Raw genomic sequence first — 45,662 nt, forward strand, 5'->3', positions numbered from 1 at the left:
GCCGGGCATGGCGGGTCTCCGGTCGGGTCACCCTGGCCGGTCCTGCCGGGCATGGCGGGTCTCCGGTCGGGTCACCCTGGCCGGTCCTGCCGGGCATGGCGGGTCTCCGGTCCCGTCACTCGTGCCGGTCCCGCCGGGTACGGCGGGTCTCCGCTCCGGGCACCCCGGAGCCGGACACCGGCATCCGTGCCCTCCCGCCGGGCCCGGCCCCGTCACCCGTGCCAGGACCTCCACAGCGCCGCGTACGCCCCCTCCGCCGCCACGAGCTCGTCATGGCTGCCCAGCTCGGTGATGCGGCCGTTCTCGACGACGGCGATGACGTCGGCGTCGTGGGCGGTGTGCAGGCGGTGGGCGATGGCGACGACGGTGCGGCCGTCGAGGACGCGGGCGAGGGAGCGCTCCAGGTGGCGGGCCGCGCGCGGGTCGAGGAGCGAGGTGGCCTCGTCCAGGACCAGCGTGTGCGGGTCGGCCAGGACCAGCCGGGCCAGCGCTATCTGCTGCGCCTGCGCCGGGGTCAGCGCGAGCCCTCCCGAGCCGACCTCGGTGTCGAGGCCCTCGTCCAGTGCGCGGGCCCAGCCGTCCGCGTCGACCGCGCCGAGGGCCGCCCACAGCTCGGCGTCCTGCGCACCCGTGCGGGCCAGCAGCAGGTTGTCGCGCAGCGAGCCCACGAAGACGTGGTGCTCCTGGTTGACCAGTGCCACATGGGAACGGACGTCCTCGGCCGGCATACGGGACAGCTCGGCGCCGCCGAGGGTGATACGGCCGTCGCGGGGCGCGTAGATCCCGGCGAGCAGCCTGCCCAGCGTGGACTTGCCCGCGCCGGACGGGCCGACGAGGGCGAGCCGGGTGCCCGGGGCCACCTCAAGGGAGACCTTGCGCAGGACGTCGACGTCGGGGCGGTACCCGAAGCGGACCTTGTCGGCGTGCACATGGCGTCCGTCGGGGACGACGGAGCCGTCACCGGCCTCCGGCTCGATGTCGCGCACGCCCACCAGCCGGGCCAGCGACACCTGGGCGACCTGCAGCTCGTCGTACCAGCGCAGGATCAGGCCCACCGGGTCCACGAGCATCTGCGCGATGAGCGCGCCCGTCGTGAGCTGGCCGATCCCGATCCACCCCTGCAGCACGAACACGCCGCCGATCATCAGGACCGAACCGAGGACCGTGACATGCGTGATGTTGACGACGGGGAACAGCACCGACCGCAGCCAGAGCGTGTAGCGCTCCCACGCCGTCCACTCCCGGATGCGGCGATCAGACAGCGCGATGCGCCGCTCGCCGAGCCGGTGCGCCTCGACCGTACGGCCGGCGTCCACGGTCTCCGCGAGGACGGCGGCCACGGCGGCGTACCCGGCGGCCTCCGACCGGTAGGCGGAGGGCGCCCGCCTGAAGTACCACCGGCAGCCCACCACCAGCAGCGGCAGAGCCAGCAGCACGGCGGGCGCGAGCGGCGGCGCGGTCACGGCGAGCCCGCCGAGCAGCAGCCCCGCCCACACCACACCGATCGTGAGCTGGGGCACCGCTTCACGCATCGCGTTGGCGAGCCGGTCGATGTCCGTGGTGATCCGGGACAGCAGGTCACCCGTCCCCGCCCGCTCCAGCACGCCCGGCGGCAGCCCCACCGACCGCACGAGGAAGTCCTCGCGCAGATCGGCCAGCATCCGCTCGCCGAGCATGGCGCCGCGCAGCCGCAGCTGCCGCACGAACACGGCCTGGACCACGAGTGCGACGAGGAACAGTGCCGCCGTGAGCTCCAGGTGCAGCTCCCGGGCGCCGTCGGAGACGCGCTCGACCAGATCGCCGAGCAGCCAGGGCCCGGCCATCGATGCCACGACAGCGAGCGTGTTCACACTGACGAGAAGGACGAAGGCACGCCGGTGCCGGCGGAGCAACTCGGTCACATAGGCGCGTACGGTCGCGGGCGCGCCCACGGGCAGGGTGTTCGCCGTGGTCGGGGTGGCCGGGTCGTACGCCGGTGGCGCCACGCCGATCATGCTGTCTCCTCGATCTCTTCCCGTACGCCGCGCGCGGCCGGGCCGCGTACGGCGGCAATTTCCCGGCCCGCTTCCTGGTGTTCCTGGTGTTCCTGTTGTTCTTGGTCTTCCTCGACGTGCGGGACGCTCTCTTCCACCCGCTCCATGTCGAGGGCCTCGCGCAGCGCGGCCTCGTCCTCCGTCTCGCGGGTCACGACCGCCCGGTACCGCGGCTCGCTGTGCACCAGCTCGCGGTGCACGCCCACGGCCACGACCTCCGAGTCGTGGACCAGCACGACCCGGTCGGCACGGTCCAGCAACAGCGGAGAGGACGTGAACACGACCGTCGTGCGGCCCGCGCGCAGTGCCCGGACCCCTTCGGCGATCCGGGCCTCGGTGTGCGAGTCGACGGCGGACGTCGGCTCGTCAAGGACGAGCACCTCCGGGTCCGTGATCAGCGACCGGGCCAGCGCCAGCCGCTGCCGCTGGCCGCCGGACAGGGACCGGCCGCGCTCGGTGATGCGCGCGTCCAGCGGGTCCTCGGCGTCCAGCGAGCCCTGGGCGAGCGCGTCCAGGACGTCCCCGCACTGGGCCGCGGCCAGCGCCTCGTCGGCGCTCACCTCGCCCGAGGCCGGCACGTCGAGCAACTCGCGCAGCGAACCGGACAACAGCACGGGGTCCTTGTCCTGGACCAGGACGGCCGTACGGGCGCTGGGCAGCGGCAGTTCGTCGAGCGGAACGCCGCCCAGCAGCACCGAGGTGCCCTCCTCGGCCGGATGCCCGCCCAGCCGCTCCGCCAGCAGCCCCGCCGCATCCGGGTCGCCGCACACCACGGCGGTGAACCGGCCGGCGGGAGCGAGGAGTCCGGTCGCCGGGTCGTACAGGTCGCCGGACGGGACGACCGCCTCCCGCGAGCCCTCGGTGTCCGTGGCGCGCTCCAGCGACAGCACCCGGGCGGCACGCTTGGCGGACGGCCGCGAGAAGGAGTACGCCATGGCGATCTCCTCGAAGTGCCGCAACGGATACGTCAGCAGCATGACCGAGCTGTACACAGTCACGAGTTCACCCACGGTGACCCGGCCCTCGCGGGCCAGATGCACGCCGTACCAGACGACCGCGATCATCAGCAGACCCGGCATCAGCACCTGGATGGCGGAGATGAGGGCCCACATGCGGGCGCTGCGCACCGCCGCGTGCCGTACCTCCTGTGAGGCCCGGCGGTAGCGCTCCAGGAACAGCTCCTCACCGCCGATGCCGCGCAGCACCCGCAGACCGGCGACCGTGTCCGAGGCGAGTTCGGTGGCACGGCCCGCCTTCTCCCGCTGGTGGTCGGCGCGCCGGGTCGCCTTGGGCAGCAGGGGCAGCACGGCGAGCGCGAGGACAGGGACGCCCACGGCGACAACGATGCCGAGCGCGGGCTGGTAGACAGCGAGGCCGACACAGACCAGCACCACGGTGAGCGCGGCCGCGGTGAACCGGGACAGGGCCTCCACGAACCAGCCGATCTTCTCCACGTCGCCAGTGGAGACCGCGACGACCTCACCGGCCGCCACGCGCCGCGTCAACGCCGAGCCCAGCTGGGCCGTCTTGCGGGCCAGGAGCTGCTGCACGCGCGCGGCGGCGGTGATCCAGTTGGTGACGGCGGCACGGTGCAGGAAGGTCTCGCCCAGTGCGATGCCCGCCGCGCACAGAGCCATCAGCCCGCCGGTCAGCGCCAGCCGGGAACCGGAGCGGTCGACGACGGCCTGCACCGCGAGGCCCACGCAGAACGGCAGCCCACAGACGGCGGTGAAGTGCAGCAGCCCCCAGGCGAGGGACTTGAGCTGTCCGTCGAGCTGGTTCAGGAAGAGCCACCGCAGGAATCGGGGCCCAGAGTGCGCGTCCGGCACACCCGGGTCGGGATACGGAAGGTCTTGGATCTGCATGACGTCCCAGTGGCTCGCATCAGGTGGGGGTGAGAGGTGGGGGAGGCACAAGCAAACCGGAGGGCGCCGACGAAGACGAGCGGCGACCACCGGAGCGCAGGCCGGCAACAAACCGTGAAAGGCTCGCGTCATTCCGTGGTCGAAGGCAAACGATTTTCCGTCGCGCGGCAAAGTTCTGTCCTGTACCGACCGCATATGGCCGGAAAGGCCGGGGGGTGCCGGCAGCGGTCCTCCGTGTGGTGCGACCATGGTCGGCATGGGTACAGGCGGTGCGAACGGCGTGATGCGCACGCGGATGGCGGCGGCGGTCTGCGGCGTGATGGTGATGTCCCTGGCGGCGTGCGGAGGTTCGGGCGGGAGTGGCGAGGCCACGTCCGGCGCGAGCGGCAAGGGCCGGACCGGACAGGCCAAGGCGCGCACCACCGACCTCAGGAGCATTCCGGGCGTCAGTGACCGCCTGCGGGGGCAGATACCGGCCAACTCGCGGCAGGTGGTGGCCGTCTACGGCGAGGGCAGGGACGACGCGGACTCAACGATCGTCCTCTACACGAAGAACGGCTCCACCTGGGACAAGACCCGCAGCTGGAAGGGCCACAACGGTAAGAAGGGATGGACCACGAACCACCGTGAGGGCGACAAGCGCAGTCCTGTCGGCGTGTTCTCGCTCAGCGACGCGGGCGGCGTCCTCCCCGACCCCGGCGCGAAGCTCCCGTACACCGAGTCGGCGTCCTTCCAGGCGCCGCACTACTGGGCCAAGTCGCACTGGCACGACTTCGACTACGTCATCGCCATCGACTACAACCGCGTCAAGGGCACCTCGCCGAACGACCCCACCCGCCCCGAGGGCCAGTCCAAGGGCGGCAGCATCTGGCTGCACATGGACCACGGAAGCGGTACGTCCGCGTGCGTGAGCCTGTCCAAGTCCGGCATGAAGTACCTGCTGCGCACTCTCGATCCGGCCCAGCACCCCGTGATCGTCATGGGGGACAAGGCGGAGCTGAAGGCATGAGCGCCCTGAGGGCTCGTCGCGTGCGCAGGTGACCTGTCGCGGCGCATGTGACCTGAGGTGTCATTGCGGTACGGGTCAACTCCCCGTAGAACACCGCCATGAGATGCCGGATCATCATGTCCATGATCGCCGGAGCGACCCTCCTGGCGAGCACCCTCCTGGGAGCGAGCCCCGCACAGCCGGCCTCCTCCGCCGACGTGCCCGCCGAGTTCGGCACCGACTGGCACGACCCGGTCACGGCCGCACCGCCGGTCCCGAAGCCCGGCGGCAAGGCCTGTGAAGTAACCGTCGCCGAGGCGCAGTTCAAGGACTTCACGCCGTACAGGGGGACGTACGAGCCCCCGCGCGGATGCGGCGACCGCTGGAGCACAGTGGTCCTCCGCCTCGACGGCAAGGTCAAGGGCCGCCAGTACGACCGGCTCGGCTATCTGCACATCGGCGGCGTCGAGGTCTTCCGCACGTCGACCCCGCAGCCCTCGCCCGACGGCATCGAGTGGTCCGTCGAGAAGGACGTCACGCGCTACGGCGACACCCTGCGCACCGCGCAGCCCGTGGAGATGCTCATCGGCAACGTCGTCGACGACACCTACACGGGCATCCTCGACGTCAAGGTCACGCTGACCTTCTACGCGGGCAGGCCGGACGCGGCCAGGACCCCCGACCAGGTCCTCACTCTTCACGACGGCACCCTCACCACACCCCGCAACAGTGAACGCGTCGTCGCGGAGGTGTACGCCACCGGCTCCGGCGGCGGCTGCGAGGAGTACTGGTACCTGACGGTGCCCGACCCGGCACCGTACTCCTGCAAGGCGGACAACGGGCCGTACCGCGAGGTGCAGATCAAGGTGGACGGTCAACTGGCGGGCATCGCCGCGCCGTTCCCGACCGTGTGGACCGGCGGCTGGTCCAACCCCTTCCTCTGGTACGTGATTCCGGGGCCCCGCGCCTTCGACATCAAGCCCGTCGAGTACGACCTCACACCCTTCGCCGGGCTCCTCAACGACGGCCGCCCGCACCGGGTCGAGGTCTCGGTCGTCGGCGTTCCCGAGGGGCAGACGGGCTGGAGTGCGCCGGTCAACGTCCTCGTCTGGCAGGACGCCAAGAGCAAGCACGTCAGTGGTGGGCTCACCGGGGTCAGGGCCGGGGATCTCGCGAACTCCTCGGCCTACACGCCCGGTTCCGAACACCGGCTCGACACCGAGGGCGGCCACCGGCTGACGGTCGCCGGTTACGTCCACACCTCACACGGACGGGTGACGACGACGGTGAGTCGCGCGTTGACGAACGCCTCCGTGCACACATGGGCGGACGGTGAGAACCCGGACGGCCTGAAGGCGACCTGGACCGACAACGAGACGGTCACCGTGGACGGGCGCGGACCGGCCCGGACGACGCGGACGCACCGTACGTACACGATGGACGGCACGACGACCCTCGGCGCGGGTGACCGGCTGAGAACGGTCCTGACCCTCGGTGACCAGGCGGCGGTGACCGAGATGCGCGGTGGGCGGCGTACCGCCTGGTCCCTGCTCGACGACACGTACACGGGCGACGCCACGTATACGGCGAACGTGCCGCGCGACCAGCGCCACGCGGTCGGTACGACCAGCGAGCGCTACCGGCTGTTCGGGTCGGGCGGCTGCTACGACCGTTCTCTGGTCACCGCGCAGGGCGTGCTGACGGAGGACAGCGACGGCTGTTGAGATGAAATGCGTGTGATGTGAAGCCTGTTCGGAGATTTACGCGGCGGAAACGCGGGGGTCTTCTCCACGAGCGGCAACTCCTCAATAGTGATCGGCGCGGAAGCACTTTTCCGCATGCCAGAAAGTCTCGTCGGAGGAGTGCTCGTGCCGCAGTCCGTACCGTCCCTGCCGCGACGCGTCGCACGCATACTGCGTACCTCACTGTTCGCCCAGGTCGCCGTCGCCCTGGTGCTCGGCATCGTCGTCGGGAGGTTGTGGCCGGACACGGCCACGACCTTCCAGCCGCTCGGCGACGGTTTCGTGCGCCTCATCAAGACGGTGATCTCGCCGCTCGTGTTCTGCGTGGTCGTCGTCGGCATCGCCAAGGCCGGAAACCTCAAGGCCTTCGGGCGGATCGGCCTCAAGGCCCTGATCTGGTTCGAGGTGGCCTCCACGGCCGCGCTGCTCATCGGCCTCATCGCCGCCAACGTCTTCGCCCCCGGCGCCGGGATGAACGTCGACCCGTCGAAGCTCGACGCCTCCGCGGTCGACGACAAGACCGCCGGCGGTGCGCTGCCGTCCACCACCGAGTTCATCCTGAACGCGCTGCCGCAGAGCGCGATCGGTGCGTTCGCGGAGAACTCGCTGCTCCAGGTCCTGGTGCTCGCCTGCCTGGTGGGTGCCGCGCTGCTGCATCTCGGCCACACCAAGGTCCCCGCGATCCTGCCGGCCATCGAGCAGGCCCAGGAGATCATCTTCGCGATCGTCGGCTTCGTGATGAAGCTGGCACCGCTCGCCGTGTTCGGCGCGATGGTCCACCTCGTGGGCGAGTACGGCCTCGGGGTGATGGAGACGTACGGCAAGCTCATCGTCCTCTGCTACGCCGTCGCCGCCGTCTTCCTCGTCCTGCTCGGTCTCGCGTTGAAGCTGGTCACAGGGCTCAACCTGTGGAAGTTCGTGCGCTACACGCGGGAGGAGATGCTGCTCGCGCTGGGCACGGCCTCCAGCGAGACCGTCATGCCGCGCATGATGCAGAAGCTGCGCCAGGCGGGCACCCGCGACGACGCCGTGGGCCTGGTGCTGCCCACTGGCTACTCCTTCAACCTCGACGGCGCCTCCATCTACCTGTCCATCGGCACGCTCTTCATCGCCCAGGCCGTGGGCGTGGACCTCAGTCTGAGCCAGCAGATCACCGTGATCCTGGTCCTCATGCTGACCAGCAAGGGTATGGCGGGCATTCCGGGATCCGCCTTCCTCGCTCTGTCGGCCACCGCTTCCGCGCTCGGCGCCATCCCCGCCGGGGCCGTGGCCCTTCTGCTCGGCGTCGACCGCATCATGGACTCGATGCGCGTCGCCACGAACCTGCTCGGCAACTGCGTCGCCGTGTTCGCGGTCTCGAAGTGGGAAGGGGCGCTCGACACGGTGAGGGCCAGGAAGATGCTGGACGGGGAGATCGTGTTCGTGGAGGACGAGGACGCCGAGGGGCAGGACGCCGAGGGGCAGGACGCCGCGGGGAAGAGCGTCGCGGACAAGGACGCCGGCGAGGGTGGGTCCGAGTCGCCGAAGAGCGCCGCCGAGGCTCCGGGTGACGCCTCGAAGGCTCCCGCGGGCACCTGACGGCAGTGCGGCGGAGGGGCCTGGCGCCGTCGCTGGGCGCTGGACCCCTCCGCACTGCCGGGCAAGGCGTCAACATCGGAACCGGGAGGCCCCGGCGTCCCGCAGTCTCACATTCCATGACCTGCCGTGGAGGCGGTGGCCGCACCACAGCAGGGTGAGCGCGAGCAGCAGCCAGGGGCCGAGGGTGTCGAGCCGCAGGAGGACTTGCGCGGCGCCGTTCTGGAGGACGGCCCAGCCGTCCAGGAGACTCTCGCGATAGCGGTGTGAGAGCTCCCCGGCGGATGCCGTCTGAGCGCTTGCGGAGGGTGTCCTCCGGGTCACCGTCAGATCGAGAAGGAGGAGGAAGACGGACAGCGTCCCGGCCGTGGCCGCCGTGCCGAGCAGCAGCCGACGCCGTCTCTCCCTGTCCGGTGGGCGCGGGACCCGGCCGGTGACAAGGTCGTAGGCGAGGCGGCGAACGCGCGGTGCCCACGTGTCCTTCTTGGGCGAGTTGGGGATCACGGCAGCCTCCTGACCGGCCGTGGGCGGCCCGACGTGGCCGGACGTGCCCGGTGTCAGCTCCAGGTGAACTATAATCGGACCATGTTCTCCGCTTAGGATGTATGTGGTGCAGCTCACATGCTGGAGCCGATGTTGGCATCGGGCGAAACGCCCCCGGGACACCGCGCGTCTGTCGTCATGCCCCAGTGAGGGCAGAGTGTTTGAGGTGAATGCGGGGAGGGGTTCGACTCAGCTGGTCCCGGGGCAGGGGCCGACGCCCTTCAGCTGGGCATTGCCGAGCAGGGCCCGTTCCATCTGGAGTGGTGTCGGGGCGGCCGGAAGGGGCCCGGTGCGGGCGGCTTGGCAGCCCTCCAGGAGGAAGGCGAGCAGGCGGCGCCAGGCGTGAGGCGCGGCCTCCTTGGTCACGTGCATCACGGCGGCGTTGGCGATCAGGAAGAGGAGGAAGTCCTCCGGTACGAAGTCGGAGCGGAGGTCGCCGGCTTCCTGGGCCCGGCGGACGAGGTCGGCCATGGCCTGTTCGCCGGCCTCGCGACACCGCGCCGCCACCTCCGAGTTGGTGAGCCGGATGCTGAGCAGGTCGCTGAAGCCCCGGTCGGCCGCCATCGTGGCGCAGATCCACTCGATCAGTGAGGTGAAGCCGGTCCAGGGATCCTCGTGCTCCAGTGCCTTGCCGGTGGCCGTGACCCACAACTGGAGTTTGTCCTCGGCGACCGCTTCGACCAGGCTCTCCTTGGTGGGGAAGCGGCGGTAGAGGGTACCGGCGCCCACGCCGGCCCGCTCGGCGATCTCGTCCAGCGGTACGCCGAGGCCGCGCTCCTGGAAGAGTTCGCTCGCGGCTTCCACGATCCGCCGGCGGTTGCGCAGGGCGTCCGCGCGCAGCGTCCGTTTGGGTGTCTCGGCGTTTCCTGGTGTCCCCATGGGGCCACTGTAGCAATTGGAGACAATTCTCCGTTTGTCGTTGAGTTCGGGCTCCGTGTCGTGGGCGGGCGCGGCCGGCGCGGCGCCGGCGATCAGCCGTGCTCGGCTCCGGCCGCCGTGACCACGCCGTCGACAAGCGTGTTCAGCAGGCCGCCCAGTACCTCGCGCTGCTCGTCCGCCAGAGGGGCGAGGATCTCCTCCGCCGCTGCCCGGCGGGCGCCTCGCAGCTCTCTCAGGGCCGCGCGTCCCTCGTCCGTCAGCTCGATGCGTATCACTCGCCGGTTGGAGGGGTCGGGTACGCGGCGCACCCGCCCACTCGCCTCCAGTCCGTCGACCAGCGTCGTCACGGCCCGGGGTACCACCTCCAGGTGCTCGGCCAGGTCGGCCATGCGTGGAGGTGAGCCGTAGTGCGTGAGGGTGCGCAGCAGCCGGGACTGCGCCGGGGTGATGTCCAGTCCGGACCGCTGCAGATGGCGCTTCTGGATGCGGTGCACGCGGCGGGTGAGCCGCAGCAACTGCTCGGCGAGCAGGCCGTCGGCGTCGGGTGTGGTCATGCGGGAACAATATCAGGACGCTGTTCATTGTGAACATAGGTAACAATGAGCTATGCTCCACCAGACCGCTTGATCCCTGCGCACGGAAAGGCCGGCCCGTCTCGGCGGTTCCGTCCTTTCCCGGTGCGGGGTCGTCCACACATCACGTAGGAGCCCATGCACCCCGACGAACCCGCACCCTGGACACCTCCGCGCACCGATCCGGGTCAGCCACGGCAGGTGCGCCGCATCCTGAAGCTCTTCCGTCCGTACCGCGGCCGCCTCGCCGTCGTCGGCCTGCTCGTCGGCGCCGCGTCGCTGGTCTCGGTCGTCACGCCCTTCCTGCTCAAGGAGATCCTCGACACGGCGATTCCCGAGGGCCGGACGGGTCTGTTGTCCCTGCTCGCGCTCGGCATGATCCTCGGCGCGGTCCTCACCAGTGTCTTCGGCGTGCTGCAGACCCTGATCTCCACGACGGTCGGCCAGCGCGTCATGCACGATCTGCGCACCGCCGTCTACGGCCGCTTGCAGCGCATGTCACTGGCGTTCTTCACGCGGACCCGCACCGGGGAGGTCCAGTCGCGCATCGCCAACGACATCGGGGGCATGCAGGCGACGGTCACCTCCACCGCCACCTCGTTGGTCTCCAACCTCACCAGCGTCGTCGCCACCATCGTCGCGATGGTCGCCCTGGACTGGCGGCTGACCGTCGTCTCCCTGCTCCTGCTGCCGCTGTTCGTGTGGATCAGCCGCCGCGTCGGCAGGGAGCGCAAGAAGATCACCACCCAGCGTCAGAAGCAGATGGCCGCCATGGCGGCGACCGTCACCGAGTCGCTGTCCGTCAGCGGCATCGTCCTCGGCCGCACGATGGGGCGCGCCGACTCGCTGACGAAGTCCTTCGCCGAGGAGTCGGAGGGCCTCGTCGAGCTCGAAGTGCGGTCGAACATGGCCGGACGGTGGCGCATGGCCGTCATCTCCATCGTCATGGCCGCGATGCCGGCCGTCATCTACTGGACGGCGGGACTGGCTCTCCAGTTCGGCGGGCCGGCCGTGTCGATAGGGACCCTGGTCGCCTTCGTCTCGCTCCAGCAGGGCCTGTTCCGGCCGACCGTCAGCCTTCTCTCCACCGGCGTCCAGATCCAGACCTCGCTCGCCCTCTTCCAGCGCATCTTCGAGTACCTCGATCTGCCCATCGACATCACCGAGCCGGAACACCCGATCCACCTCGACCAGGTCAAGGGGGAAGTCCGGTTCGAGAACGTCGCCTTCCACTACGACGACAAGAGCGGCCCGATACTCGACGGCATCGACATCACGGTCCCCGCCGGCGGCAGCCTCGCCGTCGTCGGCCCCACTGGCGCAGGGAAGTCCACGCTCAGCCACCTGGTGCCACGGCTGTACGACGTCACCGGCGGCCGCGTGACGCTCGACGGGGTCGACGTGCGCGACCTCGACTTCGACACGCTCGCGCGCGCGATCGGCGTCGTCTCCCAGGAGACGTACCTCTTCCACGCCTCCGTGGCGGACAACCTGCGCTTCGCCAAGCCGGACGCCACCGACGAGGAGCTGCGCGCGGCGGCGCAGGCGGCGCAGATCCACGACCACATCGCCGGTCTGCCCGACGGGTACGACACGATCGTCGGTGAGCGCGGCCACCGGTTCTCCGGCGGCGAGAAGCAGCGCCTCGCGATCGCCCGCACCATCCTGCGCGACCCGCCCGTCCTCATCCTCGACGAGGCGACCAGTGCCCTCGACACCCGCACGGAGCGCGCTGTGCAGGAGGCCATCGACGCGCTGTCGGCCAACCGGACCACGCTGACCATCGCCCACCGGCTGTCCACCATCCGCGGCGCCGACCAGATCGTGGTCCTCGACTCCGGCCGTGCGGTCGAACGGGGCACGCACGAGGAGTTGCTGGAACAGGGCGGGCGCTACGCGGCCCTCGTGCGCCGGGATGCCCGGCTGGAACCGACGCGCTCGTGACGCCGAGACGCTGAGATGCCGAGACGCCGGGACGGCCAGGCGCCGACACAGCCAAGGCGCAGTGACGTCGAGACACAGTGACGTCGAGACGCACGTCGTGGCGCCGGGGAAACCGTGACGCCTGTCGGAGCCGACAAGATGACGATATGCCGGGTTTATGAGCTTGTTCGGGTTACCGTGCCCGCATGCAGATCTACAGTCCGTCACGGAGCAAGGTTCGACTGACGCGCCGGGGCCGGATCGCCGTCATCGTGACCGGAGCCGTGGTGGCGGCTACCGCCGTGGTGGTGCCGCTGCTGATCATCGACATCGGCGGTGGGAAGCCGCGCCCCACATCCCTGGTGATCCCCGAGGGCTGGCGGGCGGCCCAGGTCTACGCGGCCGTGGACAAGGCCCTCGCCCTGCCCGCGGGCACCACCAAGAAGTCCCTGGGCAAGGCTGCGCTGAAACTCCCGGCCGAGGCAGGGGGCAACCCGGAGGGCTACCTCTACCCGGCGGCGTACTCCCTCGACGCGCAGACGACCCCGGAGTCCCTGCTGGCAGCGATGGTCGGCACCGCGAACCAGCGGCTGAACGGAGGCCAGGTCACCGCCGGCGCGCAGCGCAACGCCATGAACGTCTACCAGGCGGTCACCATCGCGAGCATCGTGCAGGCCGAGGCCGCCAGCAAGGCCGACATGGGCAAGGTGGCCAGGGTGATCTTCAACCGTCTGGAGCGGGGAATTCCGCTGCAGATGGACTCGACCATCAACTACGCGCTGAACCGCTTCACGCTGGACACCACCGAGAAGGAGACGAGGCTCAACAGCCCGTACAACTCCTACCAACGCATGGGCCTGCCGCCCACGCCGATCGGGAATCCCGGCGAGGAGGCGCTGCGCGCCGCGATCAACCCGGCCCCCGGGGACTGGCTCTACTTCGTCACGGTCAAACCGGGCGACACCCGCTTCACCGCCAGTTTCGCGGAGCACCAGCGAAACGTCGCGGAGTTCAACCGCAACCGGAAGAGCGCACGGGCGACGGCCAGGTGACGCCGCGCCGGGGCATGGCGCGCCGGGGCGTCGTGCGTCGGCGCGTCACTCGCCGGGCATGACGCGGCACAAGGTCACGCGGCGAGCGGCTCCTCGGCAAGCAGCCGCTTGATGTCCCGTACCGCCGAGCGTCCCGCCCGGTTGGCGCCGATCGTGCTCGCCGACGGCCCGTACCCCACCAGATGGATCCGTGGATCGGCGACCACGCGCGTGCCGTCGACACGGATGCCGCCGCCTGGCTCGCGCAGCCGCAGCGGCGCCAGATGATCGAGTGCGGCGCGGAAACCGGTCGCCCACAGGATGACGTCGGCGTCGACGCGCCGCCCGTCGTCCCACTCCACCCCGTCCGGGGTGACGCGGTGGAACATCGGCAGCCGGTCGAGCACCCCGTCCGCGATGCCCTGGCGGATCGCGTCGTTCAGCGGCAGCCCCGTCACCGACACCACGCTCCGCGGCGGCAGCCCCTGCCGGACTCGCTCCTCGACGAGCGCGACGGCCCCCCGCCCGGCCTCCTGATCGAAGGGGCCCTCGCGGAAGACCGGCGGACGCCTGGTCACCCACGTGGTCGCGGCGGCGTACGGGGCGATTTCCAGCAGATGCTGCGTACCGGACGCGCCTCCGCCGACGACCACCACCCGCTGCCCGGCGAACGCCTCAGGACCCGGGTACTGCGCCGTGTGCAACTGGCGCCCGCGGAAGCTCTCCTGACCGGGGTAGCGCGGCCAGAACGGCCGGTCCCAGGTGCCGGTCGCATTGATCAGGGCCCGCGTCGACCACGTTCCCGCCGAGGTCTCGACGAGCAGGCGCCCTCCCTCGCCCACTCGTACCGCGCGCACGTCGACCGGTCGGCGTACACGCAGGTGGAAGGTCCGTTCGTAGGTGTCGAAGTACTCCGCGATGACATCGGACGAGGGGCGCGCGGGGTCCGCGCCCGTCAGCTCCATGCCGGGCAGCGCGTGCATCCCGTGCACCTTGCCGTACGTCAGCGACGGCCAGCGGAACTGCCATGCTCCGCCCGCACGTGGTGCGTGGTCCAGCACCACGAAGTCCCGCTCCGGTTCGAAGCCGGCGCGCCGCAGGTGATAGGCACTGGACAGTCCGGCCTGCCCAGCGCCGATGACCACGACATCGACGTCTCGTACCCCGATACTGTTCACGCTTCTACCAACCGCGCCGGGGGCATGGATCTTCCCGGGGCACGGTCCCACGTACCCTCCGAGGGCGCGTGCCGGAGGGCACGACGTGCTCGATGCCCGGCGCGTGGTACTCCTCGATACGGGACCGGCCGTCGCTGGCGCGTGAGAGCCGTCGGGTGCGTGAGGATGGAAGCATGTCCGATGCTTTCACCACACGAGTCCTGAACGTCGCCTCCGGTTCCCGGGAGAGGGTCGTCGACCTCACCCACGAGTGCGAGGAGTTCCTGCGGGAGGTGGCCGCCGGACGGGGCGGTCTGCTCAACGTCTTCGTTCCCCACGCGACCGCCGGAGTGGCCGTGATCGAGACCGGCGCCGGCAGTGACGACGACCTCCTTGCCGCGCTCCACTCCTTGCTCCCCGCGGACGACCGCTGGCAGCACCGTCACGGCAGCCCCGGCCACGGGCGCGACCACGTCCTCCCGGCCTTCGTGGCCCCGCACGCCACGCTGCCCGTCGTCGACGGACGGCTGGAGCTGGGCACGTGGCAGTCCGTGTGTCTCGTCGACACGAACAAGGACAACCCCAACCGTCACGTGCGGCTGAGCTTTCTCGGCTGACTCCCTGGCCCGGGCCCCGGGGGAGGGCACCGGCACGGTCTCGGTCAAGACAGTGCCGGTGCCCTCCGCGGGAGCAGCTGCCGATCCGCCCGCGCTGCCGTACGGCCGGCCACGGGCGGGACGGTCGCTCAGGACGACTGGGCCGTCTGGTAGAGGTTCTGCGCGTCCGCGCCGAAGTACGGCCCGTACATGGCCGTGGGCAGGAAGTTGTACTTGAAGCTGTTCACCGAGGACTGCAGCCCGGTACCGGTGGCCTCGTTGAACTGGGTGAACCAGGGACCGCCGCTGGAGCCGCCGGTCATGTCGCAGGTCAGGCCGTGGTCGTCGGACAGCAGGAAGTCCCGGTAGGTGGTGCCGCTGCAGTAGATGAACTTCTCGCCGTCGTACGGAGCGGCGGCGGGGAAGCCGAAGGCGTACATGGCCTTGTTGTAGCCGGTGTTGAAGGCGAGGCCCTGGCCGCCGACGACGTCGGTCAGCTTCTTGCCGTCGAGCGGGGCGACCACGGCCGCACCGATGTCGTAGTTGATGTCCTCACTGGCCGTCCACTGCGGGGTGGACAGGGTCTTGGCGGCCGTCCACTTGCCGTACGGCGCCTGCCCGTCGTGGTAGCCGGGAACGAACACCCAGTTGGTGTGCCAGGCCCCCTCCAGCTTGACGCAGTGGCCGGCGGTGATCACCGTGCTCTTGTTGGCGCTCGTGACGGCGTTGCCGGAGCAGGAGGCGGTACGGCCCTGGTAGGTGAAGAACACGCGCCCCGCGGTCCGCACCACGGCGCCGCCCCCGGTCCAGGGTCCGCCGCTGTGGGGTATGGCCTGTGCCCCGACGCCGGCCGCCGGCGAACTGGGTGCGACGACGGCCTTCTCGTCCCCGCGCGGGGACGAGGCCGTCACCTCGGAGCGGTCGACCGAGAGCAGGTCGAGCGGAGCGGCCCCACGCATCCGTTCCGGGGTCCAGAAACCACGGGCGTGCTCCTGCGCCGAGAGTGCCACCACCCCGGGTTCCGGGGCGGCGGCGCTCGGCGGCGCGGCGGTGACACCCGTAGCCAGCAGCGCGGCGACGCCGGCCAGAACGCCGAGAAGGGTGCGGCGGGCACGGGTGCCGCCGGATGAGTCGAGCCTGTTGAGGCTGCCTTTCACGCGGTCTCCTTCTGCGAGGGGGCCGGGCGGTGGAGGACCAACCGCCCGGTCAGGCAGGGGTGTTACTGCGCGCAGTCAGGAAGGCAGCCTGCCACCGGACGGCCGAATCCGACAGGTGCACGTCATGACCATGACCGAAAAGCCACACACCCTCTCCGTGGAGGACACGAGGGGAACACGCCGGCGCCCCTCGCCGCGGTGCCTACGGCTTGATACCGACCCCGGTCCACAGACTGACCTCGGCGTCCGTGGGAGTGGTCCCGCCCGCCGCGGTGTCCGGGCGCCACCGGTGGCCGACGGTGATGCCGGGATCGAGGAGGTCGAGACCGTCGAAGAAGCGCGCCACGTCCTTGCGGGAACGGAACTGCACGGGAGTTCCGGCGTTCGTGTAGATGTCGGTGACCTTCTGCCACGTGGCCGGGTCGAATTCGGGCGTGCAGTGGCTCAGCGCGAGGGCGCTGCCCGAAGGCAGGGCGCCCAGCAGGCGGCCGACGATTCCGTACGGGTCCTGGGCGTCGGTGACGAAGTGCATGAGCGCGTTCAGGGACAGGGCCACGGGCCGGCTCAGGTCCAGGACCTCGGCGAGTTCGGGGGCGCCCAGGAGTGCCTCGGGGTCGTTGACGTCCGCTTCGAGGTAGGTGGTCCGCCCCTGGGGCGTGCTGCGCATGAGGCGTTCGGCGTACTTGAGGACGAGGGGGTCGTTGTCGGCGTAGACCACCCTGGCGTCGGGCACCACGGCCTGGGCCACCTGGTGCAGGTTCGGCTCGGTGGGGATGCCGGTGCCTATGTCGAGCCACTGGCGGATGCCGTGCTCCCGCGCGAGGACGCGGGTGGCCCGGTGCATGAAGGCGCGGTTCTCGCGGGCGCACACGAAGATGCCGGGATAGGCGGCGGCGACCGTCTCGGCCGCCTGCTTGTCGATGTCGAAGTGGTCCTTGCCGCCGAGGTAGTAGTCGTACATGCGGGCGGAGTGCGGCCGACTGGTGTCGATGTCCCGCGCGGTGTGGGGGGTGGTCATGGTGTTCCCTTCGGTGAGGTGAGCCGGCGTGCCGGGCGGGTCGTGGGGCCCGCCTCCCGGCGGCTCCTGCTCCGGTTCAGCCGGCCGTCAGGTGCCGGCCGCCAGATGATCGGCGAGCCCCTGTTTGACTCCCGCGACGAACGCGGCGATCTCCTCCGGCGTGTAGATCAGCGCGGGGCCGGACGGGTCGGTCGACTGCCGCAGGGCCACGCGGCCGTCCGCGAGCTGCTTCGTCTCCACGCACTGGCCTCCGTTGGGACCGCTCCACGGACACTCCCAGCCCTGCTCGCCGAGGGCCGACGCGGGCATCCCGTTGTACACACTGCCGTCGGGCGTGGTCATGAGTACTCCTTGCGCATACGGTGCAACAGGGCCCTGCTGTCCGCCGAGGAGGTCAGCAGGGACATCCGGTTGTGCGCCTCGAGATGGGCCACGACGTCGGGGCGCTGGTCGAGATACATGGAGCCGGAGAGGATCTCGCTGTAGACGATGTCCGGCAACTCCCGCTCCTCGAACCGGAAATACGTGAAGGGGGCGCACACCCCGACATGGGCGCCGGCGGAGAACGGCACGATGTCGACGCTGACGTGGTCCAGTTCCGACGCCGCGAGGAGCCGGTCGATCTGCTCGCGCATCACCTCGGGTCCGCCCACGGCGCGGTGCAGGACCGCCTCCTCCATCACGACCCACAGGGTGGGCGGGTCGGGTCTCTCCAGCAGGCTCTGGCGGCGCAGCCGCAGACTGACCCTCCGTTCCAGGTCCTCGTCACTGTCGTGGGGGAAGCCCGCGCGCAGCAGGGCGCGTGCGTATCCGTAGGTCTGCAGCAGGCCCGTGACGTAGTGGGGTTCGTACGTGCGCAGGGTCTTCGCGCCGGTCTCCAGGCTCACGTAGGCGGTGAACCAGGCGGGCAGCACATCGCGGTACGGGTGCCACCAGCCGGGCCTGTTGGCCTGCTCGGCCAGCGCGATGAACTCGTCGATCTCCTGGTGGCCGGCCCCGTAGGTCTCCAGCAGCTTCTCGACGTAGAGGGGCTTCAGGGCCACTTCCGCCTTTTCCAGACGGCGGATGGTCAGGGGCTTCACGCGCAGGGCCGTCGCGGCGTCGTCCAGTGACACTCCCGCGTCCTGCCGCATGTCCTGCAGCCGTTTGCCGAGGATCATGCGGAGCACGGTGGGTGCGCTGGTGCCGGCGCCGGAACGGGCCTCGCTCACGCTCTGCCTCCTCGGGGCTGTCATGAGCACGAGTCTGACAGTGACTTGATGATGTTGCCAGACGGAAACCACCAGGCAGAAACCGCCTGCCTGAAATTATCAGGCAGGCAGTTGCAGCATGAACTCGGCTGTGAGCATAGTTGCTTGTGTGAGCGATCTCGCCGGGCAACGAGCACATCCTCGTCAACTCCCCCAGAAGTCGGCAAAGTTGGCGTGCTCGGACGTTCGGATCCCAAGCCGTGTGCTCCCGGGCCGGACCCGTCGCTCACCCTTCTCCCCTCCTTACTCCTCCTTATTGCGCCCGCCCCACGATGGAAGGCGACACCGTGTCCCCCCACACGACTTCCTCCCCCCGGCTCATGGACGCCGCGAGCCCGGATCGGTCCCACTGGCTCGACCTCCCGGCGCGGCGCTCCAGCGTCAGAGCCGCCCGCCACTCCATGAGTGCCCGGCTCATCGCGTGGCGCCTGCCCGGTGAGCTGCGCGCGGACGCGGAACTGCTCGTGTCGGAGCTGGCCGCCAACGCCGTACTCCACACGGTCGGCGCGCGGTTCCTCTGCGGCGCGGGGCTCGTCACGGGCGGGTGCCTCCGCCTCGAAGTGCACGATCAGGACGGCACAGGCCGCGGACTGCCCCGGTGCGAGCCCGGGCCCGACGACGAGAACGGCCGCGGACTGCTCCTCGTCCAGGAGATCGCCGACGCCTGGGGAGTCGACCGGTCGCTGCTCACCGGCGGCAACGCCGTGTGGGCGACCCTGACCGCGCCACTGTGACCGAGCCTGTTCCTCACCGTGTTCACCGCGACGACTTGTACCCCCCGGTGTCCTCCACCGGCCCTACTGTGGGGTAGGGTCCCCACCGTTTCGGAGTTACCGACCGACAGTGCGCCGGTACGGGGAGTGTCGGAGGGGGCAAGGTGACGGAATCCCACCTGGGCGACGGCAGGTCCGTGGATCTGGACGGAGAGCGGGAGGACGCTCGGCTGGAGGCGTTGTCGCCGCAGCCGCTGCTGACCCGGGACTACGAGACGCGCCCCTCACTGGTGTACGAGCGGCTGCGCCAGCAGCACGGTCCGGTCGCGCCGGTCGACCTGCTCGGCGTGCCCGCCTGGCTGGTGCTGGGCTACCGCGAGGCGCTCCAGGTGCTCCAGGACGACGACGGGTGGCCCAAGGGACTGGAGAACTGGCGGGCCCGCTCCGAGGGCAGGGTGCCGGCCGACTGGCCTCTCGGCCCGTCCCTGGAGGTCAACCACATCCTGATCCAGGGCGGGCCGGGATACCGGCCGCTGCGGACGGCGTGGGACGCGGCCCTCAAGCCGTTCCAGGACCCGCGCCATGCCCAGGCGAACCGGCTGAAGGCGGCCGTCACCGCCTACGCCGACGAACTGATCACCTTGATAGGCCAGGGCGGCGGCACGGGAGTCGCGGACCTGTCCGCACAGTTCTCCCGGCCGCTGCCGCTGATGGTGGCCAGCCATCTGCTCGGCTTCCCCGGCTCGCAGGGCGACGACGCGCTGATGGACATGTGGCGCGTCCTGGACGCGGGTCCGGACGCGGAACCCGCCCTGGAGCGGCTGCTGGCGACACTGGCGGAACTGGCCGCGGTGAAGCTGAAGGAACCGGGGGACGACTTCCCCTCGTACCTGCTGGCCGCGCACCCCGACCTCTCCCTCGACGAGCTGGCCCGGGAGCTGTTCATGCTGCTGGGCATGACCTCCGACCACGTCGGCATCCTCATCTCCAACACCGTGGTCGAGGTGATCTCCGGGGCGGGCGACGTGAGGGCCAGCCTGTCCGCCGGGATGGTCAGGGAGACCATGAACCGGGTGGTCATGCGCAAGCCGCCGCTGGTGAACTTCGTGCCGCGCTTCGCGGCCAGGGACACCCCGCTCGGGCGGTACACCATCCGGGCGGGCGACCCGGTGTGGGTCTCCTCCGCCGCCGCGCACGCCGACCCGTTGTTCGCCGACCACGTGGCGCAGGGCAGCACGATCAGCACCCGGGCCCACCTGTCGTGGGGTGCGGGCCCCCGTCAGTGCCCGGCGCGTGAGCTGGCCTCGACGGTCGCGGCGGTGGGCGTGGGCCGGCTGTTCGAGCGGTTCTCCAACGTGGACCTCGCCCTGCCCGCCGACCAACTGCCGTGGCGCTCCTCCCCGTTCATGCGTGGCCTGCGTTCGCTGCCCGTACGGTACGAACTCGCCTCCGTGGCGCCCCAGCGGCCGCCGGCGTCCGGTCCGGCGCCCGAGGCGGCCGAGGCGCCCGCAACCGTGGTGCCGGATCCGGCCGTCCGGCAGCGCTCGTCGCTGTGGCGCTATCTGACGGGCCTCATCCGCTCGGGCCGCTGAGCGCGGGCGCACAAGGCGGGGTCACTTCCAGCCGTACGCGTGCGCGGCGACCCAGGTGGGTGAAAGGCGGTCAGATCGCCGGTCCACGCCCCTTCGGCCAGGCGGACCGGTAACCCGGAGCGGGCCTGGTCACCTTGGTACGGGCGCTGTACTTGCCGTACTTCATCCGCATGACCGCGCACGGCACAACTGCCGCAGCGTGCACGGGACCTCTGTCGTCGGGCCGCCACATCCTGATGAACATGCGCTCGTCGCCGTTGTGAGCGGGCCCGACGCTCACGGTGTCCTCCGGGTGGTAGACACCCCCGACGTCCCGGTCCCGACCGGCCGGCCGTGTCCGGCCGGCCGGTCGGACACGCCCACCAGTTGGCGCGGTAGCTGCCGCTGAGGCCCCCGCAGGTAGGAGCAGGACGCGTTCGCGGCGGCTGGGTGCCGCGTGCGAACCCGTCGGGAGGCCCTCGGATCCTCGGCGTGGGGGAGAGCATCCTCGCCGCACAGCCGGTGCGGTGCCATCCCGTGCACGGGGTGCGTTCCGGACTGCCGTGCCCCGCCGGCGCTCGGCCTTCGGACCCCAGGCCGGCCGGAGTCAGACCTCGAGTTGCGACTCGATCCTCCTCAGCTGATGGCGGGCCATGGCGAGGTTGGCGCGTCCGGAGTCCAGGACGAGGTAGAGGAAGAGGCCGTTGCCTCCCTTCCCCTTGAGCAGCCGGATCAGGTGGTACTGGGTGTCCAGGGTGATGAGGATGTCCTCGATCGACTCCTTGAGGCCGAGGTGATCCATGGTGCGCAGCTTGGCTCGGACGACGTCGGTGTTGCCGGCGGCCGCCACGTTCAGGTCGAAGTCGGTGCCCCCTCCGATGGTTCCGAGTGCCATCCCGCTGGTGTAGTCGACGAGTGCGGCGCCGGTCGCGCCCTCGATCGTCGCAAGGGCTTCCTTCAGTGCTGCTTCGGTGTTCGCCATGACGGGTCGTGTTCCTTTCGTGCCGCTGCCGGTCCGCTCGTGGTGCCGGACCGGTGCTGAACTGCGGTGCGGTGAGAGGGGGGCCTACGTGGTCGGGGCCTCCCCGGTGGCTGAGTGCCGGGCGCGGCCGGTCCGTGCGGAGGAGTCGCGTGCGGCGGAGTCCCGTACGGAGGGGGTCCGCACCGGCAGGGCGGCGCCGGTGGTGGCGGGCGGCTGCCTCGGAGTGCGGTCGGGCTGCTGGACGGCGGCCCCCAGCAGGCCGGCGATGCGCTGACCGGATCGGCGTCCTTCCAGGTGCAGCCGGCCGACATTCACCCGTGGCTCGGCGAGCAGGGTCAGCACGGCGGACGGACCGGCGGCGTAGGTGGCGACGTAGCCGTTCGCGCTGCGGACGAGCAGTTCGCGGAAGTCGCCCTGGCCGCTGGCGTCGGCAAGCCTCAGGGCGACTGCCTGGACTGCCGCGGTGAGGGCGGCCAGTCCCTCCGGTTCCACTCCACGGGTGTCCTGTGCCAGCACGAGACCGTCGACACTGGCCGCGAGGGCACCGGTCAGCTGGGGGAGGCGCGCGAGGAGCCGCTGGAGTTCATCGAGGACTTCGGCCTGGGCGGCCATGAGGTGTCTCCTCTCGGCGCGCTGCCGGACAGCGCGCATCACAAGGCCTCCAAGGCGTTCTTGATCCGGCGCAGCAGGGCGACGTCGGGACCGGCCGAAGTCTCCGGAAGCCGGGTGGGCGCGGTGGCGGCCCGTGGTGGTCGCCGGGCCGCCGTCACGATTCCGGCGGCGGCGAGCCGGCGGACGTCGACGAGGGTGTGGAAGGCGGGCCGGCCCAGGGCCCGGGAGATGTCCGATGCCGTACGCACCCCGTCGACCAGTTCGAGGACCGCGTGCTGGCGCCGTGTCAGGCCCGTGTCGAGGTCGAGGCCGGTCCGCACGAGCGGTTGGGTGTCCGTGTCGTCCTCGGGCCAGATCTCGTGCAGCAACTGCCGTCGGCGCGAGGACTCGCGCTGCACCATGTCGACGGGTACGGGACGTACCGCCCCCATCCAGTGGGCCATCCCGTACCGGAAGCGGGCCGGACCACCGCCCTGCCCGAGCGCGAAGAACGCCGCGTCGTACAGCGCCCCGAGATGGCACAGCTCCAGCGCGCCCTCGGGGAAGTGGCCCCGCTCCACCAGGAACCGTCCCACCCGCTGTTGGGGTCCGGCCTCGCTGAGAGCCTCGTCCCACTGCTCCGGAGACAGGGCACCACCTGCCGTGAGCAGCACGTCCAGGCCGGGCGTGTCCGGGCTCTCCGCGTGGATCACCTGTCCGTCGGCCAGATAGAGAGTGCCCCGCTCTCTCATGAGGGACCCGGTGGCCTTCTCGGCCGCGAGCCGGTGCAGCATCGGAGAGCCGGCGGGAGCGGTGGCGGGGCTCCCGGAGGACGGGTCGGGGGAGAGCGTCGGCAACGTGGTCATCCCACCACAAGCTGCCGAGCCATCTCGCGCAGCCGGATGCGGGCCAGGGCGAGATTCCCCTCGGCGCGGCCGAGCCACAGGTACAGGAAGACACTGCTGTCGAAGGTGGTGCGGACGAACTGCACCACGTGGTACCCGTCGCGGTTGGTGATGATCAGATCCTCGACCGGAACGTCGTCGTCCGACCAGCCGGAGCCGTCGGCGGGGGCGAAGGACTGGTACTCCGCCGCTATCCTTGCGAGCTCCGCCGTCTCGGCCGCTGTGGCCTCATGGTCATCGCTCGGTGACTCCCCGGCCGTGCCCAGAGCCAGCCCGCTGGTCCAGTCGACCACGGCGGCACCTCGGGCGCCGGGCAGTCTCATGGCCTCCAGCAGACACTCGTCAATTCCGGGCACTGGTGCTGCCCCTCCCGGCCTGGGTCGTACGAATCATGCAGAACCTAGGCTTCGTATGTGTGGCAAGTGTGGTGACTCGGTCAACTTCCCGTGGAACGTATGACTGATGGGTAGCTCCCCTTGACTTCGTGAGTCTTCGTCAGGTGAGTCCCCCGGTGGCCTCACGCGGTCCGGGGCACGTGTGTCTACGCGTCGCGAGTCGCCCGGCGGGTGTGGAGGCTCGTGGGGCGGGTTCGGAGCACCACCTCGACCGACGACAGCGCGAAGCGGACCGCGCCGGTGAGGACGGCGCCGTCGCCCAGCGCGGACAGGTGCCAGCGCGGGGGGTCCACGAGGAGGCCGTCGGCGTGGTGCTGGGCGGCGCTCCGCAGGACCTCAGCCGCGGGGAGCGCGGCCGGGTCCGGGAAGAGGCCGGTGCCGAGGACGACCAGGGCCGGGTCCAGGGCGAGGAGTACGGGGGCGAGGCCGTCGGCCAGCCGCCGTCCGTAGGCCTCGACGGCGGCGACCGCGCCCGGGTGGGCGGCGGCCGCGTCGCGGATGGTGCCGGCGGGCAGCGGGTCCAGCCCGGGGCGGTCCGCGGGGCCGTCGCCGGAGAAGCGGATGAACCCGATCTCGCCCGCCGCGCCGTGGTGGCCGCGCAGCAGGCGGCCACCGGTGATCACACCGGAACCGAGACGTTCGCCGAGCAGGACGAAGACCATCTCACCGGTCGCCGGGTCGGGCGGAGTTCCCCCCACCCCGCGCCACTGTTCGCCGAGCGCGGCCAGGTTGGCGTCGTTCTCGACGGCGACCGGGCATCCGAGGAGCTCGCGCAGGACGCCGACGATGTCCACCTCGGTCCAGGTACGGAGGTTGTCGGCCTGCCGGACCCGGGTGTTGCCCCTGTCGACCAGGCCCGGGGTGCCGACGGTGGCGGCCCACACCTGGGAGACGCCCACCGCCGCCCGGTCCAGGGCGGCCCGGACCGCCGAGGTCACGGCCTTGGCGCGGGCCGGGCCCGCCAGGTCGGCTCTGACGGTGCGGCGCTCCACGGCGACGGGTTCGCCGTCGAGGTCGGCCAGGCACGCGGTGAGGGAACGGGGTCGTACGTCGACACCGACCACGAAACCCGCGTGGGGGCGGAAACGGAACCGCCGGGCAGGGCGGCCGGGGGAGCGCTGGCCCCGGGCGGACGGTGTGGGGGCGACCTCGATCAGGCCGCTGTCGGCGAGTTCCTCCGCGATCGCCTCCACGGTCGGCCGGGACAGACGGGTCGCCTTGGCCAGCTCCGACAGCCGGGGATGCGGGTCGGCGGAGCGGACGACGGCGAGTACGGCCGCCGCGTTGGTGGCGCGTAGATCGGCCACGCCCACGACCGAGGGAACCGCCGCCGGCGGTCCCGGCTCCGTGGCGCCGCTGAGCGGCCAGACGGCATCCGGCTCCGGTGAGGCGTCGGCCCCGGAGCCCGTGGGTGTGGTCAAGGGTCAACCTCCTGGACGCGGACCTGTTGTCGGGAACAGCCTGCACTCCACTCTTGACGCGCCATGGCCGGATCCCGATTATGAAACGCAACTGCTTTATTAAACCACCCGGCGCCCACGCGCACCGCGCTCATCTCCACGCGCCCGCGCACCTCCCCGGCACTCGCCCTCGCAGCACTCCAGGACCAGCGGTTCGCCGCGGGCCCCTCAGCTCTCCGCCTCGCCCTCCCTCCGTTCCAGGAGACCGTTATGAGCCACATCCCCACCCCGCTGTCCAGACGCGCGTTCCTCGCCGCCACCTCTCTGGCCGCCGCCGGCGGCTCGGCACTGCTCGCCGGGTGCAGCGACACCCTCGCGCCCGGCGCCAAGTCCTCCGACGCGGGCAGTGCCTCGCCCGCCTCCACCGCCGTACCGACCGACAAGAAGATCACCCTGGTGGTCGCCGACGCGGACGACACGACCATGACCCCGGGTCTGCTCGCCGCGTTCCGTGAGAAGTACCCGAACGTCACCTTCAAGCGCCAGTACACCGGTTGGGACGACTACCTCAAGAGCATCAACACCACCATGTCGGCCGACTCCGCACCCGACATAGCCCAGTTCGTCTCCGGTATGAACAACCTGGTCAAGGGCCGTCTCCTGCTCGACGTCAGCGCCTTCGGCAAGGCGTACGGCTGGTCGGGCAAGTTTCCCGGCCTGGACCAGATCACCTTCAGTTCCGACGGGAAGACCGCCGGAACCGGAGCCCTCTACGGCGTGCCCGGCGGGCTGTCGTTCGAGGGCGTCTACTACAACAAGTCCAAGTTGAGGAAGCTCGGCCTGACCGTACCGCCCGCCACCGTGGACGAGCTGGAGGCGATGTTCGCCAAGGCCAGGGCGGCCGGGGAGACCGCGCTCGTCGAGGGCAACCTCGACGGCGGCCTCAACCACCCGTTCAACGTCCTGCTGTCGGTCTACCTCAGGCCGGAGGACCGCGAGGCCTGGGCGTTCGGCCACAAGGGCGCCAAGATCACCGGTCCCGAGGCGGTGCGCGCGGCGACCACCCTCAAGCGCTGGGTCGACAAGGGCTATGTGACCCCCAAGGTCAACGGTCTCAGCGACAACGACGCCACCGCCGCGTTCGCCGAGGGCAAGGGCGTCTTCCGCATCAGCGGCAACTGGGCCGCCGCGGCCGTCGCCAAGGGCCTCGGCGAGAACGCGGGACTGTTCAACATGCCACCGAGCAACAAGGGCGGCGCCGTGCGCACCACTGGTGCCGGCGTCTACTACTGCGTCTCCAGCAAGTCGAAGAACCCCGCGGCGGCGGCCGCCTTCCTCGACTTCTGCGCCACCCGGCAGGCCTCCGCCGTCACCGCCAAGGCGGGCTTCATGGCCCCCGACGCCGCCGCGATGCCCCGGCAGACCGGGCTGCTCGGCGACGTGCGCACCAGCTGGCAGGGGATCGTCAAGGACTCCGGGCTGCAGCCCTTCATCCAGAACGCCTCCACCCCGACCATGCCCGACACCGTCACCACGCAGCTCCAACTGCTCGCCGGAGGCAAGGTCACGCCAGAGAAGTTCCTCGCCGCCCTCCAGGCCGACTACGACCAGTTCCATTCCTGACCACTTGTGCGACGGACCCGCCGCACCCACCCGACCCGCTTGGGACGACATGACGACATGACGACCACGACCACCCGACGGGCCGCACCCCCCGTCCACCAAGGCACCGGCCCACCGGCCGGCTCACGGACCGCCACGCGCAGACGCCGCCGGGCCGTGGCGCTGCTGTACGTCCTGCCCGCGCTGCTGCCGTACACGCTGTTCGCCGTCCTCCCGGCCCTGCACACCGCCTACCTGTCGTTCTTCGACTGGGACGGAGTGACCCTGCCGTCCTTCGTCGGGATCGACAACTACCGCCGGGTCGCGACCGATCCGCAGCTGCGGGCCGCCGCCTGGCACGCGGGGGCGCTCATCCTCTTCTTCTCCGTCCTGCCCATCGGCCTCGGCCTGGTGTCGGCGGCGCTCGTCGCCCGCCGCTCCGGCCGCCGGGGCACCTCCCTGATCCGTACGCTGCTGTTCCTGCCGCAGGTCATCCCGCTGGTCGCGGTCGCCATCATCTGGCGCTGGGTGTACGCCGAGGACGGCACCCTCAACCAGGCGCTGCGAGCGATCGGCCTCGGACACCTGACCGACTCGTGGCTCGGCAGCTTCACCTGGTCGCTGCCTGCCGTGGGACTGATCGGGACCTGGGTGGTGGCCGGGCTGTGCATGGTGCTGTTCCTGTCCGGGACACAGCGCATCGACCAGGAGATCTACGAGGCCGCCCGGATGGACGGCGCCGGACCGGTACGCGAGTTCTGGTCCGTCACCGTCCCGCTGCTGCGGCCGGAGATCGCGGTCGCCCTGTCGATCACCGTGATCGCCGCCCTGTCCAGCTTCGACCTGATCTACATCACCACCGGCGGCGGCCCCGGCAACAGCACCGTCGTGCCCGGCATCCTCATCTACCGGCTGGCCTTCGGCGGCGGTGCCGTGGGCCTGGCCAGCGCACTGGCCGTGGTGCTGACGGCGGTCATCGGGCTGGCCGTCCTCGTCATCAACCGGCTGTCCCGGGAGGCCCCATGACGGCGCGTCAGCGGCGCGATGTGGCGGCACCCGCCGTGCTGGCGGTCTTCGTCGCCGTCGTCCTCGTCCCGTTCCTGTCCCTGCTCCTCGCCTCCCTGCAGCCCGCGGGCACCCCACTGACCGGACTCGCCTGGCCCGACGGCATCCATTTGGAGAACTTCGTCAACGCCTGGTCCGCCGCGGGCTTCGGCCCGCTGCTGCGCTCCAGCGCCGTGATCGCGCTGGCCGTCGTCCCCGCGGCCGTCCTGTGCGCCACCCTCGCCGGATACGCGCTGGCCACCATGGACGTCCCCGGCGGCGGCAAGCTCTACGGCTACGTACTGCTCGGGCTGTCCATCCCCACCGAGGTCACCGTCATCCCGCTCTACTACGACCTGCGCGCCCTCGGCCTCACCAACACCGTGCCCGGGCTGGCCCTCGCCGAGATCGCCGCCTTCATGCCGTTCGGCGTCTTCTGGATGCGGGCCCACTTCGCCACCATGCCCCGCAGTCTCATCGAGGCCGCGCGCCTCGACGGCGCCTCGTCCTGGACGACGCTGTGGCGCGTGCTGATGCCCAGTTCGCGCCCGGCCGTGACCACCCTCGGGGTGCTGTACTTCGTGTGGAGCTGGAACCAGTTCCTGCTCCCGCTGATCCTCATCCAGGACCCGGCGAAGCGCACCGCGCCCGCCGGACTCGGCTTCTTCACCGGCCAGTACAACGTCGACGTGCCCCTGCTGGCCGCGGCCACCCTGATCGTGATCGCCCCCGTCGTCCTCGTCTACCTGTTCTTCCAGCGGCACTTCATCAACGGCGTGCTCAGCGGCGCCCTCAAGGGCTAGGAGACCCCCACCAGATGGCACAACTCGACGTCGCGCTGATCGGAGCGGGCGGCATCGCGCGCACCCACCTGCCCGCCTGGACCGCGCTCGGAGCCCGCGTCCGCGTCTACGCCCCCGACGGCCAGGCCCCCACCCTGGCACGCCAGTTCGGCCAGAGCTCGGCCGGCTCGCGGGAGGCGGCGATCGAGGGGGCGGACGTGGTGGACGTCTGCACCCCCACCGACACCCACCACGAGATCGCCCTGGCCGCCATCGAGTCCGGGGCCCACGTCCTGTGCGAGAAACCACTGGCACTGCGCACCACCGACGCCGAGGAGATGGCCGCCGCCGCGGACGCCGCGGGGGTACGGCTCTACCCGGGCCACGTGGTCCGCTGGTTCCCCGCCTACGCCAGGCTGCACGACCTGGTCACCGGCGGCGGACTCGGCCGCGTCGCGGTGGCCCGCTTCACCCGCACCGGGCGCTACCCCACCTGGAGCGGCTGGTTCGCCGACCCGGCGCGCTCCGGCGGCATCCTGGTCGACCAGATGATCCACGACATGGACATCGCCCGCTGGCTGTTCGGCGAGGTCGTACGCGTCCACGCGCGGCAGGCCGGCCATCTGACCGCCCCGGCGCCGGACGGCGCGGTCGCCACGGGCACCGCGGTCCTCACCCACACCTCAGGTGTCATCACACAGATCGTGGGCGTCTGGGCACCCCCCGCCACCCCGTTCCGCACGACGTTCCACATCGCCGGAACCGGCGGCACCCTGCGGCACGACTCGCTCGCCTCGCCCGGACTGCGGATCGTCGGCACGGCCGGCACCGGGCCCGCCGATGGCATACCGGCCGGTGACTTCGGCGAGTCACCCTACGTCACCCAGATACGGGAACTCGCCGGCGCTTTCGCGGGAGGGGCCGAGCCCCGGGTGAGCGCTGCCGACGGTGTGGCCGCCGTCCGGATCGCCGAAGCCGCCGCCGAATCGACCCGCACCGGACGGGCCGTCGAGCTCGTCCCGTCGCTGGAGGGAACGTCCGCATGAGGATCGCCGTCCTGTCCTTCGCCCACGTCCACGCCCCGACCTACATGAAGCTGCTGCGCGACCGCGACGACGTGGAGCTGCTCACCGCCGACCCCGGCGCCCCGCCGGACGACCCGGACCGGGGAGCGGCACTGGCCGGGCGGCTCGGCGTGCCGTACAGCGCCGACTGGGACGAGGTGTTCGCGCGGCGCCCCGACGCGGTCGTCGTGACCAGCGAGAACTCCCGGCACCGTCACCTGGTCGAGCGGGCAGCGTCCGTCGGCGCGCACGTCCTGTGCGAGAAACCCCTCGCGACGACGGAGGCGGACGCCCGGGCGATGATCGACGCCTGCGCCCGCGCCGGGGTCGCCCTGATGACCGCCTACCCCGTCCGCTTCGGCGCGGCGTTCCACGCGCTGCACCGCGCCGTCGAGGATGGCTCGCTCGGCTCGCTGGTCAGCGTCCACGGCTCCAACAACGGCTGGAACCCGAGCGGTGCACGATCGTGGTTCGGTGACCGGGAACTGGCGGGCGGCGGCGCGGTGATGGACCACACCGTGCACATCGCCGACCTGATGGACGTGCTGCTGGACGGGGAGCAGGCGGTGGAGGTCTACGCCCAGGCCAATGACCTCCTGGGCAGCGGTCACCCCTCCGGGAGCACGGAAGGCGGGGTGGAGACGGCGGGGCTGGTCACCGTCCGGTACCCGGGCGGCGTCGTCGCGGCCATCGACTGCAGCTGGAGCCACCCGAAGGACCACCCCACCTGGGGCGGCCTGGCCCTGACCTGCGTCGCCGAGCGGGGCATCGTCGAGTTCGACGCCTTCCCCCGGCTGCTCGGCGGCTTCGACTCCACCACCGCCCGCTCCCGCTGGGAACCCGGCGGGGACGACCTCGACGCCGCCATGCTGGAGGAGTTCCTCGACGCCGTACGCACCGGTCACCGCCCCCGGCCGGACGGCGAGGCGGGACTGCGGAGCCTGCGGATCGTCCTGGCGGCCTACGAGTCACTGAGGACCGGGCAGCCCGTGCCGCTCCCCGAGCCGGTGGGGAAGTGACCGCCCGCGGCGCGGGTCCGGCCGGAGAGGACCGCGTGACGTCACCGTAGGAGACAGCGGGCACCCCGTCCTGGGCCGGGAGCCCGACGTACCGGTGCCGCTCCGCGCCTTCCCGCGTGCGGAGTTCCGGCGAGGACCTGCTGCGCCCGGCGAAGAACGAGGCGCGCACGAAAGAGCCCTCCCCCGGCCCTCCTGTGACCGAGCGTCAACGGGGGGTACCCCCCCTGCCCGAACGCTTCCAGGGCCGCGTCCGGGCACGCGGTGTTCCCCGCAACCCAACAGGCGTTGAGCAGCTGCTCGGTGGCGGCGGCGACGGCCGGGACGATGGAGCGCGTCAGCGGGGCAGCCGCGGCGACGCGAGTCAACGAAATGCCCACGTCACGACCTGTTTCCCGTTTCCCGTCGCTTTGGGAAACGGGAAACCCATTCAACCCCGTTGGTCCCGCTCCGAAACTCCAAGCACCGGGGTAGAGCGAGCCGGCTCGCCCCCGGCGGCGTGAGCGCACCGACTCCCGCTCCCGCCGGTCACCTGCACGAGGTTCGGAGAAACCATGACCGTGAAGACGACTCGAGCCCTGTCCCTCTGGGCGCTGGCCACTGTGCTGTGCGGCGGATCCGTCGCGCTGACCGCCGCAACCGCTCCGGCGGCCCAGCCTGCCTCCGCGACCACCGTCCGGGTGATCGGCGAGGCCCGTGCCGCCCAGGCCGCACCCGGCGTCACCCGTGCTCAGGTGCTGGAGCGCGCCAAGACCTGGCTCACCGCCAACAACGGCAGGCCGGTGCCCTACAGCCAGTCCAAGTACTGGAAGAACGAGTACCGCCAGGACTGCTCCGGTTACGCCTCCATGGCCCTCAGTCTGGGCGCGCCCGGCCCCAACACCGTCAAGCTCAAGAACGACGGCTGGACCCGGCGGATCGCCATGAACGAGCTCGCTCCCGGCGACCTGGTCATCAAGGCCAACAGCGATGACCCGAACAACCGGCACGTCGTCATCTTCGACGGCTGGGCCGATGCAGCGCACACCGTCTACAAGTCCTACGAGCAGGCCGGCGGCGTCGGCACGCGCTGGAAGCAGCACTCCTACGGCGTCAACGGCAGGGACGGCTACCACGCCTACCGGCCCGTCAACATCGTCGACTGACTCCGCACGGACTCCCGCCGGAAAGCCGCGCCGGGCTCCCGCCCACGCCCTGGACACCTCGCCGCGTCGGCGCGATCCATGCCGGACGTCACCGGCCGGCCTTCCCGAGAAGCAGCCACCAACCCGAAGCGAACACGACACCGCGGCAACCACCGCACACGAAGGGACACATCATGAGGAAGCCCCACGCCCTGCTCATCGCCGGAGCCCTGGCCATGGCCTGCCTGACCTCCACCGCGACCCCCGCCGCAGCCGCTCCCTCCTGCGAGGCCAACGCCATCTGCCTGTGGACCGGGAGGAACGGCGGTGGTGACCTGTACATCTGGCGGGGCGGCTACGTCGATGTACCGCCTGCCTTCCACGACCACACGTACTCCTTCCGGGCCAACCGCTCCGGCTGCTTCATCAACTACAACAACGGCACCAAGGAGAGCCGCCCGGTGCAGGCCGGTGACTACGCCGACAACTACGACCGGGGCTTCGGCGCCAAGCTCGACGCGATCGCGGACCACTGCTGAACGGCGGCGCGTGACCGGGCTCCCCGGCCGCTCAGGAACCCACGGTTCCGGAGCGGCCGGGGGCCCTTTCTCCAGCGGTCACCCGAAAGCGGTGCCGGCCGTACCCGAAAAGGTCAACATCCCACGGCCCGGCCCGCCCCGGGTCCGCCCGTGCCCTAGCGTCCGGCGTCGACACGACCGACGCATCAGGGACGGGCAGGTATCGCCATGAGAGGGACGGATGACCCACTGCGCCGTGCAACAGGCGGGACCGAGGACGTCCGGGACACGCCGGAGGACGCCGCACGGCCGACGGTCCCGCAACCCCCTGCCGTCCCCGGCACGGACACCCAGGAGCTCCCCGAAGCCGCCCCGCCCTCCTTCGGGTCCGAACTGCGAAGGCTGCGCACCCAGGCCGGAGTCTCGCTCGCGGCGCTGTCCGGACGGGTGCACTACAGCAAGGGGTACCTCAGCAAGATCGAGACCGGTGAGAAGCCCGCGAACGCCGACCTCGCCCGTTGCTGTGACGAGGCTCTGGGCGCGGGCGGTGAGCTGATGCGTCTCGTTCCCCGCCCGGTCCGGAACAAGCGCGCGAAGGCCGGACCGCAGACTCCGCCGGCGCCGGCGCAGGACGTCTGCCCGTACCGTGGCCTGGCCGCGTTCGGTCCCGGTGACGCCCAGTGGTTCTTCGGCCGGGACAAGGACACCGCGGCCCTGACGCGACGTCTGGGCGAGCACCTCGCGGACGGCGGTCCGCTGGCCGTCGTCGCGCCGTCCGGAGCGGGCAAGTCGTCGCTGTTGGGAGCCGGGCTCGTGCCGGCGCTCCGGGCCGGGGCCCTGCCGGGATCGCGGCACTGGCCGGTGGCCGTGTGCACCCCCACCTCCCAGCCCCTGCACGAACTGACCCGGCGGATCGGCGCCGCGCTGGGTGGCAGCGTGCCGGTCCCGGACCGGGAAGACGACGGCACGCCGACGGCCCGTGCGGTCGGCTCCGCCCTCGACGCCCGCGCCCCCGGGCGTGCCCCGGCCGACCATCGGCTGGTCCTGGTCGTCGACCAGTTCGAGGAGATCTTCACCCTCTGCTCCGACGAGGCCGAACGCACCGCGTACGTACGGCTCCTGCGCGCCCTCGCGGACCCGCTCCCGGGCGCGGACGGCGAGCTGTCGGCGCCCCGCGCCTTGGTGGTCCTCGGCGTCCGCGGCGACTTCTACGGACGCTGTCTGACGTACCCGCAGCTCGTGCCGGCCCTCTCCGACGGCCTGTTCGTCCTCCCGGCCATGGGCGCCCAGCAGCTTCGCGAGGCCATCACCGGACCTGCCCGCCTCGCCGGGCTCACCCTGGAGCCCGGTCTCGCCGAACTCGCCCTGCGCGACCTGGGCGTCGGCTCCGACGGAGCGGCGGACGGCCCGGCCCGCGCCGCCCTGGGCGTGCTGCCGCTGCTCTCCCACGCCCTGCTGGCGACCTGGCAGCAGCGCCGGGACGCCACCATGACGGTGGCCGCCTGGGAACTCACAGGCGGCCTGCACGGTGCGGTGACCACGACGGCGGAGCGGGTCTGGTCCGGCCTGGACGAGGCGGGCCGTCCCCTCGCGCGCCGGCTGCTGCTGCGTCTGGTCCGCGTCGACGAGGACGCGGGGGAGACCCGCCGCCGGTGCCGCCGTGACCAGTTGACGGCAGGCTTCGCCGATCCCGACAGGGCTTGTGCCGTGGTCGATGTCTTCGTCCGGGCCAGGCTGCTCACGGCCGACGCCGACACCATCGAGATCAGCCACGAGGCGCTGCTGCGTGCCTGGCCCAGGCTGCGCGGCTGGATCGCCGCGGACCGGGCGGGTCTCCTGGTTCACCAGCAGCTCACCGAGGCCGCACGGGCCTGGCAGCGCGAGGGCCGCGACCCGGCCGCCCTCTATCGCGGTACCCGCCTGGCCGTGCTGCGCGAGTGGGCCGCCGACGAGGACCACCGCGCGGGACTCGACGCGCTGGAAGCGGAGTTCCTCGCCGCCGGGGAGCGGCAGCAGGAGCGCGAGGCCGCCGCCGACCAGCGGCAGGCGCGCAGGCGCCGTCAACTGCTCGTCGCCCTGACCGGAGCGCTCGCAGCCGCGCTCGTCGTCGGACTCCTGGCCGTGCAGCAGTGGCGCACCACCGCACAGGAGCGGCGTGTCGCCCTGGCACACGCACTCGCGGCCCAGTCGGCACGGCTCGCCACCGGACAGCCGGAGGAGTCCCTGCGGCTCGCCCGCGAGGCGTACCGGATCAGTCCCGACGCGCAGACCCGAGGTGCGCTGCTCAGTACCCAGACGCAGGCCTTCGCCGGGCGGATCACCGTGGGAAGGGCGCCGGTGAACACGGTCGCCCACAGCCCGGACGGCCATACCCTGGCCACCGGCGGGAACGACGGCGCCGTGCGACTGTGGGACGCCCGCACACGGCGTGCGCTGGCGACGATCAAGGCCTCCGCGAAGCCCGTGTCGACCGTGGTGTTCAGCCGCGACGGACACGCCCTGGCGGCCGGCAGCAGGGACGGCACCGCCCGCGTGTGGGACGTCCGCGATCCGCACAGCCCGCCCACGCGGCCGACGGCTGTCCTGACCGGTCTGGGCCGCAACCGGGTGGCCGTGGCGTTCGCCCCCGACGGACGGACCCTGGCAGCGGGTGGCGCCTCGGCCCGCGGCGGCCGGGGTGAGGTCCGCCTGTGGGCGCCGGCGGGCAGCAGGCCCGGCCGCGCCAGGACACTGGAGGCCGACGCTCCGGTCAAGGCCGTGGCCTTCTCCCCGGACGGCCGCACGCTGGCGGCGGGTGGTACCGGCGGCTCCCTGCGCCTGTGGGACACACGGACCCGGCAGCCCCTCCGCGACCTGCGGGCCGCCGGACAGATCATCGCGGTCGCCTTCAGCACGGACGGCCGCACCCTGGCCACCGGCGGCGACGACCGGACCGTCACCCTGTGGGACCCGGCCGACGGCACCCCGACCGGCGCTCTGACCGGCCCCGGCGACGACATCAACGCGCTCGCGTTCCACCCGCGGCGTGACACGCTCGCCGCCGCGTGCGGAGACGGGACGGTCAGGCTGTGGGACACCGGCAGCCGCTCTCTCCTCGCCATCCACCATGGGCACAGCGACTACGTCCTGGGTGTGGCGTTCGGCCCGGACGGCCGCACGCTCGCCACCGCCGGCTTCGACCACACCCTGGCGTTGTGGAACCTGGCCGGTTCCTCCCTGGCAACCGGAGCCGATGTGCCCGTGTCCGCGGTGGCCTTCGCGCCCGAGGGCCGCACGCTCGCCACCGCCGGCGACCACGGGACACTCGCCCTGTGGCCCTACACCGAACCGGCCGCCGCCGGCACCTTCCTCAAAGGGCACCACGGCCGCCTGCGCGACGTCGCCTTCAGCCGGGACGGGCGGCTGCTGGCCACGGCGAGCGACGACGGCACGGTGCGGCTGTGGGACATCCACCGCAAGAAGCTGACCACCTTCCGCGGTCACCGCGGCACCGTGTTCGCCGTCGCCTTCGCACCGGACAATCGAACGCTGGCGACCGCCGGGGACGATCACACCGCCCGCCTGTGGTCGGTCAGCACGGGCAGGCAGACCGCCGAACTCACCGGCCACACGGACTACGTCAACGGCGTCGCTTTCAGCCGCGACGGCCGGACGCTGGCGACCGCGTCCGACGACCGCACCGTCCGGCTGTGGTCCGTGACGGCCAGGCGGCAGATCGGCCGGCCCCTGCGCGGCCACACGGGTGCGGTGTGGGGCGTGGCGTTCAGCCCCGACGGCACCACCCTGGCCACCGCCGGCAACGACCGTACCGCCCGCCTGTGGGACACGGCCGGCCGCAGCCAGATCGGCGCGGCCATGACCGCCCACACCGGACCGGTGCGGAGTCTCGCTTTCAGCCCTGACGGCCAGACCCTGGCCACCGGCGGCTTCGACCGCACCGTCCGCCTCTGGTCCGCCCGTTCGCGCCGGCTGACCGCCACCCTCACCGGCCACGACGACGCGGTGCAGTCCGTGGCCTACAGCCCCGACGGCACCACCCTGGCCTCCGTCGGGTCCGACGGCACGGTCCGACTCTGGGACCCCGACACCACGCACGTCATCACCCGCATGTGCCGGATCCTGGACGGACTGGACCCGGCCCGCCTCGCCCCCGGCGTCACCTCGGGCACGGTGTGCGAGGGCCGTGGCCATGGGCGCGGCCCGCGTTGAGGACGCGCCCGGTTCAGGCCTCTCCCGTGAGGAGCCGCCGCGGATTGGCTATGCGGAACGCGTACGCCGCGGCTCCGCCCAGGCCGAAGCCGGGGTGCCGCGGCGGCTCGGCGTACGGCCGGTCCGAGCCCTGGACGACGGCGTCGACACCCAGCGCGCGGACGATCGCCTCGACGGCGCGAGGACCGTACGAGGACGTCTCGACGAACACGTCCGGGTCGGCCCCGGCCCCGCCGTCACCCCGGGCGGCGAAGCGCTCACCGTGCAGCGGGGCGAGCCCGGCCAGCAGCGCGAAGCACACCCTGAGGCGTGGATGGCGCGGCCGGCCGAAGGCCCGGAAGGCGAACCAGGCGGCGTGCATCTGCTGGACGTAGGGAACCATCGCGGGCCACCACCCGGGACCCCGCGGCTCGCCGGCGGCGGGGCCCGGGTGGACGAACAGGGGGAGGCCGCGCTCCTCGAGGAGGCCGAGCAACGGGGCACAGCGCGCGTACCCGGCCGCGTCGGCCAGGGCGTTCGCCGGGAGCTGGAGGCCGACGAAGCCCCGGTCGAGGACCTTCGCCGTCGCGTCCGCGTCGACGTCCCGTACACAGGCGGCGGCCCAGGCGCCGAACGGCTCGGGCAGGTCCACAACGCCGTCGTGGTAGGCGTCGAGCAGGGGCCGCGCCTCGGCCGCGGGCAGCCACTCCACGCCGATCGGGGAGGACAGCGAGACGAGCGCGCGGTCGAGGCCGTCGGCGGCGGCGAGTCCCGCGCGCCGGGCGACGTCGTGGTCGGCGGGAGGGATCTCATAGGGCGGCTCACCGGCCAGGAACAGGGTCCAGCCGTCCAGGAACGGCGGTTCGCGGCGGGACCGCAGGGCCGCCACCAGCGACGGGCTCCACAGATGCTGATGCACGTCCACGTTGGTCATGACGCTCCTCCCGGCACGGCGCGCGGTGTGCGCCGGACGCCGTCGCACTCCAGGATCTCGCGCCACACCACCGCGTCCACCCGCGGGCCGGGGCGGGGTGTGCCGAATGAGCGGGCTCCGTCCGCCGGTCGGTGACGGAGCCCGCTCATTCGTGGTGGTGGAGGGTCAGGCGGTGTGCAGCCTCAGCCCGTAGCGATTGAGGATCTCGTTGACGGGCTGGTACCAGGTCTCGCCGCCGGAGCCGCAGTTCCCCCAGCCGCCGGAGGTGACACCCTGTGCCTGGTCACCGCTGATGAAGGAGCCGCCGGAGTCACCGCCCTCGGCGCAGACGCTCGTCTTCGTCATCTGGTGGACGGCCCCCACGCTGTAGTTGACCGTCTCGTTCTTCGCCAGGACGGTGCCGCAGCGCCATTTGGTCGTGGAACCCGAGCGGCAGATGGAAGCACCGACGGGGGCTTCGGCCGAGCCACGCACGAGCTGGTCGGGAATCGTGCCCCAGCCCAGGACCACCGGTACCGTCCACCAGCCGCTGCCGACGTTCACCCAGGCGTAGTCGTCGCCGGGGAACGACGATCCCTGGAAGTTGCCGATGTACGAGCGGTCCCAGCCGTACACCGCGGCACCGGTCCCACCGCAGTGCCCGGCGGTGACGAAGCCGCCGTGCACCGAGAAGCCGATGGAACAGCGGAAGTTGCCGGTGTAGTAGGGGTCGCCGCCCACGGTACCGGCGGCGAAGGTCCGCGGTGCCTCGGCGGTCTGCCTCACCGTCACGGGGCCCGTTTGGCGGGCGCGCGCCAGGAAACCTCGGACATCGTTGTCACCCTGTCGCGCCGCGACGACGTTCACGACGACCTTGTTGGCCCTGGGGTCGACGTACCAGCTGCTGACGCCGGCGGGCGCGGACAGTGCGTCGATGCGCGCCTTCGCCGCGTCGAGCCGCGCCGCGCTGTGTTTCACGAGGCGGACGTTCGAGCCGGTCGCGCGTATCGCCTCGGTGTTCGCGCCCGGGGTGACGGCGATGGTCAGTTTCCCGCTCCCGGCGTCGAACCAGGAGCCGCCGTACGACGATCCCGCCGCGTGCTTCGCCTTCCGCTCCACGGCCGTCGCCGACTTCTCCGCGGCCAGCCGTGCCTCGGCCCGACTCCTGGTCAGGCCCAGATCGCGCTGCATGGCGGAGACGAGTTCGGGGGAGGCGGGTGCCGTTGCCGGGCGTGCGGGGGATTGCGCGGCGGAGGCGGGCAGCGCGCTCGCGGTGGCCCAGGCGCCGAGGAGGAGGAGTGCGGACAGTCCGGTGCGCATGGCTGTCGTGCGTCTCAAGGGAGTGGCCCTTCGTTGTTCCAGCAGTGTGGGGGTGGAACAGCAGAACTCTGAGAGCGCTCTCGCAGCGTGCGCGGCAGAGCTTAGCCATGACTCCCTTGAAGGTCCATACCAATTGCGGGGCCGTTTATTGAGGTGTGGCCGGCACACATGCGCATGACCGCACACGTGTGCCGGGGTCGGTGGGCTTCAGCGCTGGTACAGCCCCACGAGGGTGCCACTCGCGACCTGTCGCTCCTCGACGACCCGGTGCACCTGCTCGGCGCTGGGCGCGTCGGGCAGCACGCACGGCTCCGAGAGGGCGTACAGCCGGAAGAAGTAGCGGTGCGCCTCGTCTCCCGGCGGAGGATGCGGCCCGCCCCAGCCCTGTTCTCCGAAGCTGTTGACGAGCTCGGTGCCGCCGGCCGGGACCTGCCCCGCGTCCACGCCTTCGGCGTGGGGATCGATGCCCACCACGATCCAGTGCGCGAACGTGCCCGACGGCGCGTCGGGGTCCTCGCACATCAGCACCAGCTCGGCCGCGTCGTCCGGCGCCCCGCTCCACGTCAGCGGAGGGGACACGTTCTCGCCCTCGTACGCGTACCGCCGCGTGAGAAAGGCGTGATCATTGAATGCGCTGCTCTTGAGGTCGATGTCGGTCATGTGGCCCGGGGTACCCGCGTCGGCGCGGACGTACCGCTGTCACAGGTCCAGGACCAGCCGGGGCCCGAGGGAGCGGGAGACGCAGATGAGCATGGTGTCGCCGGTGGCGCGCTCCTCGTCGGTCAGCAGGGAGTCGCGGTGGTCGGGCGTGCCGTCGAGCACGTCGGTCTCGCAGGTGCCGCACGTCCCTTCCCGGCAGGAGAAGTCCACGGCGACGCCCGCCTCCTCCACGACCTCGAGGACCGAACGGTCCGGCGGCACGGTGAGGGTGAGTCCGGCGCGGGCCAGCTCCAGCTCGAAGGCCTCGGTGGGCCCCGCGCCGGCTTCCGGCACCGGGGCGAACCGCTCGATGCCCAGCGTTCCGGGCGGCCAGTGCGCGCAGTGCTCCTGCACCGCCCGCAGCAGGGGCTCGGGACCGCAGGCGTGCACCAGGGTGTCCTCCTGGGGCTCGCCGAGGCAGGCGGCGAGGTCCAGCAGACCGTACTCGTCCTGCGGGCGGACGAGTACGCGGTCCCCGTACGGCGCGAGGCGGTCCAGGAACGCCATCGAGGTACGGGAGCGGCCGCCGTACAGCAGCCGCCAGTCGGCCCCCGCGGCCTCGGCGGCCTCCACCATGGGCAGGACGGGTGTGATGCCGATGCCGCCGGCGATGAACAGATGGCGTGCGGCGGGGCGCAGCGGGAAGGTGTTCCGCGGCCCCCGGACCCGCACGGTGGCGCCTTCCACGAGGTGGTCGTGGACATGCGCCGAACCTCCGCGCCCCGCCTGCTCGCGCAGCACGGCGATGTGCCAGGTCCCGCGGTCGGCGGGGCGCCCGCACAGCGAGTACTGACGGATCAGCCCGTCGTCCAGGAGCAGGTCGACATGGGCGCCCGGCGTCCAGGAGGGGAGCGTTCCGCCGTCGGCGCGGCGCAGGGCGAGAGCGACGACACCGTCCGCGGCGGCGGCACGGGTCGCCACGACGAGCGGTTCGTCCAAGGGCAGGTCGGGCATGGCCGGGTGGACCTCCTGGTGGTGGGGGGGAGAGAGCGGGGCGGGTCAGGCCAGGGCGTCGGCGGCACGCTCGGTGATCAAGTGTGCCGTCTCGTTCACCGAGTGCAGGACGATCCGGCCGCCCGGCAGTCGCCGTATCCGGCTGACCGAGGTGTAGCCGGGGTGGAACCAGAACATCCGGGGCATGCCCAGCACCGTCGCCAGGTAGGTGTTGGTGATTCCGCCGTGGCACACGGCCGCGATCCGTCCGCCGGGATGGGTGTCGAGGATGGTGTCCATGGCCCGTGCGGCACGCGCGCGGAAGGCGTCCCAGTCCAGGTCGGGCACGAAGTCCTCGTACCTCCCCTCGGCGAGCGCCGCCGCCCGGGGGTCGTCGGCGCCGATCTGCTCGGGTGGCGTGTAGGGATGCGAGACATCGGTGTCCCACTCGCGCAGGTCGTCCAGCACGGTGGCGGTCTTGCCGGTCAGGCGCTCCAGGGGCGCGACCGTCTCGCGTGCCCGCCGGAACGGGCTGGTGTACAGGGCGTCGACGTCCTCGTGCACGAGCCAGGCGGCGAGCCGTTCGGCCTGGGCGTTGCCCTCCGGCGACAGCCCCGGGTCGAACACGCCCGCGAGCGGAAGGCCGTGCCGGATGAGGAGGACTTCGGTCATGGTGATCCTTCGTACGGAGGGTGCGGAGGGTGAGAGGGCCCGCGGAGCGTGCCTTGAGGGCAGAGGGTGCGGAAGGTGCCTAGTGGTGCGGTGGGCGGTGGAGAGGCGCGGTGGGTGGTGGCCGGATCAGCCGGCGATGGTCCGCTCGGAGCGCCAGTAGGGGCGGCGCATCGCGCGCTTGTCGAGCTTGCCCATCGCGTTGCGCAGGAGCTCGGGAACGAACTCGTACGACTTGGGGCATTTGTAGGCCGCCAGCCGGTCGCGGCAGAACCGGTCCAGCTCCTCGGCCGTCGGGGCGTCCGCGGCGGCCACGACCAGGGCCCGCAGTGACTCGCCGAAGTCCGGGTCGGGCACGCCGATGACCGCGACCTCCGCGACCGCGGGGTGCAGGCGCAGCGCCGCCTCGCTCTCGGCCGGGTACAGGTTGACGCCGCCGGACACCACGACGTCCGCGGCCCGGTCGGTGATGAAGATGTAGCCGCTCGCGTCGACGTAGCCGATGTCGCCGAGGGTGAAGACACCCGGGGACAGATAGGCGTCCCTCGTCTTGTCGGGGTCCGCGTGGTAGCGCACGCCTCTGTCCTCGGGTGCGCGGAACGCCAGCAGGCCGCGTTCGCCGGGCGGCAGCGGACGCCCGTCGTCGTCGGTGACCAGGACCTCCAGCGGGGGCTCGACCCGTCCGACCGAGCCCGGGTGCTCCAGCCACTCGGTGCTGCTGATGCGGGCCACTGTGCCCGCCTCGCTGGCACCGTACGACTCGGTCAGGACCGGCCCGAACCACTCGATCATGGCCCGCTTCACCTCCGCCGGACACGCGGACCCCGTGTGGGAGACCTGGCGGAGGCTGGAGACGTCGTACCGGGCGCGCAGGTCCTCCGGCAGCGCCAGCAGCCGCTGGAAGTGGGTGGGGACCATCACCGCGGAGGTGACCCGCCACTTCTCCACACGGCTCAGGAACGCCTCCGCGTCGTACCTGCCGAGCACGACCACCGGATGACCGGCCACCAGGTGACGAAGGGACGTCAGCGGCGCGTTGTGCTGCAGCGGTCCGCAGACCAGGTGTGGGCCGGGCGGGAACCCCGGCCGGGCAGCCAGCGCGGCGAGATAGGCCGAACTGTCGCTCACCGGACCGCTCACCCAGCGCACCTCGGTGCCGCGCGCCCGGCCCGTCGTGCCCGAGGTGTAGACGAGGGGCGGCCTGGCGGGTCTGCCCGCGGGGACGCTCCGCTCGGCGGGCGCGGCCGCCAGCCACAGATCCCAGTCGAAGGCGTGCCCCGTCGCCGGGGTGCCGTGCATCACGATCGGCAGCCCCAGTTCGCGGGCCGCGTCCAGGGCGGCGCCCGCGCCGGCGGGTCCGGTGACGATCGCGGTCGCGCCCGCGTCGGTGATCTGGTCGACGAGTTCGCCCGCCGTCAGGTGGCGGGACGTGGCCACGGTTCCCACTCCGGCGCTGAGCCCTGCCAGATGGGCGACCAGTGTGGGGATGGCGTTGTCGCCGAGTACGGCGACCCGGTCGTGGGGACCCGGCGCGAGCTCCAGCAGCCGCGCGGCGGCCCGAGCCACCTGGTCGGCCAGTTCCGACCAGGACAGCACGTCCCAGTCGTCCACCAGGGCGGGCTCGTCGGGTATCTCCCGGGCGCGACGGTCGAGTGGCAGCGTCATGGCTCCTCCGGCGGCTCCTCGATCCTCTCCCGGCTGACGGGAGAGTCGATGCCGAGACTGTAGCGTTTATCAAGAAAGTAGGGAACACTCGGATGCGATACGGCGGCACTGCGGCGCGATTGCCAGGTAAGGATCGCCATACGGTGCACTCGGCCCCGTCCCGCCGTTACTCAAGCTGTCATCTGGTAAGTGTCGTCGTGAGCTGAGGAGGACCCATGTCCCAGCCGGATATGGACACCTGGCGCACCGGGGTCCGGGAGTGGCTGGCCACCGTGCTGGAACCGGGCCAGGAGTCCGAGCCTGCCGGCGGCACGGAGGACCTCGCGGTGTTCCACAACCTCACGGAGGACGAGGAGCGCCTGCTGCTGGAGCGCTGCCGCGCCTACCAGCGCGCCCGGTTCGACGCCGGATACCAGGGCCTGACGCTCCCCCGGGACAAGGGAGGCCAGGGACTGAGCGCCGCCCACGTGGCCGCCTTCGCCGACGAGGAGTCGGCGTTCCGGGTGCCGCCGTCGACCGAGCTGATCAGCGTGACGGTGCGTCTGGTCGCGATGGCCGTCTCCCTGTTCGGCACGGCCGAGCAGCGCGCGCACCACGCACGCGCGTTCCTGCGCACGGACCTGCTGGCCTGCCAGCTCTTCAGCGAACCAGGAGCCGGGTCCGACCTCGCCGCCCTGCGCACCCGGGCGCGGCCGGACGGCGAGGACTGGGTGATCGACGGCCAGAAGGTGTGGACCTCCGGAGCCCAGTTCGCCGACTACGGTCTGCTGCTCGCCCGCACCGATCCGGACGTCGTCAAACAGGCCGGCATCACCGCCTTCCTGGTGCCGATGGACACTCCCGGCGTCGAGGTGCGTCCCATCCGCCAGATGAGCGGCGGCGCGTCCTTCAACGAGGTCTTCCTCAGCGAGGTACGCGTCCCCGACCGGCTCCGGATCGGGCGTCCCGGCCAGGGCTGGGAGGTCGCCACCACCACCCTCGCCTTCGAACGGACCGCCTCCGGCAGCGGCAACCGGCGCAAGGGCGGCACCTTCGCCGACGTCCTCGCCCTCGCCCGATCCCTCGGCCGCACGGGGGACCCGCTGGTCCGCCAGAACCTCGCCGACCTGTACGTGCGCACCGTGCTGCGCGCGGCCACCGTGGACCGGGTCGCCCGGACGAGCGCGGCCGGAGGCAGGCCGGGCCCCGAGGCGTCGCTGACCAAACTCATGGCCTCCGACCTGCTCACCCGTACAGGGCAGGTCGCCGCCGAGCTGATGGGCGCCCGGATCACCGCCGACACGGGGGAGCCGGGCACGTTCGCGTGGACCCAGCACCTGCTCGGCGCCCCCGGCTACCGGCTCGCCGGAGGCACCGACCAGATCCAGCGCAACCTCATCGGCGAGCGCGTCCTGGGGCTGCCGGCGGAGCCGCGGGTGGACCGGGTGCCGTTCTCGGAACTCCCCGGCGACTGACGGACAGGGCCCTTCCCGCCCTCCCTTTTCCGGCCCCCTCATTGCGAGCCTCACAAAGGAGTGACATCGATGGATCTGGGACTGACAGGCGCCAAGGCGCTGGTGACCGGTGCGAGCCGGGGCATCGGCCGGGCGATCGCCGGAACCCTGGCGGCCGAGGGCTGCGCGCTGGCGCTGTGCGCCCGGGGCGAGGAGGCGCTCGCCAAGGCCGCCGCCGAGCTGCGCGGCGAAGGGGCGACGGTGTTCGCCGAGCCGGTCGACGTCACCGACCCGGCGGCGCTGGCGGGCTTCGTGGAGCGGGCGGCCGGCGAACTGGGCGGCCTGGACCTGCTGGTGTCCAACGTGTCGGCGGGCAACGTCAAGGGCCCGGGATCCTGGGAGGCCAGCCTGCGCGGTGACCTGATCCCGTTCGCGGGACTCGTCGAGGCGGCCCTGCCGCACCTGGAAGCCTCCGAGCGGGCCGCCGTGGTCGCCATAGGCACCACCAACGCGTCCGACACCGCCCGCCCCGCCGGAGCCAACTCCTACTCCGCCCTGAAGGCCGCAGTCGTCCAGCACGCCTCCGCCCTCGCGCACTCCCTCGCGCCGAAGGGCATCCGCGTCAACACCGTCTCGCCCGGCCCGATCGACTTCCCCGGCGGCGCCTGGGAGACCATCCGCACCAGCCGCCCGGAGGTGTACGAGGAGGTCCTCGCCATGCTGCCGATCGGACGGTACGGCACGGCGGAGGACGTGGCGGCGGCGGTGGCGTTCCTGCTCGGGCCCAGGACCGGCTCCTTCTGCGTCGGTGTCAACCTCGTGGTGGACGGCGGGCTGCTGACCCGCGTCCAGTACTGAGCCGTGGCGGGCCCGGCCGGCCGTCTGGACGCCGTACTGGTCTGCGGCGGCAGGTGGCACGACTTCGACTACGCGCGGCTGCGGTTGCTGGACCTGCTCGGTGAGCACGGGCGGGTGCGGACGACTGTCCACCAGGACTACGACTGCGTGCCCGAACTGGAAGGGGCCGACCTGCTCGTCACCTACACCTGCGATGTACGGCCCCGGCCGGAGGAGCGCAAGGCGCTGGCACGGTTCGTGGAGCGGGGCGGGCGCTGGCTCGCCCTGCACGGCACGAACTCCGTGATCGAGGCGCCGGCTCCCGGTGGGCCGCGGGTGTTCACCACGCCGCGGCTCCTCGGGGAACTGGCGGAGGTGCTCGGCAGCCAGTTCCTGGCTCATCCGCCGATCGAGCCCTATGAGGTGCGGGTGACGCGGCCCGGGCATCCGCTGGTCGCCGGGATCGAACCGTTCACGGTCACCGACGAGCTGTACGTGTGTGAGCTGCACGGCGAGCTGGACATGCTGCTGCACGCCGGGTACACGGGACAGTGCCGTGGCTTCGCCGAGGGCGACGCCGCCCTCGACGATGTGCCCCGGCCTGTGCTGTACCTGAAGCGGTACGGGGGTGGTGAGGTCTGCTACTTCACTCTTGGTCACTGCCGGGGCCGGTACGACATGCAGGACCTCGGTGTCGAGGACACGGGGCGTGTGGACCGGGGGCCTTGGCAGACGCCGGAGTTCCTGACGGTGCTGCGGCGGTGTGTGGGGTGGGCGGTGGGTGAGTCCTCCGGCTGACCACCGGGTTCTCCACCGGGGGCCGGCCGGAGGACCCCCGCTCCTCAAACGCCGGAGGGGCTGGTTGCGGGGCGAGGCCCCCCCCAGGGGTGGGCCGCAAACCAACACAACCAAACCAACCCCACCCACCCATCCCCGGGCCTTGGGGGGGGGACCCAAGGAGGGGGAAGG

The 45,662-nt window shown here is 71.7% G+C and carries 40 protein-coding genes; 19 read left to right on the forward strand and 21 right to left on the reverse strand.

What is annotated here, in order from left to right:
- Positions 1-212: 212 nt before the first annotated feature.
- Both ACZ49J_RS14605 and ACZ49J_RS14610 read right to left on the reverse strand, forming a co-directional pair.
- On the reverse strand, positions 213-1,994 hold the full coding sequence (locus ACZ49J_RS14605; protein ID WP_467448058.1) for an ABC transporter ATP-binding protein: 1,782 nt from the start codon (positions 1,992-1,994) through the stop codon (positions 213-215).
- Positions 1,991-3,898 (reverse strand): ABC transporter ATP-binding protein, encoded by a 1,908-nt coding sequence (locus tag ACZ49J_RS14610; RefSeq protein WP_467448060.1) that lies wholly within the window; start codon positions 3,896-3,898, stop codon positions 1,991-1,993. The genes ACZ49J_RS14605 and ACZ49J_RS14610 overlap by 4 nt, the downstream gene beginning before the upstream one ends.
- Before the next feature lie 256 nt (positions 3,899-4,154).
- Here ACZ49J_RS14610 and ACZ49J_RS14615 point away from each other — a divergent pair, with 256 nt between their 5' ends.
- From ACZ49J_RS14615 to ACZ49J_RS14625, 3 genes are all read left to right on the forward strand, one after another.
- Positions 4,155-4,907 carry a hypothetical protein gene (locus ACZ49J_RS14615; protein WP_467448063.1) on the forward strand — a complete coding sequence of 251 codons (753 nt, stop codon included), beginning with the start codon at positions 4,155-4,157 and terminating at the stop codon, positions 4,905-4,907.
- 98 nt (positions 4,908-5,005) lie between these two features.
- Positions 5,006-6,610 (forward strand): peptide-N4-asparagine amidase, encoded by a 1,605-nt coding sequence (locus tag ACZ49J_RS14620; protein WP_467448065.1) that lies wholly within the window; start codon positions 5,006-5,008, stop codon positions 6,608-6,610.
- Positions 6,611-6,754: 144 nt separating this feature from the next.
- Positions 6,755-8,206 carry a cation:dicarboxylate symporter family transporter gene (locus ACZ49J_RS14625; RefSeq protein WP_467448067.1) on the forward strand — a complete coding sequence of 484 codons (1,452 nt, stop codon included), beginning with the start codon at positions 6,755-6,757 and terminating at the stop codon, positions 8,204-8,206.
- A gap of 69 nt (positions 8,207-8,275) precedes the next feature.
- Here the strand turns inward: ACZ49J_RS14625 and ACZ49J_RS14630 are convergent, their stop codons facing one another.
- The 3 genes from ACZ49J_RS14630 to ACZ49J_RS14640 all read right to left on the reverse strand — a co-directional run bounded on the left by ACZ49J_RS14630 (position 8,276) and on the right by ACZ49J_RS14640 (position 10,179).
- Positions 8,276-8,707 (reverse strand): hypothetical protein, encoded by a 432-nt coding sequence (locus ACZ49J_RS14630; RefSeq protein ID WP_467448068.1) that lies wholly within the window; start codon positions 8,705-8,707, stop codon positions 8,276-8,278.
- A 228-nt stretch (positions 8,708-8,935) separates the two neighbouring features.
- Complete coding sequence (locus ACZ49J_RS14635; protein WP_467448069.1) at positions 8,936-9,625, reverse strand: TetR/AcrR family transcriptional regulator; 690 nt, start codon at positions 9,623-9,625, stop codon at positions 8,936-8,938.
- A 92-nt stretch (positions 9,626-9,717) separates the two neighbouring features.
- Positions 9,718-10,179 carry a MarR family winged helix-turn-helix transcriptional regulator gene (locus ACZ49J_RS14640; protein ID WP_467448070.1) on the reverse strand — a complete coding sequence of 154 codons (462 nt, stop codon included), beginning with the start codon at positions 10,177-10,179 and terminating at the stop codon, positions 9,718-9,720.
- 156 nt (positions 10,180-10,335) lie between these two features.
- On the opposite strand from ACZ49J_RS14640, the gene ACZ49J_RS14645 reads away from it, so the two are divergent.
- Entirely contained in the window at positions 10,336-12,141 is a 1,806-nt protein-coding gene (locus tag ACZ49J_RS14645; RefSeq protein ID WP_467448071.1) for an ABC transporter ATP-binding protein, read from the forward strand.
- A 185-nt stretch (positions 12,142-12,326) separates the two neighbouring features.
- Positions 12,327-13,172: an endolytic transglycosylase MltG gene (gene mltG / locus ACZ49J_RS14650; RefSeq protein WP_467448074.1), complete on the forward strand. Its 846-nt coding sequence runs from the start codon at positions 12,327-12,329 to the stop codon at positions 13,170-13,172.
- Between the two features lie 74 nt (positions 13,173-13,246).
- Here the strand turns inward: mltG and ACZ49J_RS14655 are convergent, their stop codons facing one another.
- Positions 13,247-14,329: an NAD(P)-binding domain-containing protein gene (locus ACZ49J_RS14655; RefSeq protein ID WP_467448077.1), complete on the reverse strand. Its 1,083-nt coding sequence runs from the start codon at positions 14,327-14,329 to the stop codon at positions 13,247-13,249.
- A gap of 173 nt (positions 14,330-14,502) precedes the next feature.
- Between ACZ49J_RS14655 and ACZ49J_RS14660 the strand changes: the two genes are divergently transcribed.
- Positions 14,503-14,925, forward strand: coding sequence for a secondary thiamine-phosphate synthase enzyme YjbQ (locus tag ACZ49J_RS14660; protein ID WP_467448078.1), 423 nt, complete (start codon positions 14,503-14,505; stop codon positions 14,923-14,925).
- Between the two features lie 128 nt (positions 14,926-15,053).
- Here the strand turns inward: ACZ49J_RS14660 and ACZ49J_RS14665 are convergent, their stop codons facing one another.
- The 4 genes from ACZ49J_RS14665 to ACZ49J_RS14680 all read right to left on the reverse strand — a co-directional run bounded on the left by ACZ49J_RS14665 (position 15,054) and on the right by ACZ49J_RS14680 (position 18,290).
- A complete protein-coding gene (locus ACZ49J_RS14665; RefSeq protein WP_467448080.1) occupies positions 15,054-16,061 on the reverse strand; it encodes a trypsin-like serine peptidase in 1,008 nt (335 codons plus the stop codon).
- A 202-nt stretch (positions 16,062-16,263) separates the two neighbouring features.
- On the reverse strand, positions 16,264-17,079 hold the full coding sequence (locus tag ACZ49J_RS14670) for an SAM-dependent methyltransferase (protein ID WP_467448081.1): 816 nt from the start codon (positions 17,077-17,079) through the stop codon (positions 16,264-16,266).
- Positions 17,080-17,166: 87 nt separating this feature from the next.
- Positions 17,167-17,421 carry a DUF397 domain-containing protein gene (locus tag ACZ49J_RS14675; RefSeq protein WP_467448082.1) on the reverse strand — a complete coding sequence of 85 codons (255 nt, stop codon included), beginning with the start codon at positions 17,419-17,421 and terminating at the stop codon, positions 17,167-17,169.
- Positions 17,418-18,290: a helix-turn-helix domain-containing protein gene (locus ACZ49J_RS14680; protein WP_467448085.1), complete on the reverse strand. Its 873-nt coding sequence runs from the start codon at positions 18,288-18,290 to the stop codon at positions 17,418-17,420. Before ACZ49J_RS14680 ends, ACZ49J_RS14675 begins: the two co-directional genes overlap by 4 nt.
- A 326-nt stretch (positions 18,291-18,616) precedes the next feature.
- On the opposite strand from ACZ49J_RS14680, the gene ACZ49J_RS14685 reads away from it, so the two are divergent.
- Positions 18,617-19,063: an ATP-binding protein gene (locus tag ACZ49J_RS14685; protein WP_467448087.1), complete on the forward strand. Its 447-nt coding sequence runs from the start codon at positions 18,617-18,619 to the stop codon at positions 19,061-19,063.
- Between the two features lie 158 nt (positions 19,064-19,221).
- Positions 19,222-20,634 carry a cytochrome P450 gene (locus tag ACZ49J_RS14690; protein ID WP_467448288.1) on the forward strand — a complete coding sequence of 471 codons (1,413 nt, stop codon included), beginning with the start codon at positions 19,222-19,224 and terminating at the stop codon, positions 20,632-20,634.
- A gap of 586 nt (positions 20,635-21,220) precedes the next feature.
- On the opposite strand, the gene ACZ49J_RS14695 is transcribed toward ACZ49J_RS14690, so the two are convergent.
- The 5 genes from ACZ49J_RS14695 to ACZ49J_RS14715 all read right to left on the reverse strand — a co-directional run bounded on the left by ACZ49J_RS14695 (position 21,221) and on the right by ACZ49J_RS14715 (position 24,907).
- Positions 21,221-21,595, reverse strand: coding sequence for a roadblock/LC7 domain-containing protein (locus tag ACZ49J_RS14695; protein ID WP_467448090.1), 375 nt, complete (start codon positions 21,593-21,595; stop codon positions 21,221-21,223).
- 84 nt (positions 21,596-21,679) lie between these two features.
- The gene (locus tag ACZ49J_RS14700) at positions 21,680-22,207 is read right to left on the reverse strand and encodes a roadblock/LC7 domain-containing protein (protein ID WP_467448092.1); all 528 of its coding nucleotides are present in this window, start codon (positions 22,205-22,207) and stop codon (positions 21,680-21,682) included.
- A gap of 38 nt (positions 22,208-22,245) precedes the next feature.
- Positions 22,246-23,043 carry a transcriptional regulator gene (locus ACZ49J_RS14705; protein ID WP_467448291.1) on the reverse strand — a complete coding sequence of 266 codons (798 nt, stop codon included), beginning with the start codon at positions 23,041-23,043 and terminating at the stop codon, positions 22,246-22,248.
- Between the two features lie 5 nt (positions 23,044-23,048).
- Positions 23,049-23,447 carry a hypothetical protein gene (locus ACZ49J_RS14710; RefSeq protein ID WP_467448094.1) on the reverse strand — a complete coding sequence of 133 codons (399 nt, stop codon included), beginning with the start codon at positions 23,445-23,447 and terminating at the stop codon, positions 23,049-23,051.
- A 185-nt stretch (positions 23,448-23,632) separates the two neighbouring features.
- Entirely contained in the window at positions 23,633-24,907 is a 1,275-nt protein-coding gene (locus ACZ49J_RS14715) for an ROK family transcriptional regulator (RefSeq protein ID WP_467448096.1), read from the reverse strand.
- Positions 24,908-25,156: 249 nt separating this feature from the next.
- Here ACZ49J_RS14715 and ACZ49J_RS14720 point away from each other — a divergent pair, with 249 nt between their 5' ends.
- The 8 genes from ACZ49J_RS14720 (at position 25,157) to ACZ49J_RS14755 (ending at position 36,245) form a co-directional block, all read left to right on the forward strand.
- The gene (locus ACZ49J_RS14720) at positions 25,157-26,509 is read left to right on the forward strand and encodes an ABC transporter substrate-binding protein (RefSeq protein WP_467448099.1); all 1,353 of its coding nucleotides are present in this window, start codon (positions 25,157-25,159) and stop codon (positions 26,507-26,509) included.
- A 57-nt stretch (positions 26,510-26,566) separates the two neighbouring features.
- On the forward strand, positions 26,567-27,514 hold the full coding sequence (locus ACZ49J_RS14725) for a carbohydrate ABC transporter permease (RefSeq protein WP_467448102.1): 948 nt from the start codon (positions 26,567-26,569) through the stop codon (positions 27,512-27,514).
- Positions 27,511-28,335 carry a carbohydrate ABC transporter permease gene (locus ACZ49J_RS14730; protein ID WP_467448104.1) on the forward strand — a complete coding sequence of 275 codons (825 nt, stop codon included), beginning with the start codon at positions 27,511-27,513 and terminating at the stop codon, positions 28,333-28,335. The genes ACZ49J_RS14725 and ACZ49J_RS14730 overlap by 4 nt, the downstream gene beginning before the upstream one ends.
- A 14-nt stretch (positions 28,336-28,349) precedes the next feature.
- Positions 28,350-29,360 (forward strand): Gfo/Idh/MocA family protein, encoded by a 1,011-nt coding sequence (locus ACZ49J_RS14735; protein ID WP_467448105.1) that lies wholly within the window; start codon positions 28,350-28,352, stop codon positions 29,358-29,360.
- Positions 29,357-30,397, forward strand: coding sequence for a Gfo/Idh/MocA family protein (locus ACZ49J_RS14740; protein WP_467448107.1), 1,041 nt, complete (start codon positions 29,357-29,359; stop codon positions 30,395-30,397). The genes ACZ49J_RS14735 and ACZ49J_RS14740 overlap by 4 nt, the downstream gene beginning before the upstream one ends.
- A 551-nt stretch (positions 30,398-30,948) precedes the next feature.
- Positions 30,949-31,539: a hypothetical protein gene (locus ACZ49J_RS14745; RefSeq protein WP_467448109.1), complete on the forward strand. Its 591-nt coding sequence runs from the start codon at positions 30,949-30,951 to the stop codon at positions 31,537-31,539.
- A 173-nt stretch (positions 31,540-31,712) separates the two neighbouring features.
- A complete protein-coding gene (locus ACZ49J_RS14750; RefSeq protein ID WP_467448111.1) occupies positions 31,713-32,057 on the forward strand; it encodes a peptidase inhibitor family I36 protein in 345 nt (114 codons plus the stop codon).
- Between the two features lie 207 nt (positions 32,058-32,264).
- Positions 32,265-36,245, forward strand: coding sequence for an nSTAND1 domain-containing NTPase (locus ACZ49J_RS14755; RefSeq protein WP_467448113.1), 3,981 nt, complete (start codon positions 32,265-32,267; stop codon positions 36,243-36,245).
- A 13-nt stretch (positions 36,246-36,258) separates the two neighbouring features.
- On the opposite strand, the gene ACZ49J_RS14760 is transcribed toward ACZ49J_RS14755, so the two are convergent.
- The 6 genes from ACZ49J_RS14760 to ACZ49J_RS14785 all read right to left on the reverse strand — a co-directional run bounded on the left by ACZ49J_RS14760 (position 36,259) and on the right by ACZ49J_RS14785 (position 42,423).
- Positions 36,259-37,158 carry an amidohydrolase family protein gene (locus tag ACZ49J_RS14760; protein ID WP_467448115.1) on the reverse strand — a complete coding sequence of 300 codons (900 nt, stop codon included), beginning with the start codon at positions 37,156-37,158 and terminating at the stop codon, positions 36,259-36,261.
- Between the two features lie 165 nt (positions 37,159-37,323).
- The gene (locus ACZ49J_RS14765; RefSeq protein ID WP_467448292.1) at positions 37,324-38,457 is read right to left on the reverse strand and encodes a S1 family peptidase; all 1,134 of its coding nucleotides are present in this window, start codon (positions 38,455-38,457) and stop codon (positions 37,324-37,326) included.
- A gap of 207 nt (positions 38,458-38,664) precedes the next feature.
- Entirely contained in the window at positions 38,665-39,117 is a 453-nt protein-coding gene (locus tag ACZ49J_RS14770) for a YbhB/YbcL family Raf kinase inhibitor-like protein (protein ID WP_467448116.1), read from the reverse strand.
- 39 nt (positions 39,118-39,156) lie between these two features.
- Positions 39,157-40,110 carry a PDR/VanB family oxidoreductase gene (locus ACZ49J_RS14775; RefSeq protein ID WP_467448118.1) on the reverse strand — a complete coding sequence of 318 codons (954 nt, stop codon included), beginning with the start codon at positions 40,108-40,110 and terminating at the stop codon, positions 39,157-39,159.
- 45 nt (positions 40,111-40,155) lie between these two features.
- Positions 40,156-40,761 carry a histidine phosphatase family protein gene (locus tag ACZ49J_RS14780; protein ID WP_467448121.1) on the reverse strand — a complete coding sequence of 202 codons (606 nt, stop codon included), beginning with the start codon at positions 40,759-40,761 and terminating at the stop codon, positions 40,156-40,158.
- Positions 40,762-40,887: 126 nt separating this feature from the next.
- Positions 40,888-42,423 carry an AMP-binding protein gene (locus ACZ49J_RS14785; protein ID WP_467448124.1) on the reverse strand — a complete coding sequence of 512 codons (1,536 nt, stop codon included), beginning with the start codon at positions 42,421-42,423 and terminating at the stop codon, positions 40,888-40,890.
- A gap of 215 nt (positions 42,424-42,638) precedes the next feature.
- Here ACZ49J_RS14785 and ACZ49J_RS14790 point away from each other — a divergent pair, with 215 nt between their 5' ends.
- The 3 genes from ACZ49J_RS14790 to ACZ49J_RS14800 all read left to right on the forward strand — a co-directional run bounded on the left by ACZ49J_RS14790 (position 42,639) and on the right by ACZ49J_RS14800 (position 45,491).
- Positions 42,639-43,877, forward strand: a complete 1,239-nt coding sequence (locus ACZ49J_RS14790) for an acyl-CoA dehydrogenase family protein (protein ID WP_467448127.1) — start codon at positions 42,639-42,641, stop codon at positions 43,875-43,877.
- A gap of 69 nt (positions 43,878-43,946) precedes the next feature.
- The gene (locus tag ACZ49J_RS14795) at positions 43,947-44,714 is read left to right on the forward strand and encodes an SDR family NAD(P)-dependent oxidoreductase (RefSeq protein WP_467448129.1); all 768 of its coding nucleotides are present in this window, start codon (positions 43,947-43,949) and stop codon (positions 44,712-44,714) included.
- Between the two features lie 3 nt (positions 44,715-44,717).
- A complete protein-coding gene (locus ACZ49J_RS14800; protein WP_467448131.1) occupies positions 44,718-45,491 on the forward strand; it encodes a ThuA domain-containing protein in 774 nt (257 codons plus the stop codon).
- The last annotated feature ends 171 nt before the right edge of the window (positions 45,492-45,662 follow it).

The sequence above is a fragment of the Streptomyces sp. NPDC030840 genome (genome assembly GCF_055572015.1).

Coding starts and splice junctions, on each gene's coding strand:
- ACZ49J_RS14605 (WP_467448058.1), bottom strand. CDS start 1,994: ATGATCGGCGTGGCGCCACCGGCGTACGACCCGGCCACCCCGACCACG.
- ACZ49J_RS14610 (WP_467448060.1), bottom strand. CDS start 3,898: ATGCAGATCCAAGACCTTCCGTATCCCGACCCGGGTGTGCCGGACGCG.
- ACZ49J_RS14615 (WP_467448063.1), top strand. CDS start 4,155: ATGGGTACAGGCGGTGCGAACGGCGTGATGCGCACGCGGATGGCGGCG.
- ACZ49J_RS14620 (WP_467448065.1), top strand. CDS start 5,006: ATGAGATGCCGGATCATCATGTCCATGATCGCCGGAGCGACCCTCCTG.
- ACZ49J_RS14635 (WP_467448069.1), bottom strand. CDS start 9,625: ATGGGGACACCAGGAAACGCCGAGACACCCAAACGGACGCTGCGCGCG.
- ACZ49J_RS14640 (WP_467448070.1), bottom strand. CDS start 10,179: ATGACCACACCCGACGCCGACGGCCTGCTCGCCGAGCAGTTGCTGCGG.
- ACZ49J_RS14645 (WP_467448071.1), top strand. CDS start 10,336: ATGCACCCCGACGAACCCGCACCCTGGACACCTCCGCGCACCGATCCG.
- mltG (WP_467448074.1), top strand. CDS start 12,327: ATGCAGATCTACAGTCCGTCACGGAGCAAGGTTCGACTGACGCGCCGG.
- ACZ49J_RS14660 (WP_467448078.1), top strand. CDS start 14,503: ATGTCCGATGCTTTCACCACACGAGTCCTGAACGTCGCCTCCGGTTCC.
- ACZ49J_RS14670 (WP_467448081.1), bottom strand. CDS start 17,079: ATGACCACCCCCCACACCGCGCGGGACATCGACACCAGTCGGCCGCAC.
- ACZ49J_RS14675 (WP_467448082.1), bottom strand. CDS start 17,421: ATGACCACGCCCGACGGCAGTGTGTACAACGGGATGCCCGCGTCGGCC.
- ACZ49J_RS14695 (WP_467448090.1), bottom strand. CDS start 21,595: ATGGCGAACACCGAAGCAGCACTGAAGGAAGCCCTTGCGACGATCGAG.
- ACZ49J_RS14700 (WP_467448092.1), bottom strand. CDS start 22,207: ATGGCCGCCCAGGCCGAAGTCCTCGATGAACTCCAGCGGCTCCTCGCG.
- ACZ49J_RS14720 (WP_467448099.1), top strand. CDS start 25,157: ATGAGCCACATCCCCACCCCGCTGTCCAGACGCGCGTTCCTCGCCGCC.
- ACZ49J_RS14725 (WP_467448102.1), top strand. CDS start 26,567: ATGACGACCACGACCACCCGACGGGCCGCACCCCCCGTCCACCAAGGC.
- ACZ49J_RS14730 (WP_467448104.1), top strand. CDS start 27,511: ATGACGGCGCGTCAGCGGCGCGATGTGGCGGCACCCGCCGTGCTGGCG.
- ACZ49J_RS14735 (WP_467448105.1), top strand. CDS start 28,350: ATGGCACAACTCGACGTCGCGCTGATCGGAGCGGGCGGCATCGCGCGC.
- ACZ49J_RS14740 (WP_467448107.1), top strand. CDS start 29,357: ATGAGGATCGCCGTCCTGTCCTTCGCCCACGTCCACGCCCCGACCTAC.
- ACZ49J_RS14745 (WP_467448109.1), top strand. CDS start 30,949: ATGACCGTGAAGACGACTCGAGCCCTGTCCCTCTGGGCGCTGGCCACT.
- ACZ49J_RS14750 (WP_467448111.1), top strand. CDS start 31,713: ATGAGGAAGCCCCACGCCCTGCTCATCGCCGGAGCCCTGGCCATGGCC.
- ACZ49J_RS14755 (WP_467448113.1), top strand. CDS start 32,265: ATGAGAGGGACGGATGACCCACTGCGCCGTGCAACAGGCGGGACCGAG.
- ACZ49J_RS14760 (WP_467448115.1), bottom strand. CDS start 37,158: ATGACCAACGTGGACGTGCATCAGCATCTGTGGAGCCCGTCGCTGGTG.
- ACZ49J_RS14765 (WP_467448292.1), bottom strand. CDS start 38,457: ATGCGCACCGGACTGTCCGCACTCCTCCTCCTCGGCGCCTGGGCCACC.
- ACZ49J_RS14770 (WP_467448116.1), bottom strand. CDS start 39,117: ATGACCGACATCGACCTCAAGAGCAGCGCATTCAATGATCACGCCTTT.
- ACZ49J_RS14775 (WP_467448118.1), bottom strand. CDS start 40,110: ATGCCCGACCTGCCCTTGGACGAACCGCTCGTCGTGGCGACCCGTGCC.
- ACZ49J_RS14780 (WP_467448121.1), bottom strand. CDS start 40,761: ATGACCGAAGTCCTCCTCATCCGGCACGGCCTTCCGCTCGCGGGCGTG.
- ACZ49J_RS14785 (WP_467448124.1), bottom strand. CDS start 42,423: ATGACGCTGCCACTCGACCGTCGCGCCCGGGAGATACCCGACGAGCCC.
- ACZ49J_RS14790 (WP_467448127.1), top strand. CDS start 42,639: ATGTCCCAGCCGGATATGGACACCTGGCGCACCGGGGTCCGGGAGTGG.
- ACZ49J_RS14795 (WP_467448129.1), top strand. CDS start 43,947: ATGGATCTGGGACTGACAGGCGCCAAGGCGCTGGTGACCGGTGCGAGC.